The 57,671-nt window shown below is 37.8% G+C and carries 45 protein-coding genes, 1 tRNA gene and 1 pseudogene (1 of these 47 running past the window's edge); 12 read left to right on the top strand and 35 right to left on the bottom strand.

All coding sequences use genetic code 11. The features are described from left to right. A protein-coding gene (locus tag ACFIKN_RS07015) for a DEAD/DEAH box helicase (protein ID WP_375631225.1) crosses the window boundary here: on the top strand, positions 1–1,028 show its 3' portion. 376 nt of this gene lie to the left of the window's left edge; 1,028 of the gene's 1,404 nt are visible here — the last part of the coding sequence; its start codon lies beyond the left edge, outside the window; it ends in the stop codon at positions 1,026–1,028. A gap of 59 nt (positions 1,029–1,087) precedes the next feature. Here the strand turns inward: ACFIKN_RS07015 and gltX (ACFIKN_RS07010) are convergent, their stop codons facing one another. The 7 genes from gltX (ACFIKN_RS07010) to ACFIKN_RS06980 form a co-directional block, all read right to left on the bottom strand. Next, positions 1,088–2,461, bottom strand: a complete 1,374-nt coding sequence (gene gltX / locus ACFIKN_RS07010; protein ID WP_273790689.1) for a glutamate--tRNA ligase — start codon at positions 2,459–2,461, stop codon at positions 1,088–1,090. Positions 2,462–2,471: 10 nt separating this feature from the next. Continuing rightward, a complete protein-coding gene (locus ACFIKN_RS07005) occupies positions 2,472–4,133 on the bottom strand; it encodes an NAD+ synthase (protein ID WP_375658133.1) in 1,662 nt (553 codons plus the stop codon). Between the two features lie 123 nt (positions 4,134–4,256). After that, positions 4,257–5,636, bottom strand: a complete 1,380-nt coding sequence (locus ACFIKN_RS07000) for a class II 3-deoxy-7-phosphoheptulonate synthase (protein ID WP_273790687.1) — start codon at positions 5,634–5,636, stop codon at positions 4,257–4,259. Between the two features lie 68 nt (positions 5,637–5,704). Next, on the bottom strand, positions 5,705–7,096 hold the full coding sequence (gor, locus tag ACFIKN_RS06995; protein WP_273790686.1) for a glutathione-disulfide reductase: 1,392 nt from the start codon (positions 7,094–7,096) through the stop codon (positions 5,705–5,707). Between the two features lie 203 nt (positions 7,097–7,299). After that, on the bottom strand, positions 7,300–7,869 hold the full coding sequence (locus ACFIKN_RS06990) for a DUF2059 domain-containing protein (protein ID WP_273790685.1): 570 nt from the start codon (positions 7,867–7,869) through the stop codon (positions 7,300–7,302). A gap of 107 nt (positions 7,870–7,976) precedes the next feature. Further along, on the bottom strand, positions 7,977–8,681 hold the full coding sequence (rpiA, locus tag ACFIKN_RS06985) for a ribose-5-phosphate isomerase RpiA (RefSeq protein WP_273790684.1): 705 nt from the start codon (positions 8,679–8,681) through the stop codon (positions 7,977–7,979). Between the two features lie 482 nt (positions 8,682–9,163). After that, entirely contained in the window at positions 9,164–11,422 is a 2,259-nt protein-coding gene (locus tag ACFIKN_RS06980; RefSeq protein WP_375658132.1) for a ComEC/Rec2 family competence protein, read from the bottom strand. A 111-nt stretch (positions 11,423–11,533) separates the two neighbouring features. Here ACFIKN_RS06980 and gltX (ACFIKN_RS06975) point away from each other — a divergent pair, with 111 nt between their 5' ends. From gltX (ACFIKN_RS06975) to ACFIKN_RS06945, 7 genes are all read left to right on the top strand, one after another. Then, positions 11,534–12,964 (top strand): glutamate--tRNA ligase, encoded by a 1,431-nt coding sequence (gltX, locus tag ACFIKN_RS06975; protein ID WP_375658131.1) that lies wholly within the window; start codon positions 11,534–11,536, stop codon positions 12,962–12,964. 262 nt (positions 12,965–13,226) lie between these two features. Further along, positions 13,227–14,522, top strand: coding sequence for a citrate synthase (gene gltA, locus ACFIKN_RS06970; protein WP_273790681.1), 1,296 nt, complete (start codon positions 13,227–13,229; stop codon positions 14,520–14,522). 734 nt (positions 14,523–15,256) lie between these two features. Next, positions 15,257–16,009, top strand: a complete 753-nt coding sequence (locus ACFIKN_RS06965) for a transporter substrate-binding domain-containing protein (protein ID WP_375631230.1) — start codon at positions 15,257–15,259, stop codon at positions 16,007–16,009. Between the two features lie 339 nt (positions 16,010–16,348). Next, positions 16,349–17,101, top strand: a complete 753-nt coding sequence (locus ACFIKN_RS06960; protein ID WP_375631231.1) for a transporter substrate-binding domain-containing protein — start codon at positions 16,349–16,351, stop codon at positions 17,099–17,101. Between the two features lie 79 nt (positions 17,102–17,180). After that, positions 17,181–17,903, top strand: a complete 723-nt coding sequence (locus ACFIKN_RS06955) for an ABC transporter permease (protein ID WP_375658130.1) — start codon at positions 17,181–17,183, stop codon at positions 17,901–17,903. Then, positions 17,900–18,607, top strand: coding sequence for an ABC transporter permease (locus tag ACFIKN_RS06950; RefSeq protein ID WP_273790677.1), 708 nt, complete (start codon positions 17,900–17,902; stop codon positions 18,605–18,607). Before ACFIKN_RS06955 ends, ACFIKN_RS06950 begins: the two co-directional genes overlap by 4 nt. A gap of 79 nt (positions 18,608–18,686) precedes the next feature. After that, entirely contained in the window at positions 18,687–19,460 is a 774-nt protein-coding gene (locus ACFIKN_RS06945) for an amino acid ABC transporter ATP-binding protein (RefSeq protein ID WP_273790676.1), read from the top strand. Positions 19,461–19,490: 30 nt separating this feature from the next. Here ACFIKN_RS06945 and lpxB read toward each other — a convergent pair whose 3' ends face one another. The 13 genes from lpxB to ACFIKN_RS06880 all read right to left on the bottom strand — a co-directional run bounded on the left by lpxB (position 19,491) and on the right by ACFIKN_RS06880 (position 33,572). Further along, a complete protein-coding gene (gene lpxB / locus ACFIKN_RS06940; protein WP_375631233.1) occupies positions 19,491–20,678 on the bottom strand; it encodes a lipid-A-disaccharide synthase in 1,188 nt (395 codons plus the stop codon). Further along, the gene (locus ACFIKN_RS06935) at positions 20,671–21,543 is read right to left on the bottom strand and encodes an LpxI family protein (protein ID WP_273790674.1); all 873 of its coding nucleotides are present in this window, start codon (positions 21,541–21,543) and stop codon (positions 20,671–20,673) included. Before ACFIKN_RS06935 ends, lpxB begins: the two co-directional genes overlap by 8 nt. Positions 21,544–21,545: 2 nt before the next feature. Then, entirely contained in the window at positions 21,546–22,370 is an 825-nt protein-coding gene (lpxA, locus tag ACFIKN_RS06930; RefSeq protein ID WP_273790673.1) for an acyl-ACP--UDP-N-acetylglucosamine O-acyltransferase, read from the bottom strand. A gap of 24 nt (positions 22,371–22,394) precedes the next feature. After that, positions 22,395–22,862, bottom strand: a complete 468-nt coding sequence (gene fabZ / locus ACFIKN_RS06925) for a 3-hydroxyacyl-ACP dehydratase FabZ (RefSeq protein WP_273790672.1) — start codon at positions 22,860–22,862, stop codon at positions 22,395–22,397. A 1-nt stretch (position 22,863) separates the two neighbouring features. Further along, positions 22,864–23,910: a UDP-3-O-(3-hydroxymyristoyl)glucosamine N-acyltransferase gene (lpxD, locus tag ACFIKN_RS06920; protein WP_273790671.1), complete on the bottom strand. Its 1,047-nt coding sequence runs from the start codon at positions 23,908–23,910 to the stop codon at positions 22,864–22,866. Between the two features lie 65 nt (positions 23,911–23,975). Then, on the bottom strand, positions 23,976–26,372 hold the full coding sequence (bamA, locus tag ACFIKN_RS06915) for an outer membrane protein assembly factor BamA (RefSeq protein WP_375654509.1): 2,397 nt from the start codon (positions 26,370–26,372) through the stop codon (positions 23,976–23,978). Positions 26,373–26,583: 211 nt separating this feature from the next. After that, a complete protein-coding gene (locus tag ACFIKN_RS06910) occupies positions 26,584–27,732 on the bottom strand; it encodes an RIP metalloprotease (RefSeq protein WP_375631234.1) in 1,149 nt (382 codons plus the stop codon). Between the two features lie 15 nt (positions 27,733–27,747). Next, complete coding sequence (locus tag ACFIKN_RS06905) at positions 27,748–28,563, bottom strand: phosphatidate cytidylyltransferase (protein WP_273790668.1); 816 nt, start codon at positions 28,561–28,563, stop codon at positions 27,748–27,750. A 724-nt stretch (positions 28,564–29,287) separates the two neighbouring features. Further along, positions 29,288–29,848: a ribosome recycling factor gene (gene frr, locus ACFIKN_RS06900; RefSeq protein ID WP_273790667.1), complete on the bottom strand. Its 561-nt coding sequence runs from the start codon at positions 29,846–29,848 to the stop codon at positions 29,288–29,290. Between the two features lie 37 nt (positions 29,849–29,885). Then, positions 29,886–30,605, bottom strand: coding sequence for a UMP kinase (gene pyrH / locus ACFIKN_RS06895; protein ID WP_273790666.1), 720 nt, complete (start codon positions 30,603–30,605; stop codon positions 29,886–29,888). 157 nt (positions 30,606–30,762) lie between these two features. Next, complete coding sequence (gene tsf / locus ACFIKN_RS06890; RefSeq protein WP_375630041.1) at positions 30,763–31,686, bottom strand: translation elongation factor Ts; 924 nt, start codon at positions 31,684–31,686, stop codon at positions 30,763–30,765. Between the two features lie 102 nt (positions 31,687–31,788). Then, positions 31,789–32,568, bottom strand: coding sequence for a 30S ribosomal protein S2 (rpsB, locus tag ACFIKN_RS06885; RefSeq protein ID WP_273788135.1), 780 nt, complete (start codon positions 32,566–32,568; stop codon positions 31,789–31,791). A gap of 167 nt (positions 32,569–32,735) precedes the next feature. Then, positions 32,736–33,572, bottom strand: a complete 837-nt coding sequence (locus ACFIKN_RS06880; protein ID WP_273790664.1) for a cell envelope integrity EipB family protein — start codon at positions 33,570–33,572, stop codon at positions 32,736–32,738. Positions 33,573–33,717: 145 nt separating this feature from the next. Between ACFIKN_RS06880 and ACFIKN_RS06875 the strand changes: the two genes are divergently transcribed. Beyond that, on the top strand, positions 33,718–34,179 hold the full coding sequence (locus ACFIKN_RS06875; protein ID WP_375607219.1) for a RidA family protein: 462 nt from the start codon (positions 33,718–33,720) through the stop codon (positions 34,177–34,179). Positions 34,180–34,313: 134 nt separating this feature from the next. Then, the gene (locus ACFIKN_RS06870; RefSeq protein WP_273790662.1) at positions 34,314–34,736 is read left to right on the top strand and encodes an HIT family protein; all 423 of its coding nucleotides are present in this window, start codon (positions 34,314–34,316) and stop codon (positions 34,734–34,736) included. A 7-nt stretch (positions 34,737–34,743) separates the two neighbouring features. Here ACFIKN_RS06870 and clpA read toward each other — a convergent pair whose 3' ends face one another. Together clpA and clpS are read right to left on the bottom strand one after the other, a co-directional pair. Beyond that, complete coding sequence (gene clpA, locus ACFIKN_RS06865) at positions 34,744–37,095, bottom strand: ATP-dependent Clp protease ATP-binding subunit ClpA (RefSeq protein ID WP_273790661.1); 2,352 nt, start codon at positions 37,093–37,095, stop codon at positions 34,744–34,746. A gap of 6 nt (positions 37,096–37,101) precedes the next feature. Further along, positions 37,102–37,473 carry an ATP-dependent Clp protease adapter ClpS gene (clpS, locus tag ACFIKN_RS06860; protein WP_375658146.1) on the bottom strand — a complete coding sequence of 124 codons (372 nt, stop codon included), beginning with the start codon at positions 37,471–37,473 and terminating at the stop codon, positions 37,102–37,104. Between the two features lie 235 nt (positions 37,474–37,708). On the opposite strand from clpS, the gene ACFIKN_RS06855 reads away from it, so the two are divergent. Both ACFIKN_RS06855 and ACFIKN_RS06850 read left to right on the top strand, forming a co-directional pair. Continuing rightward, positions 37,709–39,058, top strand: a complete 1,350-nt coding sequence (locus tag ACFIKN_RS06855; RefSeq protein WP_375658129.1) for a D-alanyl-D-alanine carboxypeptidase — start codon at positions 37,709–37,711, stop codon at positions 39,056–39,058. Between the two features lie 32 nt (positions 39,059–39,090). Next, positions 39,091–39,369, top strand: coding sequence for a hypothetical protein (locus tag ACFIKN_RS06850; RefSeq protein WP_375658128.1), 279 nt, complete (start codon positions 39,091–39,093; stop codon positions 39,367–39,369). A gap of 1,799 nt (positions 39,370–41,168) precedes the next feature. Here ACFIKN_RS06850 and ACFIKN_RS06845 read toward each other — a convergent pair. From ACFIKN_RS06845 to tuf, 13 genes and pseudogenes are all read right to left on the bottom strand, one after another. Beyond that, positions 41,169–42,560 carry an L-serine ammonia-lyase gene (locus ACFIKN_RS06845; RefSeq protein ID WP_375631239.1) on the bottom strand — a complete coding sequence of 464 codons (1,392 nt, stop codon included), beginning with the start codon at positions 42,558–42,560 and terminating at the stop codon, positions 41,169–41,171. A 340-nt stretch (positions 42,561–42,900) separates the two neighbouring features. After that, positions 42,901–43,590: a nitroreductase gene (locus ACFIKN_RS06840; protein WP_375631245.1), complete on the bottom strand. Its 690-nt coding sequence runs from the start codon at positions 43,588–43,590 to the stop codon at positions 42,901–42,903. 206 nt (positions 43,591–43,796) lie between these two features. Next, on the bottom strand, positions 43,797–44,183 hold the full coding sequence (locus ACFIKN_RS06835) for a MerR family DNA-binding transcriptional regulator (protein WP_375631240.1): 387 nt from the start codon (positions 44,181–44,183) through the stop codon (positions 43,797–43,799). Positions 44,184–44,728: 545 nt separating this feature from the next. Then, positions 44,729–48,940 carry a DNA-directed RNA polymerase subunit beta' gene (gene rpoC / locus ACFIKN_RS06830; RefSeq protein WP_273790656.1) on the bottom strand — a complete coding sequence of 1,404 codons (4,212 nt, stop codon included), beginning with the start codon at positions 48,938–48,940 and terminating at the stop codon, positions 44,729–44,731. 172 nt (positions 48,941–49,112) lie between these two features. Further along, a complete protein-coding gene (gene rpoB, locus ACFIKN_RS06825) occupies positions 49,113–53,261 on the bottom strand; it encodes a DNA-directed RNA polymerase subunit beta (protein ID WP_375658127.1) in 4,149 nt (1,382 codons plus the stop codon). 289 nt (positions 53,262–53,550) lie between these two features. Beyond that, positions 53,551–53,922, bottom strand: a complete 372-nt coding sequence (gene rplL / locus ACFIKN_RS06820; RefSeq protein ID WP_273790654.1) for a 50S ribosomal protein L7/L12 — start codon at positions 53,920–53,922, stop codon at positions 53,551–53,553. A 101-nt stretch (positions 53,923–54,023) separates the two neighbouring features. Next, positions 54,024–54,542 (bottom strand): 50S ribosomal protein L10, encoded by a 519-nt coding sequence (gene rplJ / locus ACFIKN_RS06815; protein ID WP_012755027.1) that lies wholly within the window; start codon positions 54,540–54,542, stop codon positions 54,024–54,026. Between the two features lie 361 nt (positions 54,543–54,903). Then, positions 54,904–55,608, bottom strand: coding sequence for a 50S ribosomal protein L1 (gene rplA, locus ACFIKN_RS06810; protein WP_375631242.1), 705 nt, complete (start codon positions 55,606–55,608; stop codon positions 54,904–54,906). 4 nt (positions 55,609–55,612) lie between these two features. Next, positions 55,613–56,041 carry a 50S ribosomal protein L11 gene (gene rplK, locus ACFIKN_RS06805; RefSeq protein ID WP_273723157.1) on the bottom strand — a complete coding sequence of 143 codons (429 nt, stop codon included), beginning with the start codon at positions 56,039–56,041 and terminating at the stop codon, positions 55,613–55,615. Positions 56,042–56,190: 149 nt separating this feature from the next. Further along, on the bottom strand, positions 56,191–56,721 hold the full coding sequence (gene nusG, locus ACFIKN_RS06800; RefSeq protein WP_273790740.1) for a transcription termination/antitermination protein NusG: 531 nt from the start codon (positions 56,719–56,721) through the stop codon (positions 56,191–56,193). Positions 56,722–56,741: 20 nt separating this feature from the next. Beyond that, on the bottom strand, positions 56,742–56,954 hold the full coding sequence (gene secE / locus ACFIKN_RS06795) for a preprotein translocase subunit SecE (RefSeq protein ID WP_273790652.1): 213 nt from the start codon (positions 56,952–56,954) through the stop codon (positions 56,742–56,744). 200 nt (positions 56,955–57,154) lie between these two features. Further along, a tRNA-Trp gene (locus ACFIKN_RS06790) sits at positions 57,155–57,230 on the bottom strand. Positions 57,231–57,277: 47 nt separating this feature from the next. Continuing rightward, a pseudogene (gene tuf, locus ACFIKN_RS06785) lies at positions 57,278–57,671 on the bottom strand (elongation factor Tu); the annotation flags it as partial.

Here is a 57,671-nt window from a genome sequence, read left to right as displayed (position 1 = left end):
GGGGAGCTGATGTTCTTATAGCAACACCAGGGCGCCTTCTTGATCATTGCGAGCGCGGTAAACTGCTCCTGATGGGCGTTGAAATCCTTGTGATTGATGAAGCTGATCGCATGTTGGATATGGGCTTTATTCCTGATATTGAACGCATCTGTAAGCTAACTCCTTTTACGCGTCAAACTTTGTTCTTTTCTGCAACAATGGCGCCAGAAATTACAAAACTAACGAAACAATTTTTACATTCTCCTGTATCTGTTGAAGTTACAAAAGCATCCTCAACTGCAACCACAATTACACAGCGGCTTGTCAAATCTGGAAATAAATCATGGGATAAAAGAGCGGTTTTACGAGAGCTTATCCAAAATGAAGGTGCAGAGCTTCAAAATGCAATCATTTTCTGTAATCGAAAGAGAGATATCTCTGAACTTTTTAGATCGCTCATCAAACATAACTTTAATGTAGGGGCACTTCATGGAGATATGGACCAATATTCGCGCATGAACACCCTAGCTGATTTTAAAAATAATAAACTTACACTTCTTGTTGCTTCTGATGTTGCTGCCCGTGGACTCGATATTCCAGCTGTAAGTCATGTATTTAACTATGATGTTCCTACACATGCTGAAGACTATATCCATCGAATTGGTCGTACAGGGCGTGCAAATCGCAGCGGAAAAGCTTTTACAATTGTCACAAAAGCTGATCAAAAATATATCAATGCCATCGAAGAAATGAGTAATGAAAAAATTGAATGGCTCAATGGAGATCTCTCAACTTTAATAGCTGATGATCAAACAGAAGATATTGTTGTAAAGAAAAAATCTTCAAAACCATCAAAGAAAACTGCTCCAAAAGAGCCTGTTGTTCACACTAAAAAATCTGTAGAAGAGAATAAAATAGAATATATCAAAAATGCAAATAATAAGGAGAAGCCATCTGAGCAACAACGCTCACGAAAAAATAAGAATTACACACCCATTGGATTTGGTGATGATATTCCTGCTTTCATGCTTATAAAAACGTGTAAATAAACCCGTTCTTTACTCTCTTTAAGAGTGAAATGAACGAAATACTTTTAAAAAATCCGCTCTTATTTCCTAGAGAGCCTTTCCGTTACCTTTTCACGCCCTAAAAGCTGCAAAATTTTTCCCATTTCAGGTCCATGATCCATGCCCGTAAGTGCCTGACGTAATGGCATAAATAAAGCTTTTCCTTTTCGACCTGTTTTTTCTTTTAATGCTGTTGTCCAAATTTTCCAACTTTCCTCATTCAAAGCACCTTCAGGTAAGAAATCGAGTGATTGGTGCACAAAAGCACGATCCTCTAGTGCTACTGTATCAAAATTCTGTTCATCATGAATGATTTTCCACCAAAAAACAGCATCATTGACTTTATTAATATTGCTTCTTATCGCGTTCCAGAAATATTCCGCCTTATCTCCCTCAATAGAAAGTTTTTTAAGGCGCATTTTTACTTCCTCATAGGTTAACTCATGGACAAGATGACTATTCAAAGCAAGAAGATCAGCAATATCAAATTTTGCAACGGATCTTGACGTATCTTGGAGATTAAAATGCTCTAAAAGCGCAGCTTGATTGGGATAGGGATGCACATTTTGCGATGTCCCAATCAAAACGGCAAGGCATTGAACAGCTATAGATTCAAATCCTTCTTCCCGTAGAGAACGAATAGAAAGATCATTATTACGTTTTGAAAATCCTTTTCCTAAAACTGTCGCCAATAAATTGGTATGAGCAAAAACCGGTAATTCTGCATTAAGAGCTTTAAAAAGAGCAATTTGAGCGCCTGTATTTGTAATATGATCATCCCCACGAATAATATGCGTAATAGCCATATCTACATCATCAACAATAGACGGCAATGTATAAAGATAGGTTCCATCTTCACGAATAAGAACAGGATCTGAAAGAGAAGCTAAATCAATCGTCTGCTTTCCCTTTATTGCATCATTCCAGCAAACTTCTGTTCGCTTTGTGTGTAAAGGATCACTTTCAAAATTAGGAAGAAGAAAACGCCAATGGGGTTTACGACCTTGTGATTCAAAGTTTTTTCTCTCTTCTGTTGTCAACTTCAATGCTGCACGGTCATAAACAGGAGGCAATTTGCGTGAAAGCTGGATTTTACGACGCCGCTCTAATTCCTCTGTTGTCTCATAACAAGGATAAAGAAGACCACGTTGTTTGAGAATTTCTGCCACTTCATCATATCGATTAAATCGCTTGGATTGGTAATAAATTGCATCTGGTTGAATACCAAGCCATTCAAGGTCAACAGCAATAGCATCGATATATTCTTGTTTAGAACGTTCAATATCTGTATCATCATAGCGTAAAATAAATTCTCCCTTATACGCTTGCGCATAAAGCCAGTTGAAAAGCGCAATACGGATATTGCCAATATGAATATAACCTGTTGGAGAGGGAGCAAAACGAACTTTAACCATAAAATAATACTCAATTTTTATCGCGAAAATGATTGACTATGGGATAGCGACGATCGCGTCCGAAATTTTTATAACTGATTTTTACACCAGGCGCAGATTGACGCCTTTTATATTCGGCACCATAAAGAAGCTGTTCAACTTTCGCAACAGTTTCTCGTGAATGTCCACGTTTAACAATATCACAAATACTCATGTCATTTTCTACAAGAGATTGTAATATATCATCTAAAATAGGATAAGGCGGAAGAGAATCTTCATCTTTTTGATTTTCTCGCAGCTCTGCAGAAGGCGCTTTTTCTATAATATTGGATGGAATGACAATCCCTTCTGGTCCTCTTAAATTGTGCAAGTGATTTTTATTGCGCCACTCAGCTAATGCATAAACCTGCATTTTATAAATATCTTTTATAGGATTAAACCCGCCATTCATATCACCATACAGTGTTGCATATCCCACAGCCATTTCTGACTTATTGCCTGTCGTTACCACCATTGAACCGAATTTATTTGAAAGAGCCATTAAAACTGTACCACGTATACGACTTTGAAGATTTTCTTCTGTTATATCAGGGGGTAACCCTAAAAAAAGAGGTGCCATTGTTTCAAGAAAAGCTTCAACAGCTTGCTCAATCGGTATGATTTCATAAAGACACCCTAAAAGTTGTGCACATTCTTTAGCATCTTTTAATGATTCTTGCGAAGTATAATGATAGGGCATCATAATGGTGCGAACCCTCTCAGCACCAAGAGCATCCACCGCCATTGCCGTACACAGGGCTGAATCAATTCCTCCTGAAAGACCAAGAATAACATCCTTAAAGCCGTTTTTATTAACGTAATCTTTCAACCCCAAAACACAAGCTTGATAATCAGCCGCTAATCCATTGAGAAGACTTTCATTAGGACCTGAAATACAGTGCCATCCCGTCGTTGTTTTTTGCCAATGGCTTAAAGCAATATGGCTATCAAAGTGTTTCATTTGAAATATCTTTTTGCCTTGTCCATTCAAGGCAAAAGACCCACCATCAAAAACGAGCTCATCTTGACCACCTACTTGATTAGCGTAGATAATTGGCACTCCAGATTGTAGAGCTTGCGTATGAATAACATCTATACGTTTTAAAGTTTTATTACGATAGTAGGGAGATCCGTTAAGGACAAGAATAATTTCCGCTCCTTTATCTTTAAGCTCTGTACTAAGAGAGGAATCATTCCAAAGATCCTCACAAATGACTATTCCTAATTTGATTCCATGATAGACAATAGGCTGAGGACGTGGACCTGAAGAAAATAAACGCTTTTCATCAAATTCAGCATAATTAGGTAAATCAAACTTCAAACTTTCGGCAATGACTCTCCCTTCATCAAGAACCATGACAGCGTTGTAAATATTACCATTGCGCCTTAATGGAAGACCAATGACAATTCCTGGTCCGCCTACGGTTATCTTTGCTAATTTCTCAACAGTCTCTTCACATGTTTTTGTAAAAGCAGGTTTTAGAACAAGATCTTCCGGCGGATAAGCGCTTATAAAAAGTTCCGTGAATAAAACAAGATCAGCCCCCTCTTCTTTGGCCTTTTGATGCGCCATGACAGCTAAAGAAAAATTCCCCTCTTCATCACCGACAATAGGATTCAATTGGGCAATTGATACCCGAAAATCATTTTTCATAAGCCTTTGTATCATTTCATCAGTTTAGCAACCACAACTTTATTCTTCATCATCGGAAATATCACTTTTTTAAAAATTCTCTTCTGCCATAATGACCTAAAAAAATATTAAGTAAATTTTTGCCTACCCCTCAGCAGCAATTGCTAACGAGTCAGTCGCACGATTTTTTTTAAGGAGTTCAGCAACAAGAAAAGCCAATTCTAACGCTTGATCTGCATTTAGCCGAGGATCACATTGCGTATGATAACGATCAGATAGATCGTCCACAGAAATGGCATGCGCCCCTCCTGTACATTCAGTAACATCACGACCTGTCATCTCAATATGAATGCCCCCTGGATAAGTTCCTTCTCCACGATGCACTGCAAAAAAATTCTCTACTTCTTTTAAAACATAATCAAAGGGACGCGTCTTATAACCATTGGCAGTAATTGTATTGCCATGCATTGGATCACATGACCATATAACCGCACGCTTCTCGCGTTCAACGGCACGGATGAGTTTAGGCAGATAACGTTCAACTTTATCATAACCAAAGCGCGTAATGAGAGTAAGCCGCCCCAACTCGTTTTCAGGATTTAAAATATCAATTAATTTTAAAAGCTCATCAGACTCAATGGAAGGACCACATTTTAATCCTATAGGATTTTTAATGCCGCGACAATATTCAACGTGAGCATGGTCAATCTGACGCGTACGGTCACCAATCCATAACATATGACCAGATGTTGCATACCAATTTCCTGAAGTTGAATCAATCCGAGTCAAAGCCTCTTCATAACCAAGCAACAGTGCTTCATGACTGGTATAAAAAGATGTTTCACGCAATGAAGAATGTGTTTTGGATGTAATCCCTATAGAACGCATAAAATCAATTGCTTCAGAAATACGCTCTGCCAATAATTCATAACGTTCCCCCTGCGGACTGTTAGAAACAAAACTCAACATCCATGTGTGAACATTTTCTAAATTAGCATAGCCACCTTGTGAAAAAGCACGCAATAGATTAAGTGTTGCCGCAGATTGGCGATAAGCCATAGACATCCGTTGCGGATCTGGAATACGAGAACCGGCTTCAAATTCAATGCCATTAATAATATCCCCACGATAAGCAGGAAATTCAACCCCCTCTTTTCTTTCTATATCAGAAGAGCGAGGCTTTGCAAATTGACCAGCAATACGACCAATCTTAACAACCGGTTTAGAACTACCAAAGGTTAAAACAATCGCCATTTGCAAAAATACGCGAAAAAAATCACGGATATTATCAGCTTCATGTTCTGCAAAGCTTTCGGCACAATCACCACCTTGTAATAAAAAAGCTTGGCCTTTCGCAACGGCTGCTAATTCATTTTTTAAATCACGTGCTTCACCGGCAAAAACTAAAGGAGGATAGCTTCTCAGTTTTCGCTCAACATCTTCTAACATAGACTTATCCGGATAAGTCGGAACTTGTTTAATTGGCCTTGTTCTCCAAGTGTCAGGCGCCCATTCTTTTATCATTACACTCTCTCTAAAGATTAAGCTTAAAGATTAGCATCTCAAAAACTTTTTACCATAATATATGCTGTTTAACTTTCTATTTTCTTCCCATTTTCATATATATAACTTGGTTTATACATTGTTACCAATTCTTCTGCCATCGTTGGATGCACTGCCATCGTCTCGTCAAAGATATCCTTCGTCAGCTTACCCTTGAGAGATATCCCTATAAGCTGTGCCATCTCACCAGCATTTTCCCCTAAAATATGAGCGCCCACAACAATACGGCTTTCACCATCAACAATGAGTTTCATAAGCATTTTCTCTGAACTACCAGAAAGAACATTACGCATAGGACGAAAAACTGTACGATAAATTTCAAGACGCTTATAACGCTTTACCGCCTCTTCTTCTGAAAGACCCACCGTTCCAATCTCTGGTTGTGAAAAAACTGCTGTTGTAATTAAATCATAATCAGGTGTTGTGGGAATATTCTCAAATGCTGTCTTAACAAAACACATTGCATCATGAATCGCAACAGGTGTTAATTGAATATGACCTGTTACATCACCAACAGCCCAAATATGGGGGATATTTGTTGTCATTTTCTCATCAACAACAACTGCACCAAATTCATCCACTTGAACACCTGCCCTATCAAGTCTTAAACCCGTTGTATTTGGTACACGCCCCGTAGCCAACATAATCTGATCGGCACTGATTATTTTCCCATTTGATAAAACAACTTCATAACAATTTTCTGCAGCCTGCACTTTAGAAATTGTTATTCCGTAGAGAATAGAAATCCCTTTTTCAATCATTGCATCGCTGAGCAATTGCCGCAAATCATGATCAAAATTACGAAGGATTAAATCACTCCGATGGAGGAGTGTTGTTTTTACACCTAATTCATGAAAAATATTAGCAAATTCAACACCAATATACCCTCCACCAACAATGACTATTGATTTTGGGAGTTGATCAAGGTCAAAAATCTCATTAGAAGTAAGGCAAAATTCACCACCTTCTATGGGAGTATTTTGTGCAAATTTTGCTCCCGTTGCAATCAAAATTTTTTCTGCACTTACCCGCTCACCCGTGGCAGAAAGCTCTAATGTGTGATCATCTATAAAAGTAGCACGACTTTCATAAATATGCACATTGTTATTTTCTAATCCCTTACGATACAGCCCTTCTAACCTTGATATTTCTTTATTTTTAGCTGCAACCAACTTTTCCCAGCTAAAAATTGGATCCGCATATTCCCACCCAAAACCAACACTTTTCTTAAATTCTTTTACATATTGTGATGCATAAACATAAAGTTTTTTGGGAACGCAACCACGAATAACACAAGTGCCCCCTATACGATATTCCTCTGCTATAGCGACCCGCTTGCCAAGACCTCCAGCAAGCCGTGCTGCACGCACTCCACCAGAACCACTTCCAATAACAAATAAATCAAAATCAAAAGAGCCCACGAATTATTCCTTCTTATATAGCTGCAAGAGTAGGCTAAGGTCTTTTATTATCAAATGAAAGTCTTTTTTTCTTTTGAAGAAGCATTTTTTATAAAGCAGTATTCTAAAAAGACCTACTCTCATTAAAATATTAAAAACGGCGGGAAAACCGCCGCTATAAAAAAAATCAGAAATTGCCCATTGTTGTCATGATATCGATCAAGCTATTTTTTATTTTCTGAAGATTCTGATTTTATTGGCATATTTGTAGGCATAGTAGAATTATTCAAATTAAGTGTTTCAGACATCTCTTTTTTCACATTTTCTACAAGATCCCGCATAAGAGCAGTACGCCATATATCAAATGCTGAATAAGAATCACGTGCAATATTGGGAACTTCTGTCAAAAACTTTTTACCGGTATCAGAATTATAAAATGTTGTTATCGCATCAAGCTCTTTTTGAGTAAAATATTTTGCATATACATGAGCAATCTCTTTTTCTAGATCAGAGCGCCTTTTAATTAAAGCAAGCGCCTGCTTATCAACAATATCAGAAATAGCTGTTGCTAAATTCGGATCATCGCTGATCAGTTCATTTTTGAAATCATGGACCGCATTTGGTAAAAAACTATCAAATTGATCCGTTGCATGAATAGCTCTGATTGCCTTTCGCGCTGAATCCAAATGTTGATCACTCACACCTTGTGCATAAACCGTTCCAACATTTACAAAAAAAATAGCAATTACACCAAAATATACGACAAAACGCTGAAAAGAAAATATTATTTTCATTTAATGATTACCCCGATAGCTAATTATAATTTTAATTCGTTATTCTACCTAAAATCTTTAAGACCCTTTATTTACTGTGCTAACATATCATCATGTAAATGCCTTTTCTAAAAATCAAACGGTTCTAAAACTTTTATTTGTCCATCAGCCATAGCGACAATTGCACGTGAAGCCAACCCCAAAAAAAGGCCATGCTCAACAACACCAGGAATAGCAAGAAGTGCATCCGATAATGGTTTTGGTTGCAAAATGCAGCCCCAAAATGCATCAAGAATAAAATGGCCACCATCTGTTTCAAAAGGATCTTTTCCATTCATTCGCAATGAAATTTTCCCAGAAAGCCCTAAATCATCAGCGACTTTTTCAATGGCTCTGCATGTTGTGTGGATACCAAATGGATTAACTTCAATTGGTAGTGCAAAAGCACCAAGTCTTTTTACCACCTTTGTTTCATCCGCAATAACAAGCATTGCACGAGATGCCGATGCTACAATTTTTTCATACAACAATGCTCCCCCTCCCCCTTTAATGAGCATCATCTCAGGACCAATTTCATCTGCTCCGTCAATATCAAGGTCCAGCTCAGGTATTTGTTCTAAAGTGCTAACAGGCACTCCAAACTTATGACAGAGTTGTTCAGAATATCTTGAAGTAGCAACACCAGTCACACGCAAACCATCCGCAACACGCTCACCTAGAAGACGAATAAATTCATTGACTGTCGAACCAGATCCGATACCAAGCCGCATACCATCTTCAACAAACTCAAGCGCTTTAATAGCTGCCATTTTTTTTAACTGCTGAACATTCATGAATGACTTTGCCTTCTATCCGTATAAGCAGCATTTATCACCCCTATTACCACCGATAATAATGATAATAAAAGATAACCTCTTGACGCAATCTATTTAAATTTACCATCATCTTTTGCTTGAAGAGATGTTACCCGTTATAGAAATATATGATAAGAATAAAATAGAATAATCAACAATTATCTTTTTTATTTCTTTGAGAAGATTTGTTAGCATTTTTTTCATTCAATAAGAATTTTTGATTTATCTTGTGCTATCAATAGGATGCACAAAGATGCACATATCAATTTTTTTGAAAAAATTAAAATGATCAGATATAAAAAATCATCTATTTCTAGAAAACTGTAGATTATTATCTCGTTTCAATGACGTTGATAAAATTACCAATCTAAATACCGTAAAATATTATGAGAAAAGTCTTCTGTTATTTTTTGTTTTGCCATTATCCAAATGTGAAGCAAAATATGACCGATTATATGTTTTTATGAATGCTGTCTGTGCATATTCCATGGTCTATGAAACCCTAGAGAAGACCAAATAATATCTCCACCTTTGGTCATCATAACGCTTCCTCGTGATAACAATTGTTGAGGCATAAATATTATTTTTGCCTTCTTGTAACAAGTTGGATTATGCATCACAAATGTCTGAATGATAATATCTGCCTCTACACATTGATCTGTTTCTCTCTGTAAAACGATCACTTTTAATCCATTATCCAATAAAGATGTACATACATGATAATCACAAATAAATTGTCCGTGCAACGAAGGACCATATTTTGTTGGTTTAATCGTTTCATTCACACGAAATGACTTTTTCCATATGGATGTCGTGAACTTAGAAATATGGTAACGATCAATATATAATTTTTTATCATGGATAACGCCCACGAGACGCATATTATCTGCTATAATCAGTTGTACAGGTGAATGCATTACACAAATAGAAATACCTGCCAAAATAAACAAACTAAAAAAGAGCCGGATGGGTGTTTTGCAAAAAGTCAGTCCAACCAAGCCTATACTCAATAAAACTAACGCTGATAACGGCATAAAACCAGGATTCAAATCAGGAGAAATAGCCTTGATAGCATGTGCAATCTTTATTACAAGATCAACTCCAAAACCCATAATTTGAAGAGGAAGCCATTCGAATCCTCCTAACATTGCAAGAACTGCGATTAATCCAAAGGGAATGACAAAAATTGAGATGACAGGCAAAGCAAAAGCATTACTAATAATGCTCAAAGATGCCATATTAGAAAAATGATAAGCAGCATAAATTCCACTTGCACTCCCTGCAACAAAGGAAGAAGCACATGTTGAAAGCATCGATGAGAAAACAAAATTTATCACTCCTCCTCCAACATAAGAGGGAGTTGTTTTTCTTTTACGAAAAAATGATCTTCCACTCCACCAATCAAAAAAAGCGATCAAAGCAGCAGTCGCAGAAAAGGACATTTGAAAGCTAGGACCTAATATTTCATGGGGTGTCATCGCTAGAGTTATCAACCCTGCAATGGAAAAATTACGCATTGTTATAGCAGAGCGATTACACAATATAGCAACCAACATAACAGCAATCATCACAAAACTTCTTTGCGCTGATATTGCTAAGCCCGACAATAACAAATAAAAAGCTGTTATCATAAAAGCAACGATAGCAGCAAATTTTTTACTGGAATAATAGGAAGAAAAAACTGGAAAAAATGCTAAAAAACTACGGATACTCAAAAGAACTATGCCGCTTAACAACGCCATATGTAAACCTGATATTGATAAAATATGAGCTAATCCAGCTGTACGTAATGCTTCATTTGTCTCATTTGAAATACCAGCACGCTGCCCTGTTATGAGGGCAGCTGCAACACTCCCCTTTTCTCCTTCAAGGGCTATATGGATTCTTTGTGTCATCTTCGTGCGTAAATTTTCAATTTTCTGTAGAATGATAGCGAATATTCCATCAGGCTGCGAAACGAATATTTTTCTTGGTTTTTCTAAATAAACGCCTTGTGCTCCAATTCTTTTAAAATAATTATGAAAACTAAAATCGTAGCCTCCTGGACGCACAGGCCCAGAGAATGCACGAATCTTAACTTTTCCATGCAGTCCATCACCAATCGCTAAGCCAGATGGCAAATATCTTGCCGATAAACGAACACGATGAAGACTATGGCGTAATACAGGATTTTCTGTATTCAAAATCTCCAAAACTAAACGAAATCCTCCTTTGGCACCTGACTCAATAGAAACAATTCTTCCCGTCAATGTAGTGACAATGTCACTGCTTAGCATGGGTGTTGCAATACGCCACGTTTCTATTTTTGCCGCTAAAGCACCCAATATAATACAAAACAGAAACCCCACGGGAATCCATATTTTTCGATAAAAACGTGCAACATAGAATATTCCCAGAAAAATACTGACCAACGCCCCCAATTGTCCCCAACTTGGTTCCCACTCTAAATGAAAATAGAAAATGATTCCTAGGGCAAAAAAGACTAAAATCAGCGAAAAAAGGATACCAAAAGAAACTTCTTTATTGATACAATCTTCTAACCATTTGCGAAAAAAAATGATTACTTCTTTTAAGAGTGTCAATAAAAAAAGTTTTTGTTGGTTATAGCTACCGTTCTTTGCATCATCATATCTAGAAAAAACACTCTGCCCTATCTGACATGGCTTTTTTCCTTCTGTAACAGATTTTTCGGATAAACCCTCTTTACTTTTATAAAACATCAGTCCCCCACTTTAACTCGCAATACGGCTATTGCACGCCCCATCACTTATGCTAACATGACTTTTCTATAAAATTCCATAAGTAATATCTTAGTTTAAAGGAAAATATTCGTGTCTGTTATTACTCGTTTTGCCCCTTCACCCACTGGCTTCCTTCATATTGGTGGTGCTCGTACTGCTCTTTTTAATTGGCTTTATGCAAAACATACCGGTGGAAAAATGCTTTTACGAATTGAAGATACAGACCGAGAGCGTTCAACAGAAGCAGCTGTAAAAGCCATTATAGATGGCTTGCACTGGATGGGTCTTAGTTACGATGGCGCCCCTATTTCGCAATTCGAACGTGCAGAACGTCACCGCCAAATCGCTGAACAGTTGGTCAAGAATGGTAAAGCATATTATTGTTATGCTTCACCTGAAGAGTTAGCTGAAATGCGTGAAAAAGCCCGTGCAGAAGGGCGCCCACCACGTTATGATGGACGTTGGCGCGACCGTGATAGTTCTGAAGCTCCTAAAGGTGTTAAGCCTGTTATTCGCATCAAAGCCCCTCAAGATGGAGAAACGATTGTACATGATCGCGTTCAAGGTGATGTCCGTTTTCCTAATAAAGATCTCGATGACTTCATTATTTTGCGTTCTGATGGTTCGCCTACCTATATGCATGCTGTTGTCGTTGATGATCATGATATGGGCATCACACATATTATACGTGGTGACGATCATCTTACCAACGCAGCCCGACAAACGATTATCTTTAAAGCAATGGGATGGGACATTCCTGTTATGGCCCATATTCCTCTTATCCATGGTGAAAACGGTGCAAAATTATCAAAGCGACATGGTGCGCTCGGTGTTGATGCCTACCGAACAATGGGATATCTTCCTGCTGCTTTGCGCAATTACCTTGTCCGTTTAGGTTGGAGTCATGGTGATGACGAACTGATGTCACTTAAAGATATGATTTCTTGGTTTGATATTGAGGATATTAACAAAGGTGCTGCTCGTTTTGATCTCAAAAAGCTCGATTCCATCAACGGACACTATATGCGTATGAGTAATGATCAAGAACTTTTTGATGCCGCTCTTAATATTCTACCAGAAACCGATAGGGGAGCACAAATTATTGAAAAACTTGATGAAAAACGCCGTGTTCAATTTTTAAAAGCAATCCCGCATTTGAAAGAACGTTCAAAAACACTGTGCGAACTGATTGACAATGCCTCCTTCATTTTTACGCAACGACCTTTACAACTTGATGAAAAAGCTCAAATGCTCTTAGATAAAAATGGACGAACCATTTTAAACGATCTTTATCTTGCTCTGAAAGCGTGCCCCTCTTGGGATACAAAAACTCTAGATGAAACACTTCGCTCTTTTGTCCAAACACAGAATCTCAAATTTGGATCTATCGCCCAACCACTTCGCGCAGCTCTTACAGGATGTGCAACATCACCAGGTGTTTTGGATATTCTTATTTTATTAGGACGCGATGAATCCCTTCATCGCATCAAGGACCAACTTATCACAACAATATGCCCATGATGTGCACTGAGTATATTTCCTCAAATAAGGATCTATACAGATATCTCAACGCGCCCTAAAAGAGTTTTTTATGTTATATCATTGAAATACATTTCTTATTGAGTAATAATGATCAATAAGGAAATATTTTTAGATTGCATGTACTCACTTTTAGAGGCAATCTACCCTTAATATAAGTAAGAAAAGCTTCAGTTATACATCCCCCACTCTGATGAAGCAGAGTCTTAATTTTTAGAAGTGAAGGATCTGAAAGGAATACCGAATGTCTGAGAATAACGCATATATTATTGTGAATGATAAAAAAGTAGAGCTTCCCTTGCGTAAAGGCACGAGTGGACCTGAAGTCATTGAAATTGCTTCTCTCTACAAAAAAACCGATATTTTTACTTATGATCCTGGTTTTACTTCAACAGCTTCTTGTGAATCAAAAATTACTTATATCGATGGTGATAAAGGTATATTGCTTTATCGTGGTTATCCTATTGATCAATTGGCTGAAAAAGGAGACTTTCTCGAAAGTTGTTATCTTTTACTTTATGGTGAACTCCCAACACAGCAAGAAAAAAATGAATTTGATCGATGTATTATGCAGCATACCATGGTACACGAACAGTTTGCACGCTTCTTCCATGGCTTCCGTCGTGATTCTCATCCTATGGCCGTCATGGTTGCCTGCCTTGGCGCTATGTCTGCGTTCTATCACGACTCTATTGATATTACAGATCCTCACCAGAGAATGATTGCTTCTGTTCGTCTTATCTCAAAAGTTCCAACGCTTGCTGCTATGGCCTATAAATACAGTATCGGACAAGCATTTGTTTATCCACGTAATGATCTTAATTATGCTGCAAATTTCCTCCATATGTGCTTTGCAGTTCCTTGTGAAGAATATAAAACAAACCCTGTGCTTGCTCGGGCGATGGATCAAATCTTTATCCTTCATGCAGATCATGAACAAAATGCTTCTACATCTACGGTACGTCTTGCTGGATCCTCGGGTGCTAATCCGTTTGCCTGTATTGCAGCAGGAGTTGCATGCCTTTGGGGACCAGCACATGGTGGTGCCAATGAAGCATGTCTAAAAATGCTACAAGAAATAGGTTCTATTAAAAGAATTCCTGAATTTATTGCACGTGCAAAAGATAAAAATGATCCTTTCCGCCTTATGGGCTTTGGGCACCGTGTCTATAAAAATTATGATCCACGTGCAAAAATCATGCAAAAAACCTGTCATAAAGTTTTAAAAGAACTCAACATTCAAGATGACCCTCTTCTTGATATTGCAATAGAGCTTGAAAAAATTGCCTTAAGTGATGAATATTTTATTGAGAAAAAGCTTTATCCCAATGTTGATTTCTATTCCGGCATTACATTAAAAGCTCTAGGTTTTCCAACTGAAATGTTTACTGTCCTTTTTGCATTGGCGCGCAGTGTCGGGTGGGTGGCACAATGGAAAGAAATGATTGAAGACCCTGCACAAAAAATTGGTCGTCCTCGACAACTCTACACAGGCTATGCTATGCGTGACTATGTTCCTATAGATGAACGTGCAAATTAAAAAAAGAGATCAATAAAGCTTCAATTTACTGAAGCTTTATTGAGAGTAATCAAAAAACATCCTTTAAGAATTTTTATAAAACGTGATTTTAAAACTCTTTCTACAGAGATAACATCATCATAAAAATTTACTAAAAAATTCTAAGTTTTAGCTCTGTAAAGAAATTGAGAATACTTTTCTGCGAATTAGCCAAACATTTAGCAAAAAGAAATTGAAAATTTTACCTTATAATCCTCATTATCTTTAATAGAAATGTATTCCCTATCATTCCCCCATGTTTAAAAGCCCTATTACATATTAAAATCTAGCAATGTCAGAATTTTTCTTTCTATCTTCTTCAGATAAAATTGCAAAAGGCTTACATTAAGTGCTTTTCTAAGATGCCAAAACTTCTTATCCCTCTTCAAATAGATTCGAATAAAAATACTTTACATTTTGTCCTGTTAAGAGCTGAAATTTTCTTTGTATTTAAGTTAATAGTTTTTCTTTTAAAGATAAATTATTGATTTTTTTAAGTAAAATCATTAAATCATATAATCAATAGAGGTATCCTTCTTTCCTGTATTTTTTATTCCCATACTTGATAAAAAGAAATTATTTTTTGACAATGATATTCAGCATAATGATAGCAAAATGACCACAGATAAATTTTTTACATTGCTCCAAAAGAGCTTACAGATTATAAAAATTCATGATGGTTTCATATTTGCCAGCTTATCTAATAGGAGAACATAATGAAATTATTAGCAGGAGCTCTTATAATAAGCGCGACACTATTTACCCTATCGGCCAATTCTCAAACGCTGAAAATTGCAAGCGATGCTTCTTATCCGCCATTTAGTTATATTGACTCAAATAACGAACTACAAGGGTTTGATATTGATATATCTTATGCTCTTTGCAAAAAAATGAATGTTGAATGTACTATTGTCACACAAGACTTCGAGGGGATGATTCCCGGTCTTCTTGCCAAAAAATACGATGCTATTGTTTCTTCCCTTTCTCCTACAAAAGAGCGCTTACAAAAAATTGATTTTACAGATCCTTACTACAATACAGCACTCGCTGTTATTGTTACCAAAAATTCGGAAATTAAAGAAATCTCAACACAAGCCTTTAGAGGTAAAAACCTTGGTGTACAATCAAATACAACACAAGCTGCATATGCGGAAGATCATTATGCCTCTGAAGGAGTTAATATCAAACTTTATCCTACAGCAGCAGAAGTTAATCGTGATCTTTTAAGCCATCGGCTTGATATCATCATCTTTGATAAATTAAAAGCATTAAATTGGCTTGAAAATGAAGGAAAAGACTGCTGTCTCCTCTTGGGAACTCTAGAAAAAACAAATTTTCCTATTGCAATTGCACTCCGTCAAAATAATAATGATCTTAAAAACAGTTTTAATAAAGCAATAGAAGAAATCCGCGCCGATGGAACCTATGAGAAAATTATGAGAAAATATTTTACTTTCGATATCGATTAGATCTCACTATGAATTAAAATTCAATCTGTATATTTAAGGAGTATCTTTAACTCTTTATTGGACATGCAGGTATAATTGGAAATTCGGCATTTCTATAAGAAAATTTACATTTATCAAAATAATTTTTAATTGTTCCTCAATATTTAAACACTTTATAGAATCTAATGACAACGATAAAGTTGTATTTTTATCGTATCAAAATCTAATTTTTTGATAATAATGCCCAACATAATGATCTAAAATAAGCATCAATAAATTTTTGAATTGCTCCAAAAAAGCTTACAGATTATAAAAACATAATGATTTCATATTTGCCCGCTTATCCAATAGGAGAACATCATGAAATTATTAGCAGGAGCTCTTATAATAAGCGCCGTACTATTCACCCAATTGGCTGATGCGAAAACATTAAAAATTGCGAGTGAAGGCACCTACCCTCCCTTTAGTTATATTGACTCAAATAATAAATTGCAGGGACTTGATATTGATATATCTTATGCACTTTGTAAAAAAATGAATGTTGAGTGTACTATTGTTACACAAGACTTCGAGGGAATGATCCCTGGACTTATTGCAAAAAAATATGATGCTATCATTGCTTCCCTCTCTCTCACACAAGAGCGCTTACAAAAAATTGACTTCACAGATCCTTACTACGATACAGCACTGGCCGTTATCGTTACCAAAGCTTCGGGAATTAAAGAAATCTCGACACAAGACTTTAGAGGTAAAAATCTTGGTGTGCAATCAAATACAACACAAGCTTTCTATGCAGAAGATCATTATGCTTCTAAAGAGGTGAAAATCAAACTCTACCCTTCCACAATAGAAGTGAATCGTGACCTTTTAAATCATCGACTTGATGTGATTATTGTTGATAAATTACAAGCATTAAATTGGCTTAAAAATGAAGGAAAAGATTGCTGTCTCCTCTTGGGAACTCTAGAAGAAACAAGATTTCCTATTGCAATTGCAGTCCGTCAAAATAATAATGAACTTAAAAATAAGTTCAATAAGGCGCTAAAAGAAATCCGTTTGGATGGAACTTATGAAAAAATTATGAGAAAGTATTTTACAGGTGATGTTTATTAAATATCGATATGATATTTAAATGAAACCTACTGGTTATTGCTAAAAAATATTATCGAACTCTTTCATGAGGAACACAGGAATGATTGAAAATTTAGCATTGCTATCATTTAGCAATGGTGGATGGGGAATGGTTATACTTTCCAGTGCAGGAATGACTTTGTCATTGGCATTATGTTGTGGCTTTCTAGGATTTCCTCTAGGACTTCTCAATGCAGTGATGATTCGATCCAATATTAAGATGGCCAAAGCTATGGCACGCCTCTTTTCAACAGTATTCCGTGGGCTACCAGAGCTTTTAACTTTGTTTTTAGTTTACTACGGATTACAAAGCCTTATTCAAAATTTATTTGACTATTTTAATTTTGAAATCATGTTCAGTATCAATGCATTTGTTGCTGGTGTTCTTGCACTTAGTATGGTTCTTGCAGCTTTTTCTTGTGAAGTTTGGCTTGGAGCATTTAATATTTTTGATAAAGGTCAATATGAAGCGGCTAAAGCTTTAGGACTTTCACGGTCAACCACATTTTTTCGTATTGTCTTCCCTCAGCTCATCCGAAATGCCTTGCCAGGACTTTCTAATAATTGGCTTACTTTACTGAAAGATACATCCCTTGTTTCTACCATCGCGCTTGTTGACCTCATGCGACAAACGAATTTAGCTGTCGCTGCTACCAATAAACCCATGCTATTTTATTTTGTAGCATGCTTACTCTATTTGTTATTTTCAGCGGTTTTTACTGCAATCTTACGCCATTTGGAAACATACACTCAAATAGGCTATAAAAAGGTGCTAGGTCAATGATTCCTGAGTGGCTTTATTTCCTTTTTAATCCTGATCTTTTAAGCCATTATGGACCCAAATTTATTAATGGCTTTATTGTTACTGTTGAGCTTGTTTCTATCTCTTGTTCTCTAGGTCTTTTTCTTGGTATGCTTATCGCTTTTGCTCGTCTATCAAAGAATACATTTTTACAATATTTTGCAAATGCTTATGTCTATTTTTTCCGTGGCTCTCCTTTATTAGCTCAACTCTTTCTTTTTTATTATGGGCTTGGTTCAATGAATAGTTTTTGGCAACAGGTGGGACTATGGTGGTTTTTTCAAAACGCGTGGTATTGTTGTCTTTTTATTTTTACACTCAATTCTGCTGCCTATCAATCTGAGATCTTTAAAGGAAGTTTTTTATCCGTAACAACTGGACAGCGTGAAGCATCAAAAGCTTTAGGTTTAAGTAACTCTGTCACATTTTTTAGAGTTATTCTTCCACAAGCAATGATTGTAGCATTACGCCCCCTAGGAAATGAGTTGATTTTAATGATTAAATCCAGTGCTGTTGCCTCACTTATTACTGTTTATGATTTAATGGGAGTTGCTAAACTCACTTATTCACGGACTTTTGATTTTCAAGTTTACGTTTGGGCTGCTCTTATCTATCTCTTTATCGTTGAACTCATTCATCGTTTTATTGTTTTTATCGAACAGCGCCTCACTCGATATTTACGTTAAATAAAATGATCATAAAAAACTTTACCAAACCAAAATGTTGAATTAATCACGTTATTCATCAATGAAAGAATAAAATAAGATGAATTTGAAAAATAATAAATCGATCTCTCCCAATAAAAAACCAGTGATCTCTATTCAAAATCTAAATAAATGGTATGGAAACTTTCAGGTCCTACATGATATCAACTTTAATGTTCAAGCTGGTGAACATATCGTTATTTGTGGACCATCCGGATCAGGAAAATCAACGTTAATTCGTTGTATTAATCAATTAGAACAAGCACAAAAAGGTTCAATCTGTATCCATAACGTTGATATCCATACCGCTCCTATACAACAGCAAAAAAAAGTTCTTCGTAAGATAGGAATGGTCTTTCAGAATTTTAATTTATTTCCCCACATGAGCGTTATACAAAATTGTATTTTAGCACCTATGACCGTTCAAGGGCTTTCCAAACAACAAGCACAAGAACGGGCAATTCGTTACTTAACACATGTTGGTATTGAAAAACACTGTGAAAAATATCCTTTACAACTTTCTGGTGGGCAACAACAACGTGTTGCGATTGCCCGTGCACTTTGTATGGAACCTGAAGTCATGCTTTTTGATGAACCAACCTCTGCTCTTGATCCAGAAAGTGTGGGAGAAGTTTTGGAAGTGATGGCTCGATTGTCCGACACAGGGATCACAATGCTTTGTGTTACCCATGAAATGGGCTTCGCACGTAAAGTCTCAGAAAGAATACTCTTTCTAGAAAATGGAAAAATTGTTGAAGATACAGCCTCTGAAGAATTTTTTACCAATCCTAAAAGCCAACGTGCTTGTAATTTTCTTGCTAAAATTAAATATTAATCATTAAAATATTGCTTTATTTATACAATTTTATTCTTGTTTTTTTAAAAGAGCGATAATTGTTTGTGCGCCAACAACCCCTGATGGTACTTCAGTTTTCATTTTCTGTTCTACCATCTCAAAGGCATCAAGTTGTGCCTGTCGCAATAAAGGATTAGCCAAAAGTTGTTCTACTTGTCTTGCTAACATACCAGGACGGATTAATTCATTCAAATATTCCGAAACAATAGGCTTATCAGCAATAATATTTGGAAGAGCAGCACTCCATAACATCATTTTAGGAAAAATAAATAATTTAGAAAAACGATCAAGTTTATAGCAAAGAACCATAGGAATTTTTGCTAAGGCTAATTCAAGTGAAACAGTTCCATGTGCCGCAAGAGCAACATCTGCTTGTGCAAAAGCACGCCATTTTTCATCTTCACCAACGACAATTTCTATCTTGCTTTTCCAGCCTTGCACAAAATCACGGATTCTATCTACCAAATGAGGTAAGGTTGGTAAAATAATACGTAAATGAGGAATACGTTGTACAAGAATCTCTACTGTTTCTCGAAAAATAGGCATTAAGGAACGAATTTCTAAATTGCGTGATCCTGGCAAAATAACTAATGTAGGCGATGATATTTGTGTATCGATCAAATTTCTTTGTTCTAATTGGCTTTTTTTTTCTGACTGAACTCTCAAAAGGGGAGGATATGTCAAAAGACGATGTCCAACATAGGTCGTGGCAGGACCTCCCAAATCTTGCATAATCTTTTCTTCAAAAGGAAAAACCGCTAAAACATGATCAACAAATCCACGCATAGCTTTTGCACGCTCTGGCCTCCATGCCCAAACGGTTGGTGCAATATATTTAATGATAGGAATAGAAGGCGCTAAAGCACGTACCTTTTTTGCAATACGATGTGTAAAATCAGGACTATCAATAATAATTAAACAATCAGGTTGTTCTTGTGCAATAAATTTGGATAAATTGCGAATATGTAGCAACAACAATGGTAGTTTTTTCAATACTTCCTTTAAACCTATTAAAGCAATATCATGGGAATCAAAAAAGCTTTTTAAACCTAATGCCTTTAAATGCCTCCCCCCAACACCAATCAAATGAATATTGCATCCTATCTGTTGTGATAAACAAGTAATTAAATCGGCCCCAAGTAAATCACCAGATTCCTCACCTGAAACCACAGCAATCTTTAAGAAACAATTATTCATGACCAAACCTTTCAAATGTCTCTATAAATAGAGAATATTTGTTGGCTTTTTCTATTGTTGTTTTCACCGATAATATTAGACTTCTATTTGCCTCCACCGCAACACCAGATAAACCACTCTTTGCAATATTTATTATTGTCGCTGGCCCAATTGATGGCAAATCAACGCGATTATCCTGTTGTGGTTTTGCACATTTTACAAGAATGCCACCTTTAAGGGGAATTTGCCCTCTTTCTCGCATTTCACAAACACGCCACAACATATTATCAGTTCCCTCAGCACCCTCCAGAGCAACCACCCTTCCTTGGACAACGACAACGGCTTGCCCGATATCTAATTGACCTAAAAGCTTTGCTGCTTCTACTGCTAAAAAAATATCTTTTTTCTCTTTTGGAGTAGCGCGCCGTACTGTTAAATTAAATTCTATGGGAGCTAAAAGATCTGGGACTATTTCGTGAGCACCGATAACACAAAAACCGTGTGCTTCAATAACCCGTATAAAAGCTTTTAATAACGCATCGTCTCCCCTCTTCAAAGCTCCGATTAACTTAGGAAGAGCTAAAAATGTTGTCCAGTCCAGTCGCAATTGTTTAAGAAGTGGACGCTTTTTCACACCACCTGCCAAAACAACATTATATACACCAGCCTCTTTTAAAATTTTAACGAGTCGCGCTAACTCTACAATTGATAGCTCGCAATGCTCATAGCGATAAAGAACAGAATCTGCCTCACCATGCAAAAGCACAAGAAAAGGATTTTCTCCATTCTTCTCAAGAGTCTGCGCAACAGTAATCGGTAGAACACCATTTCCTGCTATAATAGCAGTACGGCCGGAAAGAAAACTTCTGGCTCCCCAAATAGGCATTTTTAATCCTTATGTTCTTTTATTTTATCACCTTCAAATTTTGGTGTACAATAAAAACGCTTTCCTTCTTCTTTAATAAAATTAACAACTTCAGAAACAGACTGAGAAGAAGAATAAAAAGAAGCAACATCACTAACACGCTCTTTAAATGGTTTGCTATGATCAAAAAGCATGGCAACTGCATGACGGAGTGCATGAATATCTTGACGCTCAAGTCCTGCACGCTTCATGCCAATAATATTGAGGCCGGCAAGTTTTGCCTGCACACCAACAGCTGTTCCATAAGGTATCAGATCACCAACCAGTGCAGATACGCCGCCGATAAATGCATGATGTCCAACACGAACAAATTGATGAACAGCAGCACCACCACCAATAATCACATAATCACCAACAGTGACATGACCAGCAATCATTGCGTTATTGGCAAATGTTACATGATTGCCTACATAACAATCGTGAGCGATATGCGCATAACAAAAAAATTGGCAATTATCACCAACAACTGTCATTCCTACACTCGAATCGGAACCCCTATGCATTGTTACACCTTCACGAATCGTACAATTCTTACCAATAAAAAGAGTTGTAGCTCCTCCTTTATGTTTATTATTTTGCGGATCTGCCCCCAAAACAGCATGAGAAAATACTTTACTCTTGGCTCCTAATGTTGTCTTTCCCATTATTACAACATGACTTGTCAAACTACATTCATCACCAATAACAGCCTCTGAACTAATATGGCAAAATGGTCCAACGCGTACATTCTCACCAAGCTGCGCTCCCTTCTCCACAAGAGCAGTTGGATGGATTTTCGTACCGGACATTTTTAAATTCCCATCAAATATCGTTTATTCTTCTTCGACAATCATCGCAGCAATTTCTGCTTCAGCGACGCGGACATCTTCTACTTTTGCAACACATGAAAAACGTCTCATACCAGATCTTTTTTTCAAAAGCTGAACATGAATCTTGAGCTGATCACCAGGCATAACCGGCTTACGAAATTTCGCATTATCAACCGTCATAAGGTAAACTAAATTTGTTTGCTTATTGCCTAAATTTAAAAGTGCTATTGCTCCTGCCGTTTGTGCCATAGCTTCTAAAATCAAAACTCCAGGCATAACAGGCTTTGCGGGAAAATGTCCCGTAAAATGTGGCTCATTAATCGTTATATTTTTAATACCAATCGCTTCTTGTTCACCATCAATATCAACGATACGATCAATCAATAAAAATGGATAACGGTGCGGTAATATTGATAATAGTTTTTCAATATCGACAGCCTCTAAGTTTTTAGTTTTTTCACTGCTGATCATATCAGCGTTTCTCCTTTTTAACTTTTCCCATACTGCGCAACGCCGCTACTTCACGAAACCATTGTTTAAATGGTCGCGCTGGACTACCTCCCCATTTTTCGCCATCCGGAATGTCATTCATAACACCACTACGAGCAGCAATCTGAACAGATTTACCTATTATGATGTGATCAGCTACTCCCACACTTCCGCCAAGCTGAGACATATCCCCTATAGATGTACTTCCCGCAATGCCACATTGAGCGGCAATAAGACAATAGCGGCCAATTTTTACATTGTGGGCAATTTGTACAAGATTATCAATCTTGCTTCCTTCACCAATAACAGTATCTTGAAATGTCCCACGATCAATTGTCGTGTTCGCACCAACTTCTACACCATCCTCAATAATAACACGACCAAGCTGTGGAATTTTCTCGATTCCAACTCCACCTCCAACATAACCAAAACCATCTTGTCCAATGCAAACGCCAGGATAAAGCTGAACCTTATCACCTATTATAGAACACTGAACTGTTACCTTAGGAGCAATATAGCAGTCACATCCAATACGGCAATTTTCACCGATAACAGCTGTGGATGAAATAAGAGTTCCTGCACCAATCTCAACATTTTTACCAATAACAGCTCCAGCTTCAATACACACATCATGTGCCAACTTAGCCGTTGGATGAATATGCGCATGTAATGAAATCCCCTTCTGCCCCAACCAAGGCATTGGCTTGACAGAATCTGGAAACAAAATACGACCAATCTGAGCAAAGTCACGCTGTGGTGTGGATGTCACCAAAATTGCCATAGTTTCGGGAACTTTAAAAACAATCTCATTCGTACACAAAACAGCAACAGCAGAACTGTCCAGTAAAGCATCAGAAAACTTCCGATGCTCTACAAAAACAAGCGAACCTTCCACCGCACTCTCAAGTGAAGAAAGAGTATTGATAACTTTATGAGAAAACTCTGGATTAAGAAGCTTTGCACCCGTCAACTCAGCAGCATTTGCAACTGTCAATCGTCGGGACGGCGTAAAAAAAAATGTATCCGCCATCAAAACACTTTCTCTCCCAGCTTAAGCTATTCTCTTCAAATTTTTCCTTCTTAAAATCGCTCAAATCAGAACTTCGTAGAAATACCAAAGTTCAATTGTTGCAAACGATCACCTTCCTGCTTCGTTATTGGCCAAGCATAATCAAAACGCAAAGGACCAAACGGAGAATCCCACATCAAACTCACACCTGCAGATGAACGCCAAGCACTTTTGGTATTGGTAACAGACGGTTCACCCTGAAAAACGGCTTTATAATTATTGCCATAAAGCGTGGCAATATCCGCAAATAAAGCACCGCGCAACCCGAATCCTTCAGGCACAACAGGGATAGGAAACTGTACTTCAGCAGTCGCATTCATATATGTCGTTCCCCCCAAGAAATAAACCTCACCCTTACTGGAAACCTGGCGCGGACCTATTCCATTATATTTGAACCCTCGAATCATATCAGAATTTACTTTAAACATATCGAAAATACGAACACCTTCTTTGCCTACTTCATGGATATAACCACCCCCAAAGGAAAGCAAACCAACGATATCCTTCTGGTCAGAAAGAGTCTTGTACATCATCGCCTTACCCGTGGTCTTCAAGAACTTTGCACTCCCACCAAGCCCTGCATATTCCTGAAGCAGATGCACGTACCACCCATCATGGGGGGATCTCATATCATCAATCGTATTATAGGTGAAACCATAACTAATTGATGAACGTTTCCAAGGGCTGTGTTTTGCAGCTTGAACAATCGCACCAGAATATTTCCCATATAATTCTATTATGTCACCCTCTTTGTCAAAATCATACTCTCCGCCAAAATCATATTCTTCCTGCACATAAGAATAAGCTACATTAGCAGATAATTGATTATTAATAGGTAACGAAAACCGCAGCGATCCACCTGTCTGCCGTACATCATAGGCTTTATCAGCACGATAAGTACTACGAAAAACATCAACGCCAGCAGATAAACGATATCCTAAGAAATAAGGATCAACAAATGATAAATTATAATTACGAGATTTTTCTTGCCCCGCACCTAATCCTAAACGAACATATTGACCACGTCCCCCAAGATTACGTTCAGTAACAGAAACTTCAAGTGACATACCAGGACTTGTTCCCCCTGTTGTATACCCTCCAGAAAGAGAGAGATCTCCTGTTGAAGCTTCAACGACATCTATTACCAAAACAACTTGGTCAGATTGATCTGTGGGAACCATTGAAATATTAACGGCTTTGAAGAAACCTAAACTTTCTAGACGACGTTTCGCCCGCTGTAGTAAAGTTTGATTGTAAGCATCTCCTTCATTTAAATCAATCTCACGGCGAATGACGTAATCACGCGTTTTCTCATTGCCACGTATATCAATACGTTGAATATAAGCACGTGTACCCTGTTCAATATTATATAAAATTGAAATTGTATGATTTGCTAAATTACGATTTCCCCGCGGTTCAACTTTAGCAAAAGCATATCCCGAATCAGCAACTTTGTTATTAATAGTTGCAACAGACTGTTCAATATCTTCTGCACTATAAACATTACCTGGCTGGGTTTTAAGCACCCTTTTCACAGATTGAACGTCAATTCCATCAACATCACTTTCAACCTGAATATCGCTAATTTTATAGAGCGCACCCTCATCAAGAACGAAAGAAATTTTATACGTATTGCTTGCTGCATCAAAAGTTGCTTTAGAAGAGACTACACGAAAATCTGCATAACCACGGTTATAATAAAAGCGACGTAAAGCTTCTTCATCAACAGCGAGGCGCTCTTCACTGTAAACATCACCTCCCAACAACTTCGAAAAAATTCCTGAAGTTTTTGTTGAAATCACATCACGCAAACGGCGACTTCCAAAGACACTATTGCCCTTAAAAGTGATATCACCAATCTTTGTTTTTTTCCCTTCAACGACATTAAATACCACATTAACCCGCCCTTTTCCAAGGTTAATCGTTTGAACGTTAACAGTGATATTATTACGACCAAGAGTTTTATAAGCCTCACGAATTGTATTTATATCAGCAGAAAGCTTAGCAGAATTAAAAGGCTCATTCGGTTTTAAAGAAATAAACCGCTTAAGATCTGGGTCTTTAAAAGATTTATTTCCTTGAAACAATATTTGATTGACAACCTCATATTCTTTTACGAATACAACCAATTTATCACCCACCGGATTTATTTTAACATCATAAAATAAACCCAATTCGAAAAGGTTCTTCACAGCAATATCAACATCACCACTGGAAACACCTTGCCCAACCTTAATCCCCATATTGTCTCGAATCGCCTGAGAACTTACAAACTTATTCCCACGAACCTCAATAGAGCGGACTACAGACGCTTGTATTTCTCCGACCGCAGCAATTGACATAAAAACCGTTGCTGGGGCAATCATCCCCATCTTTAACACCAATACAGATGCTGCATTTAAAAACTTTGAATTCGTAGTCATTGGCTTTTTTACCTTACTCTCGTTCCTTGGACATGATGCCTTAAAAAGCTAACTGCCATAACAACCTTTTTACAGCTTTACAGCGAGACTTTTCATTCCTTAATTACTCATTATAATCTACAACGCCACAACATTTTGTAGACATGGTAAACAACCTTAAATTTGTTTTTGCTATTATTACTTAATTTATAAAGCGTTTTCCATAATTTAATTAGCTAAACCAACAAAAATAATCATTAAAAAAGACAAAGATCATAAAAAGGAGAAGAATGGAAAAACCTAAACGAAAAACAATTCCCTGAATTTTGGTAGATATTCTCCTCCCAGTAATGACCTCAATGACATGCAATAAAAGATGCCCACCGTCAAGCGGTAGAATCGGAAAAAGGTTAATAAGCCCAACACTTATTGAAAGAAAAGCTGCCAAATTCAACAAAGAGATAAAACCTGTCTCGCTCACTTTCCAAGCAATTTTAACGGTTTTAGAAGGTCCACTTAGCCGACAACGATCCTCTTTTCCTCCTATTAAACGACTCATAAAAAGAACGGTTTGAGTGGCGATAAACACAGTACGGTCTGACGCTTCTCTTACAGCTGTTACAAAACCATAGCGAATATGTTTTATATAAGTTGGATCTAAATGTGCTGGATTATTTAAATCAACAGGAACACCTACACCTATCATAGCACTTCGTGTTCGATTACCAAATCCATCATCTCGCTCAACGACTTTCGGGGTAATCATGGTTGTAAAGACTCGCCCCATGCGTTCTATTTTAAACTCTATGGGTTCTCTTCCATGAAAAGCTACATAATTCATCAAATCTTCAAAGCTTTCAACCCGTCGTCCATCCATTTCAACAAAACGATCACCTAATTCCAAACCGGATTGAAGAGCAGGGCTATCTTTTACCAAAGAACCAACAACGGGCTCAATGGCTACACGACCATAGATAAAGAAAAAAAATGTTAGAATAACAACAGTAAAAAGGGCATTGAAGAAAGGACCGGCAAAAACAGTTGCTGCTTTTTTCCAAGCATGCGCACTAGCAAATGAACCATCAACAATCAGAGATGATTGGAATGATTCCGTATCGATTTTTTCCTCATCCCCAACAAATTTTACATAACCTCCTAAGGGGATAAGTGCTAAACGCCACTTCGTGCCATGCTTATCTGTATAACTCGCTATTTCTGGTCCAAATCCAAGCGAAAAAATTAACGCCTTAATACCACACCACCGACCAATGAGATAATGCCCAAATTCGTGCACAAAAATGATAATCATAATGATGAAAAGAATACTCAAACTTCTTAAAAGAAAATCACCCATAGTGACGATATGATTTAAAAGTTCCAAACGATCTTCTCCCAATTAGATCATACTAAAAAGATTAAAAGGCGCATCCATATCAGACATAAATGAACCAATTAAATAAAGAAGAAAAGCTGCCCCTACCAATCCATCTATACGATCCATAAAACCACCATGTCCAGGCAATAAAGAACTAGAATCTTTAACAGAAAACCGTCTTTTGAGCCACGATTGCCCTAAATCACTCAATTGTGAAACAATTGATAAAACAAGTGTAAGGAGTGGCACAAAAAAACTAGCTAAATTTATATCAAAAAATCCAAAAGCAACCCATATACCACCGAAAACTCCGACAAATGTACCACCAAGTGCTCCTGACCATGTTTTATTAGGAGAAAATTGTGGTGCTAATTTAGGGCCCCCTAATGCACGTCCGATAAAATAACCACCAATATCTGTTCCCCACACTATCGTAAATAAGAAAATAACAACTTGGAACCCCAACATTTCATGATCCCGTAGAAAGCATAAAGCAACAACAGGAAAAGATGCATATAAAAAACCACAAAAAACCCAACCACTCTTTTTTATAGATATAATAGCCAACACCGCAGCCAAAACGATTAAAACACAAAAAATCAACGGAGCAGATACACTCAACACTAAAAAAAAGCCAAAGATCAAGTAAAAGATACTTGCTAATATTTTTTGTAAAACACACCACTTCTCTTTAGTAATACTCATCCACTCATAAAGAACAAAACCGCCAATACACCATACAAATAAAAAAAAGAAGTTTCCTCCCAACCATGTTAGATACAACGCAATAACGCCAAAAACAAAAGCTGTCAGAATACGATAAACCAAATTAGACAAAACAACATCCAAACAATAAAAATAGAAAATACAAGCCCTGAAATTAACGCAAGAAAAATTCCCCTACGCAGTGTTTTTATCTCATACCTGTATAATTTCTCTTATAATTTATCATAAATAATTCAGTCTACTAAGATAGCGCTTATGAGACTAATAATCAATGAAAACAGCTTCAAAAATCTCAGTCAAGATTAATCCTAAATATTTTTTTAATATTTTCTCAAATATAAAATGAAAAAGCAGCTACCTCTGCCCCATACAAATTAACTAATATAGGTTTCGTATAAAAACACTTTTCTATCAACTATTCGTCATTAAAAAACGAATTACGCCACATGACATCTGCTTGATCGATCATACCCACATGTTTTATAATGAGAAATAAGAGAAAGGTTAGGCTTAATATTCTTTCCCCAACCTTCATCTTAGAATATTTGAATAATTTCTAATAATGCTTTCATTATGCAGTTTAACAAAGACGTACTCAACTAAAAGCCCACACTATGCTGTTAAATAGTGTCTTCCAGCAAAGGGCATGATTTACCACGCAGATTAAAAAATTTAAACATCTGCCCTTTCAAATCAGTCTCTCCCATATCAAAATGATAGAATACCTTCCTGCATCACACCTTGCTATCACAGAACACACCACCCCTCCTATTATCCCTAGAAACAATTTACAGGCTTGGGAGTGTAACATCCTTTTTCTAGCGACAAAACCGTCTTAAACGTGCATAATTTCAGATTCTTTTACGGCTAAAATTTTATCAATATCAGCAATAGTTTCATCTGTGAGTTTTTGAACTTTTTCAGACAAACTATGGGCTTCATCTTGTCCAATTTCACCATCTTTTTCTAACTTTTTCAAATTGTCCAAACCATCCCGACGGACATGACGTGTAGCAACACGCGCTTGCTCTGCATAGTGATGCGCAATTTTTACAAGTTCTTTACGGCGCTCTTCATTCAACTCAGGCAAAGGAATACGTAGATTCGTACCATCAGTTATGGGATTTAAACCAAGACCAGAATCGCGAATAGCGCGCTCTACAGCTCCGACCATCGTTTTATCCCATACAGAAACAGAAAGCATCCGAGGTTCGGGAACAGAAATATTAGCAACCTGATTTATATGCACAACAGAACCATAAGATTCAACGGTCAACGGCTCTAATAAACTGGCCGATGCACGTCCAGTCCGCAAACCACCTAATTCATGTTTAAAAGCCGTAATGGCACCATCCATGCGACGTTTCAGATCATCCATAATTGATGTAACATTCATATTTCTGTCTCCTTCAATTGTCCTTTGAAGCTTACCCTTATTCCGATACTATTGTAAAGCGTCCTGTTCCATTCAAGACCTTAGCCAAACCGCCTTTTTCATGAATGGAATACACAATAATCGGTACATTGTTCTCACGTGCTAAAGTGACCGCCGTTGAATCCATAACAGATAATCCCCATTGCAAAACTTCAACATGTGTTAATTGGTCAAAACGCTTAGCCGTAGGGTCTATTTTTGGATCTGCTGAATAAATACCATCAACTTGTGTTCCTTTAAGAAGGACATCCGCACCAATTTCTGCTGCACGTAAAGTAGCAGCAGAATCAGTGGTAAAAAATGGATTTCCTGTACCACCTGCAAAAATCACAACTTTTCCCTGATTCATATAAGCTATTGCTTTACGTTGCGAGAAACTTTCACAAATTTGTGGCATAGCAATCGCAGAGAGTACAACAGTTTCAACCCCTAATTTTGTCAAAGATGTTCGCAATGCTAAAGAGTTAATAGCAGTTGCAAGCATTCCCATATGATCACCTGTCACTCGGTCCCCACCATGCGAAGCAACAGCAACGCCACGAAAAATATTTCCCCCACCGATAACAACCGCAACTTCTATCCCCATTGTGCGCACTTCTGCAATATCAGCGGCAATACGGTCTACAACAGAAACATCAATGCCAAAATTCTGCCCTCCCATAAGAGCTTCACCAGAAGCCTTTAAAAGAATACGTTTATACGGAAGTGCTAATGCCATTAATAATCTCCCCAAAAGCCCATTTACTTTTTGCTTTTGACATCACGAAGGGCACCACTTTTTTCACGTGACGCCCTCTCAACAATTACATTGTTCCCCTCAGAGATTCTACAACCAACGATATGACTTTAAATCTCTGTTCAAGAGTTTGCAATAACTAGCCTTTTACAGCAGCAGCAACCTCTGCAGCAAAATCAGACTCCTCTTTTTCCACACCTTCACCTAATGCAAAACGAATAAAGCCTGTAATTTTTGCTGGAGCACCAATTGATTTCTCAGCATCCTTTAAAGCGGCCTCAACAGTTATATCAGGATTCATAACAAAAGCTTGAGAAAGCAAAACAACCTCTTCAAAAAACTTACGCATACGTCCTTCTACCATTTTTTCAATGATATTTTCAGGTTTTCCAGACTGACGTGCTTGATCTGAAAAAATTGCTTTTTCACGCTCAACAGCAGCAGCATCAACATCTTGAGCTGTAAGTGCTAATGGATTGGTTGCCGCAATATGCATCGCGACCTGCCGACCAAAAGCAAGAGCAGCTTCCTTATTTCCTGTTGTTTCAATCGCAACCAAAACACCAAGTTTTCCAAGCCCATCAGCCACACTATTGTGTATATAAGTCGCAACAACACCATTCTCAACAGACAATTTAGCGGAACGACGAAATGTCATATTTTCGCCAATTGTACCAATTGCATCTTTAATCGTAAGCTCTACAGTCTTCTCAGAGCCTGGATAAAGAGAAACAGAAACAGATTCAACATCCCCTGGCGTATCTAAGGCAGCAGTTGCTACTTTACGCACAATGTCTTGGAATCCATCATTGCGTGCAACAAAATCTGTTTCAGAATTAATCTCAACCAAAACTGCATGTGAATCTTTTGATACGACTCCGATTAATCCCTCAGCTGCTGTACGACCAGCCTTTTTATCTGCTTTAGCTATTCCTTTTTTACGAAGCCAATCAACAGCAGCTTCCATATCACCATTGGTCTCTGCTAGAGCGGCTTTACAGTCCATCATACCAGCGCCAGATAATTCTCGAAGTTCTTTTACTTGTGCAGCAGTAATGCTCATATTTGCCTCTTTATTTTGTAACGGTGAAAGCGCGCAAAATCCCTCTGCACGCCTATAACTTCTTCTTTAGACAATAAAAGTACCTTAATTAGGCGTTTTATATTATTCAGAAACTTCTGAAACTGCATTTTCTTCCAAAATAGGCTCCACAGGTGCATCAACTTGAGCTCCTAAATCGATACCCATTGCTCCTTGCTGGCGTGCAATACCATCAAGAGCAGCACGGGCAAAAAGATCGCAATAAAGAGAAATTGCACGTGAAGCATCGTCATTACCTGGTATTGGATGTGTTACGTCATCGGGATCACAATTGGTATCAATAATAGCAATCACTGGAATACCTAAACGTTTTGCTTCTTGGAGTGCAATATTTTCTTTATTCGTATCGATAACAAAGATAAGATCTGGAACAGAACCCATATCTTTAATACCACCAAGCGCACGATTAAGCTTTTCACGATCACGTTCAAGATTTAAACGTTCCTTTTTGGTAAAGCCTTGCGCTTCAGCAGCAAGAATTTTATCAAGCTTCCGCAAACGATGGATCGAATTGGAAATCGTTTTCCAGTTTGTGAGCATGCCGCCAAGCCAACGTGCATTAACGTAATACTGGGCGGAACGATTCGCCGCATCTGCGATAATGTCAGATGCTTGCCGTTTCGTACCAACAAAGAGAATACGACCACCACGCGCTACAGTATCTGAAACAAGTTTAAGCGCTTGGTGTAAAAGTGGAACGGTCTGAGCAAGGTCAATAATATGGATATTATTACGCTGACCATAAATATAGGGAGTCATTTTGGGATTCCAGCGATGAGTCTGGTGACCAAAATGCACACCGGCTTCTAAAAGCTGGTGCATAGTAAAATCGGGTAGTGCCATAAATCTTATCCTTTCCGGTTCAACCTCCGCGGAAAAAGCAGAAAGACCTGCTACCGGCGGATGCTTGCTAGAATTTTCTCACAGATCATTTGCAAACACCCAGACTCCGCGTGTGGAATAGCGCAAACATACTAATATTTGATTCTTTTTCAAGTTATTTTCTTTAATCATTTAATATTTGCATTTTCACATTGATTAAGATCTTTTCCAAGTTCCAAGAATTCGAGACTGTTCAATTTTGCACGCACTGAAAAAGTTCCATAATCTATATGAAGATCACGCATGACACCATTCTCATGTAAGAGAAAACTGCTACGATAAACCGGCAAACCATCTTTATTTTCTCCATCATCAAAATAAGAAATTGTAACAGGCCAATATTCTTCTTCATCCAATTTTCTTACTTTTTCCGTTTCGCTATCAGATAAAAGCGTCTTCTTTTCCCCTATGACGATACTTTCTTTTATAACTTTATCTGCTTTATTTGTCCCATCAAATACAGTAACATTGTAAAAATGATCTCCTGCTTTTGCATGGCGGATAATATTTTTTAGTTGCATTATTGGAAATTCAGCCATTGCAAGCTTATACTCTTTTTCCTTTGGCTTTTTTAAGGTAACTGTAATACCATCTTGAGTACGCTCCGCAACCCCCTCGGCACGATGCACAACCTCTTCTCCCTCTTGATCTGTGATATTAAAACGAAATGTACGGCTGTCTCCTGTCTCATAACTCGTCGTCTGTTGATCCGTCAAACGTACTGGCATATCTTCAATGTGAACACGGCTAATGAAACGAAAACGTGTGCTATAGCCTTGGCATGCCGAACCAGTAAGCTCGTAAACCATTCGTCCTGACATCGCAGAAATTGTCATTTCATGAGAAACACTATCGAGATGAAAATCATAAATTGCTCGATGAGGCACAATAAAAATGGGCTCTTCAGCTCTCGCAGTACATAAAAAAACAATATATAAAATTATTATAAATAATGATCTAATCATTCCCAACTTCCGAACTTTATCCCCGTTGCATAACATCATACAATAAGGCAAAAAAGGCTAATTTCTCAATTAACCACACATTTTCTTAAATCAAAAAATAGATTATGCAATGAATATATTATAGAGCAGCTATGGAGTTAACATTATGACCAATATGATTGAAAAAAACTTAGAGAAGTTCGGAATCACTCTTCCTGAAGTAATCTCCCCCCTTGCCAATTACATCACCACTTCACAAAGTGGCAATCAACTCTTTATTTCTGGACAACTCCCTCTTATTAATGGAAAACCAATAGCCATCGGTAAAGTTGGTGCAACTGTGAATACCGAACAAGCCCAAAAAGCATCCGAAGCTTGCGCTCTCAATATTCTCGCGCAACTCAAGGCAACTCTGGGTGACTTAAATAAAATAAAACGTGTGGTAAAAATTACTGTTTTTGTGGCTGTAGATTCTCATTTTACCGATATTCCTTTTGTTGCCAATGGAGCTTCTAATTTATTCGTCAATATCCTTGGTGAAATTGGAAAACACGCCCGTTCTGCTATTGGTGTTGCCTCTCTTCCTATGGATGTTCCTGTAGAAGTTGAAGCCATCATAGAAATTTAAACCTTCATTAAGACAGTGCACCATCCTAAATATAACTGAAGTCAAAATACTTCTTTGTCTTACACTCTGATAAAACTTGCATTTTTTCGTTTTTAAATTAGAATCTTAAACTTACAATAAAAGGAAATATTTGTATGAAACAAGCTTACGACAATAACAATATTTTTGCTAAATTGATTCGCAATGAAATCCCTTCTGTTCGTGTCTACGAAGATGATGATGTTATTGGATTTATGGATATCATGCCACAGGCACCAGGTCATACGCTGGTCATTCCTAAAAAAGGCTCGAGAAACTTACTTGATGCAGATACTGAAACATTATTTCCTGTTATTAAAGCTGTTCAAAAAATTGCAAATGCCGTCAAAAAAGCCTTTCAGGCAGATGGCATAACTGTCATGCAATTTAATGAAGCAGCTAGTCAACAAACCGTTTATCACCTCCATTTTCATATTATACCACGTATGAAGGGAATAGAACTTACCCCTCATAATGATATGATAACACCTACAGAAATACTTGAAGAGAATGCAAAAAAAATCCGTGCTGCCTTATAACACACTCTTAAGTTGTTGAGCTTTTTTTTCCTACACGTTTTTTTGTAAAATTTTCCATTTTACTTTTCTTTGAACTTACAGATATATCGGAAGATGAAATTTCTAACTGTAAGCTTTCTTTTTTACCATTTGATTTTTGTGTCAATACGCGAACGGTACCACCATTGCGTAACTTTCCAAATAAAATTTCATCAGCTAATGGCTTTTTAATATATTCTTGTATAACACGCCCTAATGGGCGTGCTCCCATCTGAGAATCATATCCTTTATTGGAAAGCCATAAAGTTGCAGAAGGGCTTAATTCAAAACAAATTCCCCGATCAGCTAATTGTGCTTCAAGCTGAAAAATAAATTTTTGCACTATCTGATTGATGATTAAATGAGATAAAGGTGCAAACGGAATAATTGCATCTAACCGATTACGAAATTCTGGTGTAAATAACCGATTGATTGCTTCTATATCCTCACCATCACGATGTACTTTCCCAAATCCAATAGCTGATTTTGCCATATCTGAAGCACCCGCATTGGTCGTCATAATCAAAATAACATTGCGGAAATCAATTTTCTTACCATTATGGTCTGTTAATCTACCATAATCCATTACCTGCAATAAAATATTAAATAACTCTGGATGCGCTTTCTCAATCTCATCTAGCAATAGAACTGCGTGAGGTTTCTGATCAACGGCATCTGTAAGGAGACCTCCTTGATCAAACCCTATATAACCTGGAGGTGCTCCGATTAAACGTGCTATCGTATGCCGTTCCATATATTCTGACATATCAAAACGCAATAATTCAATGCCTAAAGATGATGCAAGCTGTTTTGCAACTTCAGTTTTTCCTACACCTGTTGGTCCTGAAAATAAATAACTTCCTATTGGTTTATCCGGTTCGCGTAAACCTGCTCGCGCCAATTTTATGGATGAAACTAAGATGGAAATTGCCTGATCTTGACCATAAACAACATGTTTGAGTTCTCTTTCAAGCTTACTCAGTATCTTCTGATCATTCCGGGAAACTGTTTTTGGTGGAATTCTTGCAATTGTAGCAACAGTCGCTTCAATTTCTTTAACACCTATACTCTTCTTGCGTTGTTTTTGTGGCAAAAGCTTTTGCGCTGCGCCACTTTCATCAATAATATCAATTGCTTTGTCAGGTAACCTACGATCAATTATATAACGTGAAGATAATTCTACAGATGCCTTCATCGCCTGATCTGTATATTTAATCTGATGAAAATCTTCAAAGTAAGGCTTCATCCCTTGCAAAATCTTAATCGCATCTGTAACAGAAGGTTCATTAATATCAATCTTCTGAAAACGACGCTCTAAAGCACGATCTTGTTCAAAGAATTTGCGATATTCTCTATAAGTCGTCGAACCAATACATCGCATAGTTCCAGAAGATAATACAGGTTTCAAAAGATTTGCTGCATCCATATTTCCCCCTAATGTCGCTCCTGCTCCAATTAAGGTATGAATTTCATCAATAAATAAAATAGCATCTGGATACAGCTCAAACTCTTTAATAACTTGCTTTAAGCGTTCTTCAAAATCACCGCGATAACGTGTACCTGCAACAAGTCCCCCCATATCAAGAGAAAATATTGTTGCATTTGATAAAACTTCAGGTACTTGCCCATCAACAATGCGTTTTGCCAATCCCTCAATTATAGCGGTTTTCCCCACTCCAGGATCACCAACCAAAAGCGGATTGTTTTTCGACCTTCGACATAAAATCTGAATCATGCGTGAAATTTCCATTTCACGGCCAATTAATAAATCAATTTTTCCATTACGTGCTTTACAATTGAGATCAACACAATAATTCGTTAAAGCACTTGTTCCTCTTTCACCATTATCCGAAATCTGCTGATCTAATTGCTCTTCAAGTCCTTCAAGTAACATGGATAACCCATCATCACGCGTGACACCCTGTGAAATAAAACGTACAGCATCATAGCGTGTCATTCCCATCTCTTGAAGAAAATATGCTGCATGGCTTTCACGTTCAGAAAAAATTGCAACAAGAACATTTGCCCCCGATACTTCATCTTTTCCAGCCGATTGTGCATGAATCACCGCACGTTGGATAACACGCTGGAAAAAAGCTGTAGGCTTTGTATCCTCATCAGCTCTAATCTGTTCATCTAACTCTGAGCGAAGATAATTGGTTAAGCGCTCTCGCAATTCCTCCACATCTACTTGGCAAGCCTGAATAACGGAATTTGCATCGGCATCATCTAACAGCGCAAGTAGAAGATGCTCTAATGTTGCATATTCATGCCGTGCTTGAGTAGCAATTGTTAATGCACGATGTAAAACCTCTTCAAGACTAGGTGTAAAAGATGGCATAGCTCCTCACTTCCATTCCATTACACATTGTAACGGATGTTCATTTTGACGCGCACATTCTCTCACTTGTAATATTTTCATTTCAGCGACTTCATAAGTATAAGTCCCACATTCTCCTATCCCATTGTGATGAACATTTAACATTATCCGCGTTGCCTCTTCGAAACTTTTTTTAAAAAAGTTCCTCAAAACAAAAACAACAAAATCCATAGGTGTGTAATCATCATTAAGCAAAAAAACTCGACATAATTTAGGTTTTTCGAGTTTTTCTCTAGCCTTAGGCATTATAACCGCACCATGCCTACCTTCATCCCAATTCTTGCCCTTTTCATTATGCATAATATGAGCTATAGAGTTTATTATGAGCGTCTGTCCCATTATCGTTTTCCATGCAGCACATTTTTTATTAATTTTAAATTCTTTCATAACTATTGCAATACCTGTTTGTATTAGAAAAAAATTTCCCTCTATGGTTAGACTTCAATCACTCACTCATAAAATAACTTCTGTAAACAAATTAGTAATACCATTCGTCTAAATTACATCAACAAATTACAGAAAAGGAAGCTTTATAGAAGTTTTTCAGGATAAATGGAGAAATAGGATACTGCAAGTGTATATTAATTATCAAAAAATTATGCGCTACTGTAAAACAATAGCAATTTCTTTTGTTGTGTTAGTTCTTTCTTACTGTTGGGCCTCAGCCACACCTCAAGGCGCCTATCCTGATAAGTATGCAGCTATTGTTATAGATGCTACTACGGGAAAAACTCTATTTCAAGCCAATGCAACACTGAAACGTTATCCTGCTTCTTTAACAAAAATGATGACATTGTACTTACTCTTTGAAGCTATGCAGATGCGTCGTGTGACACCCAATACACCAATTCCTGTTTCACATTATGCAGCAATGCGTCCACCGACAAAAATTGGGTTTAAAGCAGGCCAAACAATTTCTGCAGAATCAGCAGCTAAAGCACTCATTACAAGATCTGCAAATGATGTTGCTGCTGCCATTGCAGAATATCTTGGAGGTAGTGAAAAAAAATTCGCTCAAATGATGACAGCAAAAGCTCATAAACTTGGCATGAAACATACACATTTCGCAAATGCTTCAGGACTTCCGGATGTGCGCAATTATTCTACAGCACGAGATATAGCGACTTTGTCATTAGCTTTACGTAAACATTTTCCCAAACAATATAAATTGTTCAAAACAAAAAGTTTTAATTTCCGTGGACATAAAATTAACAGCCACAATAAACTTGTTAAAATAATGAAAGGTGTCGATGGAATTAAAACAGGATACACACAAATGTCAGGTTCTAATTTAGCAACTTCGATGCGTCTTGAGGGGCGCTCTATTGTCGCTGTTGTTATGGGAGGAAAATCATCTACTGCACGTGACGAGCATATGGCTAGCTTATTGAATCAATATTTGCCCAAAGCAAGCCAAATGAAAAGTGGTGAACGTTTAATAGCTTCTGTACGCTATCACTTACCCACTGGCGCCAATACTCCTATACCAACCATTAAAGATGATTTAAGTAATTTTGACGATGAAATTTCGACTATGTTGACAGCATTTGCAGAACAACCTAAAAACTCCAACATCGCAATAACGGCTGTAAATAAGGTAATTATACCAATACCGAACCCTCAAAAAACTATACCGGTTGAGACTCATAAAATTGTAACAGCCTCTTTGTCCGAAAATGCCGGATGGGCTATCCAAATAGGTTCTCTTCCTAGTGAAGAACAAGCAAAAACTCTACTTTTAAAAGCAAAAAATATAGCTTTTTCTACTTTAAAGCACGCATCTTCACATATGCAACTGTTTGAAAAGAATGGGCAGCGTTATTACCGGGCGCGCTTTACAGGGTTTCAATCAAAAAAAGCTGCATTTGATGCTTGTTCTACATTAAAGAAAGCAAATTTTAACTGCTATACTGTAGCCTACTAAAAAATTTTGAATTCTGCGTTAAGGATAGTATTATGACAGATAATGCTTTTGCTTCATTCCATAAAAAAGAAATTTTATTGAAGCAATCATCCCTCCTTTCATTGCGTTTTCTTCACGATGCTGCTGCAAAACTTACTGGTTTAAAATATAATTCGACTGCATTAGATACACAATCTCTTGTTAACCTTCTCATTTGCCAAACAATGCGCAACCGTCGTCTCATAATGCCTCCTGTACGTATTCATTTACGCGTTGCGAGCCAAACTGGTAATGTGCCTATTAAAATCCGTCTAGGAGCAACAAATATTTAATTCTACAGACCATCTCTAAAAAACTATTTTATTATTAACCATTATCTATAGCCTTAGAAAACCCTTTGATAAACATACTTTTTTCTTAAATTGTGGAATTGTTTTGACAGCTTTTCCAACTATCCAATATCTCCAAGCCTTCAATAAAACCATTGTTAAGAACATAAAAAACATCCAATATTTTTCCACTTTTGGATTTAATATAAAAAATTATCCTTGATATCTTTTTGGAAAAATGAATAGCTTCATTGGATGAAAGCTTATCATTTTAGGAATTATTCTAAACGTTCAATAAAGAAAGTCCCTCTTACTAATGCTCCCCTGACAACATAAACGCTGTAAAAAATAATCTCACTCCTCTTACTTGCATTTCTTTCAACAGACAAAGCAAATTGGAAAATAAAAATACTACCGATGAAAAAACGTAAAAGAAATTATCAGATTAAATATTATGATAACGATTTCCATAAGATTTTAATTTATAATTATAATTTATTTTTTGCATATTGAATAAGAGATTTTCGTAAAATTCTCTTATTTTCCTTCTTATATTGAATCAGTCAAAATCGTCCGCCTGCTCATCACGAGAAAGATTGGCATATAAACTATTTAAAAAAGGAATCAAATATCCCTTATGAATTATTTCAAGTACGAGGATCTTTTGTAACATTGAACGTTGAAAAAAGGATGATAGTGCTGGTTTTCTCCCTTTATAAATAAAGATGCTAATACTCTATAGATTTTATACCATTCATGGAATGACTTACATTATACTACTCATATTCAAGATGCTGATTTATAAAGATAATTCATTATTTTGCATGTTAGATGATAATCTCGAATATCGTAAGATTCTCTCATTTGAAACTTGTTTATGTTGAATTAATAAAAACCGTTCTCTTGCATGTTATGGGCGAGATTAGTGTGTGGCGTAAAACTGTACCCAAAATACTCAAAATACCTATAATGAACTATTTCAAATGCTAAGGGCTTTGATCCCTGTACGGGGGGGCTTGGCAAAGTGTGCAATCATGCCCAGCGTACTCTTTTTATTAAGCATAAAGATGGGACAGCTCAATGGATTTACCGTTATTATATCATTCACGGGTGCCATCGCGAAATGAGCTTAGGAGCATTGAGAGATATTTTTTAAACGAACTCACGAACAAGTAACACGATAATGTTCTATTGTGTGCATTCTATTCTCATGAAAATTTTTATAAATATTTCCTAATGTATACGTTATTATTTATTTTAATTTTTTTGTCGGTACAGAATTTATAAATAAAAAAGATATTCCCAATATATCTTTAATTATTGTAAATTAGTGTTTCTTTTCAAGATATTTTTTACCATATAGGTAGCAAAAAACTTCACTTTTAAAAAATTAAAATCTTTAAAAATCTCTCTTTATCATAATTATTCAGATTTAAAATAAATTTTCCTTGGATACTCAGGTATAATCTTCCATTACTTAAAAGATATGGCTATGGAAACTTTTTAAAACCATAAAACCCAGCTAAAAAATAATGGTAAATTGATCACTAATTTTACTTTACGCTTTTTTATTTTTTCCATTTTAGGACAAATCAAACATATATCAACAATACACTCTCTCCAAACTTGCATCAACAGCTACTATTCGTTAAGAAAGCACTAAGCCATCTCAAATTTATTTTAAGCATGCTGCTGAATTAATTTGGAGTTTTGATTTATAAGGAACAAAAAACATAAGCTTTATCAGGAAATACGATTCTTCTCCAAAACGTCCAGTTATGGATTGAAAAATGTTCTAGCTCTTAACAAGATATTGCATTGACTGCAAGACCACCTTTACTTGTCTCTTTATAGCGTTCACTCATATCATGACCAGTCTGGCGCATTGTTTCTATACAAGCATCAAGAGAAACAAAATGATCTCCATTACCATATAATGCAAGAGAAGAAGCCGTTACCGCCTTAACAGCTCCCATTGCATTACGCTCAATACAAGGAACTTGTACAAGACCTGCAACAGGATCACATGTCATTCCCAAATGATGTTCAAGCGCAATTTCTGCCGCATTTTCAATTTGAGCTGGTGTTCCACCTAATGCTGCGGTCAACCCTGCTGCGGCCATTGAAGATGCCGTTCCAACTTCACCTTGACACCCAACTTCTGCACCAGAAATAGAGGCATTATGTTTGATAACACCGCCTATAGCTGCTGCCGTTAATAGAAAATTATGTATTCCCTCTCGATCTGAATCATCATTAAATTGAAGATAATAACGCAAAACGGCTGGGACAACACCAGCTGCGCCATTTGTTGGTGCTGTAACAACACGACCACCTGCTGCATTTTCCTCATTGACTGCTATAGCATATACCGAAAGCCAATCATTTGCCCAAAGTGGATAATTGTGATTTTTCCTTTGATTTTCCAAAAGCGTTTCATGCAGCTTTTTAGCACGCCTTAGAACACGCAATCCACCAGGCAACTCACCTTCTTGTGAAAGACCTCTATCAATGCAATTTGTCATCGCTGAAAAAATTTCATCAAGCCCTACATCAAGAGAAGAACGCTCTATCTTTGTTTCTTCATTTAAGCGCTTCATTTCAGCAATTGAAAGTCCTGATTTTTCTGCCATTGATAACATTGTACAAGCAGAATCGAATGGATATGGTACCTCAAATGCTTCTGGTTGTATATTATCATTCATATGGCTTAATTCATCCTCAGTCACAACAAAGCCACCACCGATAGAATAATAAATCTGCCGCAACAGAACATTCCCATCAGTATTAAGTCCTTCAAAGGCTAGTCCATTTGTATGTCCAGGGAGGATTTGCTTTCGTTCAAAAATAAGATCACATTGCACATCAAACTGATAAGCGGGATGGCCTTCTGGTTGCACTTTTTTTTCACGTATAACTTTTTCTAACAGAAACCCCATGCTATCAGGATCAACAGTAGAAGCTTTTTCTCCTAAAAGTCCTAATATGATAGCCCTATCTGTTGCATGACCAATACCCGTGAAAGCTAACGAACCATAAAGATAAACACGTATACGAGAAACTTGAATATCAGACGACTGAGAAAAATCTCCTATCTTTTGCAAAAACATATTAGCAGCTGTCATCGGTCCCATCGTATGTGAGCTAGAAGGACCAATCCCAATTTTAAAAAGTTCAAAAACAGATAGAAACACGTATCACCTCAAAACTATAGTACAGTTTGAGCATATATGCTTTTTCATAACGTTTCTCCCGTTTAAAATCAAATTGCGAGATAAACTAAAAAAATAACAGCAATAAACACGAATGTCGCTCGTCTTGCTACCACCCAACACTTTCTTTCTATAGTGTTTTCCATTAGCCAACCTTCAAAACGGGCAATGCCCCTAGAGTCACCACTCCTAATGTTCCAAGCGTAGTAAAATAAGTGTTAATATGCAATATTAAAATTCAATAAGGATGAGAAATCTTATCGGAAATATTTTCATAATGCACTAAGTTCTTCAAAACGTATGCTTAATTGTATGAAATATTTTATGGGTATGTTTCAATGAAACGTACAAAGTTTTCTAATGATTCTCGTTCTGTCTCAAACTTGTTTTCTGGAGCACTCATATCGCGATAACCAAGTGCCATACCACAGATAATATGGCGATCAGAAGGAATAGATAAAAGCGTACGAATCTGTTTATGATAATCAGCAAAAGCAGCTTGAGGACAGGTATCTAATCCAAATCCACGTGCAGCTAACATAATGGTCTGCATAAACATACCCAAATCAAGCCAACTCCCCATTTCCATGTCGTGATCCATTGTAAATAAGAGTCCTACAGGTGCATCAAAAAATAAAAAATTTCGCGCCTTTTGATGAAGTATTTTTTCTTTATCTCCTTTTTGAATTCCAAGACTCTGATAAAGATCCAAACCAACTTTTCGACGCCTTGAAATATAAGGCTCACGCCACTGACGTGGATAATAACTATATTCACGCTCTCCTTTTACACCTGAAAGCACAAGTTGTGAAAGCTCTTGCCCTACTTTCTGTAATACACTTCCTGTAAGCACAATCACTTGCCATGGCTGAATATTTGTTCCAGATGGTGCACGTGCTGCAAGTTTTAAGATTTCTTTGATTGTTTCCAAACTAACTGGCTGATCAGTAAAAGCGCGAATTGACTTTCGTGACAAAATAGATTGAAAAACACTCATAGGAGAAACTGTCATTGTTTTTACTTTCTTTATGAAAAATAATTTTTTCTTATCAAGGACAATATACTGCGAAAATACCTTTGCAGCTTTTTCAAACACTCTATTTCTTTAAATGACTTACACATTTCACGCAGTGTTAAATATCCCCCTTAGAGATAGTATAACCTATCCCTTTTAAGAGAAAGAAAATTGTCTAAAAGCAGACAAAATAAATTTTATAATCAATGACTAACCCCCAACTCCGCTAAGCTCTCAAAAAAACTCTCCTCAATTCGTTCTAAATCCTGTAGAAGATCATCAACATCATGCTGCATCTGCTTTAAATCAGCTCGTTTTTTATGAATTCCTGCAATTAATTTCTTAAGCTTTTTCTCATCATCTGGTGGTTTTCCAACTATTGTCAACATATCAGATATTTCAGACAACGAAAATTTAACTCTTTTAGCACGCAGTATTTGCTTTAACTTATGACGATCCGTTTGTGTATAAAGCCGTGTACTTCCACGCCGAAAAGGACTAAGAAGTCCCTCTTCTTCATAATAACGCAAAGTTCGAGCTGTTATTGAAAACTCACGTGTTAATTTTCCAATTGAATAATATTCGTACATTTTATCATTCTGTCTGCATAGATCACATTGTTATAAGAAATGTGTCTATTTTTTATAAAAAACTTAGTAAGCACCCTAATCTCTACTTTCCTGCATTCTAATTTATAAGAAAATACATTCTTATCATACAAGCATTGTATAGTAGAGAATCAATTATTTTTTAGATTACAGAAAAGACTATTGACCTTTCATTATAAGTCCTTTTAAATCTTTATAGAAGATATCAATCAAAAATTTTCCTAAAATTCAAAATCAATCATTATTTGATTTGTAGATAATCACTCTTTTCCTTGAATATGGCTTTTGAGTTTTACATATTTTGAAAAAATTCTATACTGCTTTTAGAAATTAAGAAACTTTAAAATAAAGTAACAAAAAAGATAAACATCATTACAAAATAATAAGCTACTAAAGACGTTCCCAATAACTGTCGCCTTATAATTTTTGACATTTTCAAGAAAATATGTAACTTTTGCATTTTGAGATAAAAAAACGTCTGAACTTTCTATTCAGACGTTTTTATATTATGTGATGTTGTATTTAAATTATTCAGCAACGGCCCCAGTTGTCATATTTGTCAACATAGCCTTAGCCACTTCGTTATTACTAGACTTACGCTGCTCATCTACAATCAAATCATCACGAACCGCAGCAATACGACGGATTTGAGAAATCGTACCACCTGTACCTGCTGGAATAAGACGACCGACAATAACGTTCTCTTTAAGTCCTTGCAAAGTATCAATTTTACCAGAAACTGCTGCTTCAGTAAGAACACGTGTTGTTTCCTGAAACGATGCCGCCGAAATGAAAGAAGGCGTTTGAAGAGAAGCTTTTGTAATTCCAAGAAGAATGGGATTACCAGATGCTGGTTTCTTCCCTTCTGCAATCAAATTATCATTGATTTCATCAAGTTCAATACGATCAACATTATCACCTGGAATATAACCAGAATCTCCAGATTCAGTAATTTCAACTTTTTGCAACATTTGACGAACAATCACTTCAATGTGCTTATCATTAATAAGAACTCCCTGTAAACGATAAACCTCCTGAATCTCATTAACAAGATAAGATGCCAAAGCTTCAACCCCCTTAATTGCCAAAATATCATGAGGTGCTGGATTACCATCAAGGATATAATCTCCCTTTTCAATTTGATCGCCTTCTTGGAAGTGAAACAACTTACCTTTTGGAATCAAATATTCTACTGCCTCAAGAGTTTCATCATTTGGTTCAATAATGATACGACGTTTATTCTTATAACCACGGCCGAATCGAATCGTGCCACTTACTTCAGCAATAATCGCATGATCCTTTGGACGACGCGCTTCAAAAAGCTCAGCCACACGTGGTAAACCACCCGTAATATCTTTCGTCTTGGCACTTTCCATTGGCAAACGAGCAATAACATCACCAGCCTTAACATGAGCACCAAGCTCAACAGAAAGAATAGTTTCCACTGACATCATATAACGGGCTTCACCTCCCTTATACAATTTAGCAATGGATTCACCTTCTTTATCTGTGTGAATAATAATGGCTGGTTTAAGATCCGCACCACGTGGATTAGCGCGCCAATCAATCACCAAACGCTTTGTAATACCCGTAGATTCATCAGCTGTTTCAGTGACAGATAGACCATCAACCATATCTTCAAAACCCACATATCCTTCAACTTCCGTTAAAATTGGACGTGTATAAGGATCCCATTCTGCTATACGTTGGCCACGTTTAACCACATCACCATCATCAACAAAAATATGAGCACCATAGCTAACACGATGTACAACGCGCTCTTTTCCTAACTCATCCTTGATAAGGATAGCCATATTACGCCCCATAACAACCAATTGGCCTTCAGAGTTACGAACCACATTACGATTACGAATCTCCACCTTACCTTCATAAGATGCCTCTAAATACGATGAATCAACAACCTGCGCAGTTCCTCCTAAGTGGAAAGTACGCATAGTAAGCTGTGTTCCCGGCTCACCAATGGATTGAGCAGCAATAACACCAACGGCTTCTCCCTGATTAACAGGTGTTCCACGCGCCAAATCACGACCATAGCATTTTGCACAAACACCAAGACGTGTTTCACATGTTAAAGCAGAGCGAATTTGAACAGATTGAATCCCAGCTGCTTCAATCTTCGCAACATCAGCTTCCTCAATCATTGCTCCACCTTCAAGGATAACCTCTCCAGAGACAGGATGTAGAATATCAACAAGCGCTGTACGACCAAGAATTCTTTGCCCAATGGAGGCAACAATTTGTCCTGCATCAACAATCGGCTGCATGGTAAGCCCTTTTGCGGTACCACAATCAACTGCTGAAATAATAGCATCCTGTGCAACATCAACAAGACGCCGTGTTAAATAACCAGAGTTCGCCGTCTTTAACGCAGTATCAGCAAGTCCTTTACGTGCACCATGCGTGGAATTGAAGTACTCATTAACAGTTAGACCTTCTTTAAAATTTGAAATAATAGGCGTTTCAATAATTTCACCCGATGGTTTTGCCATTAATCCACGCATACCGGCCAATTGTCTCATCTGGTTAGCAGAACCACGAGCACCAGAGTGCGACATCATATAGATCGAATTCATCGGCCGTTGACGACCTGTTTTAGGATCAAAATCGACGGCTTGAATACGTTTCATCATTTCATCTGCAACGCGATCTGTACATTTACCCCAAGCATCTACAACCTTATTGTATTTTTCACCTTGTGTAATCAAACCATCATTATATTGCTGTTCGTACTCCTTAGCCAAAGCTTCTGTTTCTGCAACTAAACGAGACTTACTATCAGGAATAACCATATCATCCTTACCGAATGAAATTCCTGCACGACAAGCATAAGAAAAGCCAAGCTGCATAATACGGTCACAAAAAATAACCGTCTCTTTTTGTCCACAGTGCCGATAAACATGATCAATCATTTTAGAAATATTCTTTTTCGTCATCTCTTGATTGACAATATCAAATGAGATATCCGCACTTCTTGGCAAAAGCTCACCGATAATCAAACGACCAGGTGTCGTATCATAAAGTTTAGAAACTTCTTTTCCATCCTTCCCAATATTCTTAACACGGCCTTTAATCTTCGTATGAAGCGTTACAACCTTATTTTCCAAGGCATAATGAAGCTCACCTATATCAGAAAAGGCCATTCCTTCACCTGGTTCTTTTTCAGAAACAATTGAAAGATAATAAAGACCAAGAACCATATCCTGTGAGGGAACAATAATGGGAGCACCATTGGCCGGATGAAGAATATTATTGGTGGACATCATCAAAACACGGGCTTCAAGCTGTGCTTCAAGAGAAAGCGGAACGTGAACCGCCATCTGATCACCATCAAAATCTGCATTAAAAGCAGTACACACCAGTGGATGAAGTTGAATAGCTTTGCCTTCAATTAAGATAGGTTCAAAAGCCTGAATCCCCAAACGGTGCAATGTTGGCGCACGGTTGAGTAAAACAGGGTGTTCACGAATAACCTCATCCAAGATATCCCAAACTTCTGGATGTTCTTTTTCAACAAGCTTCTTTGCCTGCTTTACCGTTGATGAATAGCCTTTTGCATCAAGCCGCGCATAAATAAAAGGCTTAAATAATTCAAGAGCCATTTTTTTAGGAAGACCACATTGATGCAATTTTAATTCAGGACCCGTCACGATAACAGAACGCCCCGAGTAATCAACTCGCTTCCCAAGTAAGTTCTGACGAAACCGTCCTTGCTTGCCCTTCAACATATCTGATAGAGACTTGAGAGGACGTTTATTGGCTCCAGTAATCACACGCCCACGCCGTCCATTATCAAACAATGCATCAACAGCTTCTTGTACCATACGCTTTTCATTGCGCACGATAATTCCAGGAGCACGCAATTCAATCAGCCGTTTCAAGCGGTTATTACGATTAATAACACGCCGATAAAGATCATTCAGATCTGATGTCGCAAAACGCCCACCATCAAGCGGAACCAATGGACGCAAATCCGGTGGAATAACCGGAATTGTTTTCATTATCATCCACTCTGGCTTATTTCCAGATTCAAGAAAATTTTCAACGATTTTAAGTCGTTTAATCAATTTTTTCTGCTTTAACTCTGAAGTTGTTTCAGCTAATTCGAGACGCAAATCATTAGCGATTTTATCTAACTCCATACTAGCTAAAAGCTCGTAAATAGCTTCAGCGCCAATCATAGCTGTAAATTGATCTTCTCCGAACTCATCAATAGCAAGCATATATTCTTCTTCAGAAAGAAGCTGATGGAGCTTAAGAGATGTCAACCCTGGTTCGGTTACAATATAATTCTCAAAATAAAGAACCCGCTCAATATCTTTTAAAGTTAAATCTAAAAGTGTAGAAATACGACCTGGTAATGATTTAAGAAACCATATATGTGCAACAGGTGCCGCAAGTTCAATATGCCCCATACGCTCACGACGTACGCGCGAAAGAGTAACCTCTACACCGCATTTTTCACAAATAATGCCCTTATACTTCATGCGTTTATATTTGCCACATAGACACTCATAGTCCTTAATAGGGCCAAATATACGTGCACAAAAAAGACCATCACGTTCTGGTTTAAAAGTCCGATAATTAATAGTCTCAGGCTTCTTAATCTCACCATACGACCAGGACAAAATTTTCTCAGGACTCGCAATAGAAATACGAATAGAGTCAAATGTCTGCGCTGGCGCTTGAGGATTGAAAAGATTCATGACCTCGTGGTTCATGCTGTTCTCCTTCAAAGATTCTTAGAACCTGTTGTAATATCTCATTTATTTTATAACAGATCTTCTTTAAAAGACATTTACTTTTAAAAACGACCTGTATAGCCTTAATAAGGTTATTGAGCCTCTTAAAGTAATAAGAGCGCAGCCTTTTTCCAGTGCGCTCCTTGAATTATTACTCTGCCGTATCAGACAATGCCCGCTGTGCAATAAGTTCACGCGCATCATCAAGCTCCACATTAAGAGCAAGTGAGCGCATTTCTTTTACCAACACATTAAAGCTTTCGGGTATCCCTGCCTCAAATGTATCATCACCACGCACAATTGCCTCATAGACTTTTGTCCGCCCAGCCACATCATCTGATTTTACTGTTAGCATCTCCTGCAAAGTGTATGCAGCACCATAAGCTTCAAGTGCCCATACCTCCATTTCACCAAAACGCTGACCACCAAACTGTGCCTTACCTCCTAATGGCTGCTGCGTCACAAGTGAATAGGGACCTATAGAACGTGCATGAATCTTATCATCAACAAGGTGATGCAATTTCAACATGTAAATATATCCCACCGTTACTGGACGATCAAAAGGCTCCCCAGTACGACCATCATAAAGCGTAACCTGCCCTGAACTATCTAAGCCTGCGTCTTCCAGCATCATGTTAATATCAGACTCATGTGCTCCATCAAAAACAGGCGTTGCAATTGAAACCCCTTTTTTCATCTGTAATGCCAATTTGTAGAGGCTTTCATTATCATACTGACGGACTGGTTCATTATGATTATCATCAGGCATAAGATTTTCAATACGCTGACGCAGCGGCAATATATCCCCAGTCTCTTGATACAACTCTAACAAATCACCAATCTTCTTGCCCATCCCCGCACATGCCCAACCAAGGTGCGTCTCAAGAATTTGTCCAACATTCATACGACTAGGCACACCAAGCGGATTCAAGACGATATCAGCATGGGTCCCATCTTCAAGAAATGGCATATCTTCTACGGGAAGAGTACGTGAAACAACACCCTTATTTCCGTGACGTCCCGCCATCTTATCACCTGGTTGGATTTTGCGCTTCACAGCCACAAAAACCTTCACCATTTTCATGACACCAGGAGGCATTTCATCACCTCTTTGGACCTTTTCAACTTTATCCATAAAGCGACGTTGTAATGCTTCCTTTGATTCATCATATTGCTTGCGCAAAGCTTCAATTTCATTTTGAAGTTTTTCATCCTCAACAGCAAATTGCCACCACTGGGATCGTGGATAATGCCCCATCACTGTACTATCAAGCTTTTTGCTGCCCGAAAAGCCTTTCGGACCTTCTACAGCAACTTTACCTGTCAACATATCGGTGAGGCGCGAATAAACATTGCGATCAAGAATAGACTGTTCATCATCACGGTCTTTTGCTAAACGCTCAATTTCTTCACGCTCAATTGCCATCGCACGTTCATCTTTTTCCACGCCATGGCGATTAAAAACGCGAACTTCAACAACAGTACCAAAAGTCCCAGGAGGCATACGCATAGAAGTATCACGAACATCGGATGCCTTTTCCCCAAAAATCGCACGCAGAAGCTTTTCTTCCGGCGTCATGGGACTTTCACCTTTTGGTGTAATCTTTCCAACTAAAATATCACCCGGTTGAACTTCAGCACCAATATAAATAATGCCAGCTTCATCAAGATTTCTTAACGCTTCTTCCGCAACATTAGGAATGTCGCGCGTAATTTCCTCAGGCCCAAGTTTTGTATCGCGTGCCGCAACTTCAAATTCCTCAATATGAATTGAAGTAAACACATCATCAGCAACAATGCGCTCGGATAACAAAATAGAATCTTCATAATTGTATCCATTCCAAGGCATAAAGGCTACGAGAACATTCCGCCCAAGAGCCAAATCACCAAGATCCGTGGATGGACCATCTGCAATGATATCACCTTTTTCTACCCTATCACCAACATTTACAAGAGGACGCTGATTAATACAAGTGGACTGATTAGAACGCTGAAATTTCTGTAAGCGGTAAATATCAACGCCTGATTTTGAAGGATCTAAATCTTCTGTTGCACGGATAACAATACGGGTAGCATCAACTTGATCAACAACACCACTACGTTTTGCACTCACAGCAGCTCCTGAATCGCGCGCAACTATGGATTCCATTCCCGTCCCAACAAATGGTGCTTCAGCGCGTACAAGAGGAACTGCCTGACGCTGCATGTTTGATCCCATAAGTGCACGATTCGCATCATCATTTTCCAAAAAAGGAATAAGCGCTGCTGCAACTGAAACCAACTGTTTTGGTGAAACATCCATCAAATCAACATGATCACGCGGCGCCATTAAAACTTCACCAGCATGACGGCAAACAACAAACTCTTCTATAAAACGACCTTCGCTATCTAATGAAGAATTAGCCTGAGCGACATAATGCTTTGCTTCTTCCATCGCTGAAAGATAAATAACTTCTTTTGTAACTTTTCCATCAATAATTTTTCGATATGGACTTTCAATAAAGCCATATTTGTTAACTCGCGCAAATGTTGCTAAGGAGTTGATTAGACCAATATTAGGGCCTTCTGGTGTTTCAATCGGACAAATACGACCATAATGCGTAGGATGTACGTCACGGACTTCAAAACCCGCACGTTCACGAGTCAAACCGCCTGGACCAAGAGCAGAAAGACGACGCTTATGGGTAATTTCCGACAATGGATTGGTTTGATCCATAAACTGCGACAATTGTGAAGACCCAAAAAACTCACGAACTGCTGCTGCAGCAGGCTTTGCATTGATCAAATCCTGTGGCATAACTGTATCAATTTCAACCGATGACATACGCTCTTTTATCGCACGCTCCATACGAAGAAGACCAATGCGATATTGATTTTCCATCAACTCCCCAACGGAACGAACGCGACGGTTGCCAAGATTATCAATATCATCAATTTCACCACGTCCATCACGCAATTCAACCAACATCTTAACAACAGCAAGAATATCCTCTTGGCGTAAAATGCGAACTGTGTCTGGACAATCAAGATCCATACGCAAATTCATCTTAACACGCCCAACAGCAGAAAGATCATAACGCTCTGGATCAAAAAACAATGAATGGAACATTGCTTCTGCTGTATCGATTGTTGGAGGCTCACCTGGACGCATTACTCGGTAAATATCAAATAACGCATCCTGCCGACTTTCATTTTTATCCACCTTCAAAGTATTGCGGATGTAAGCGCCAATATTCATGTGATCAATATCAAGAATATTGATTTGATCAGCACTAACATCAAGCAAAATTTTTAATACTTTTTCGTCAATTTCATCACCAGCCTCAAGGTAGATTTCACCTGTTTCGTAATTGACGATATCTTCAGCTAGATAACAACCTAATAAATCATCTTCACTAACTTTAACCGCTTTAAGTCCTTTTTCTGCCAAAGACTTCGCAGTACGAACTGTTAATTTTTTACCAGCCTCCGCAACGACTTCACCACTATCTGCATCTATAAGGTCAGAAATGAGCTTCATTCCTTTAAAGCGATCAACAGAATAAGGAACTCGCCATCCTTCTCCATCACGCTCATAAGTCACTTTATCATAAAACGTTGATAAAATATCTGACGCATCCATACCTAATGCCATCAAAAGACTTGTAACAGGAATTTTGCGCCGTCGATCAATACGCGCATAAACGATGTCCTTAGCATCAAACTCAATATCAAGCCAAGAACCACGATACGGAATAACACGAGCAGCAAAAAGAAGCTTTCCTGATGAATGGGACTTTCCTTTATCATGGTCAAAAAAGACACCAGGAGAACGATGCATCTGAGAAACAATAACACGCTCCGTACCATTAACAACAAAGGTACCATTCGTCGTCATTAAAGGCATATCGCCCATATAAACGCCTTGCTCTTTAATGTCTTTGATATCTTTGGAGCCAGTATCCTCATCAACATCAAAAACAATCAAACGCAATATGACCTTTAATGGGGCAGCATAAGTTAAATCACGTTGACGGCACTCTTCAACATCAAATTTTGGTAAATCAAATTCATAACCTACAAACTCAAGCATAGCTGTACCGGAAAAATCTGAAATAGGAAAAACAGATTTAAAAACAGCTTGCAAACCTTCATCTGGTCGTCCACCTTTCGGTTCCTCAACCATGAGAAACTGATCGTATGACGCTTTTTGAACCTCAATAAGATTCGGCATTTCTGCTACTTCAGGAATCTTACCAAAAAATTTGCGTACGCGCTTACGACCATTGAATTGAGACATCATTGCGTGAGTCTGAGCCATCGTCGCTCCTTGATCTTTACTCTTCAAGGTAGACCAACCTTGAAAGCCTTATATCATTAACCTGCATATGCAGACCAGTTCACTTGACACTCAATAATGAGCATCATTAACTTTCCCCACCAACATAAGCCATTTATCTTTTTGACTCTATGATGAAGGAGTAAGTAATCTAAACCTATCCCATTCCTGTTACGAAACCATTAGGAAAAGGTTTTTTACTCATTATTTTCCCTCTTTGTATTAAGAGAAAGAAATCGGCGAACATAAATGCCCGCCGATAAAATTAAATTTACTTAAGTTCCACTTTAGCACCAGCAGCTTCAAGTTGAGATTTAATTTTTTCTGCTTCTTCTTTAGAAGCAGCCTCTTTAATAGGCTTAGGTGCACCTTCAACCAGATCTTTAGCTTCTTTAAGACCAAGTCCAGTAAGAGCACGAACTTCCTTAATAACATTAATTTTTTGTGCGCCACCTTCAACAAGAATAACATCAAATTCTGTTTTTTCTTCAGCAGCTGGAGCAGCAGCACCAGCAACAGCAGCGACAGCTACAGGAGCAGCAGCCGAAACTCCCCACTTTTCTTCAAGTAACTTAGAAAGCTCAGCGGCTTCCAAAAGGGTTAGATTAGAAAGGTCTTCTACGATCTTCTCTAGATCAGCCATTTTTAAATTCCTTCAATTAAAAGATTTGAACCATTATTAAATTTTATCCAAAAAAACAGAAAAGCATTAAAGCTCTTCCATAAACGTGAATACAAACAGCCTTAAGCCGCCTTATCCTCCTGAGCATATGCTCCAATGACACGTGCAACCTGACCAGCAGGGGCATTAACAACCTGTGCAATACGGGTCGCAGGGGTAGAAATCATACCCACAAGTTTTGCACGCAACTCGTTTAATGAAGGCAATGAAGCCAATGACTTCACAGCATCTACAGTTAAACTTGTTGCACCCATTGAACCGCCAAGTATGACAAATTTGTCATTGCTTTTCGCAAAATCAACAGCAACTTTCGGTGCTGTGATTGGATCTTCTGAATAAGCAATAAGTGTTTGTCCAGTAAACAAACCCACTATCGATTCAGATTCCGTGCCCTGAAGAGCGATTTTAGCAAGACGGTTTTTGGCGACTTTAACGGCACCGCCAGCTTCACCCATTTTCGAACGCAGATCATTCATCTGTGAAACTGTCAGACCGGAATAATGTGCAACAACAACAGAACCAGACTTCCGAAAAGCCTCGTTAAGCCATGTAACAAATTCGCGTTTTTCCGCTCTATTCACTGTCTCTCTCCATTTAACAGATTTACTTAAAACAAACCTGTTGGTTACCTTTGATAACATAAAATACTTCATGTCACCGATGAGGATCCTGTCCCCTTTTTCACGCACAGCGTTCAAAGGCAACCTTGGCTCAAACCCTTTAAGTCTTTTAACTCTCAGTTTTTACCCCAGTCTCATGCAGGTTTTTTTTGATTAAGATACTTAAAAGTATCACCTACAATCTCGGACAGGATATTCCGGAATTTCTCCCGGCACAACCTAAGCCCTATAAAGCTTAGATAGCTAAATGCTGATCAAAACCAGCACTTTAAAATACAATTTTGATATTCCCATACCCAAAAAAACAAAATCATAAATCAGCTTACATTAACTCTGAACGAACCGTTGCTGGATCAACTTTAACACCAACTCCCATAGTCGACGAAACAGCAACGCGTTTAATATATTCACCTTTTGCACCTTGCGGTTTAGCTTTAATAACTGCACTTGCAAAGGCTTTTATATTTTCTACGATTTTTTCAACACCAAAAGAAGCCTTACCAATACCAGCATGCACAATACCAGCTTTTTCCACACGAAACTCAACAGCACCACCTTTAGAAGCTTTGACAGCACCGGCGATATCAAGTGTTACAGTACCAACCTTCGGATTTGGCATCAAACTCCGTGGACCAAGAATCTTACCAAGACGACCAACAAGAGGCATCATGTCTGGCGTTGCAATACAACGATCAAAGTCTATAGTCCCTCTATTAACGCTTTCAAATAAATCTTCGGCACCCACAATATCAGCTCCTGCCGCCTTAGCTTCCTCAGCCTTATCCCCACGAGCAAAAACGGCAACACGAATATTTCTCCCTGTCCCATTAGGCAAATGAGCAACGCCTCGAACCATTTGATCAGCATGACGCGGATCAACACCCAAGTTCATTGAAATTTCGATTGTTTCATCAAACTTAGCAACAGCACGCTCCTTAACCATTGAAACGGCATCTTTTAAAGCGTAAAGTTCATTAAAATCAATATCTTTTCGGATATTTTTTATTCTTTTTGCTACTTTTGCCATAATATTAGCCCACCACTTCCAAGCCCATCGAGCGAGCAGAACCTTCAACCATACGCATTGCTGCCTCAATGTCATTCGCATTAAGATCTTTCATCTTTGATTCCGCAATCGAACGAATTTTATCGCGAGAAATGCTTCCTACAGACACTTTACCAGGCTCTTTTGAGCCAGATTTCAGGTTTGCTTCCTTCTTTAAAAAGAATGATACAGGAGGCGTCTTGAGAGAAAATGTGAAAGACTTATCTTGATAATACGTAATAACAACTGGAATCGGTGCCCCCTTTTCCATTTCTTGTGTAGCTGCATTAAACGCCTTACAAAACTCCATGATATTAATACCACGCTGCCCAAGAGCTGGACCAATCGGTGGAGATGGAGTAGCAGCTCCTGCAGGAACCTGCAACTTAAGCTGACCTATACTTTTTTTTGCCATAACAATCTGCCTTTAATTTCACTGGTATACTGACAATTCACCTTGCCCGTTACCCGCTGCAGTCACGTGGTTCGGATCATTAAGCCGACAAAAGCTATAAATCACCTCCCACTCCTTCCTTAAAGTAATTAAAACTACTCTAAGTTTAATCAGAGTTTTTCAACCTGACCAAATTCCAAATCAACAGGCGTAGGACGCCCAAAAATAAGCACTTCAACCTTAAGACGAGAGCGCTCTTCTTCAACCTCTTGAACAATTCCATTAAACGAAACAAAAGGACCATCAGCAACGCGAACTTGCTCTCCAACCTCAAACAATACAGAGGACTTTGGAGACTCAACCCTTTCCTGAACTTGTTTGAGAATTTGCTCAACCTCTCGATCAGAAATAGGAACAGGACGCGCATCCGACCCTAAAAAACCTGTCACTTTAGGCGTATTCTTAATAAGATGATAAACTTCATCTGTTAACTCAGCACGAACAAGAACATAACCAGGAAAAAACTTTCGCTCAGTATCAACTTTGCGTCCACGACGAACCTCTACAACACGCTCTGTTGGAACAAAAATCTTTTCAAAAAGATGATCAAGTCCCTTTTGCTTTGCCTCCTTATCAATAGCTTCCGCTACTTTCTTTTCAAAATTTGAATATGCCTGAACAATATACCAACGAGCTGCCACAGTCACACTTCCTTACATTCTCAACTAAAAAGATATTTCAGAAGATCAATAACCCGCCAAACACCAAAATGCATAACCTGATCCACAATAAAAAAGAAAGCTGAAGCCAATGCAGTTACCAACAAAACCATAATAGTAGAAATAACCGTCTCACGACGTGTAGGCCATTTCACTTTAATTGTTTCTGCATAAACCTGCTTCAAAAAGGTAATCGGATTGGTTTTAGATGCCATCGTCACACTATACTCTCTCTAGTCCTATTGTGTTTTATAGAACAAAATAAACAGGAAAAAATGCAAAAGCCAACTTTCAGACTTATGCAATTTCCTTACTTTCTATTCAATACCGTTTCACACACAAAAAAACAAGCCCCATATCAAAAAAAGCGAAAAAGGCAGCAAAATCCACTCCCTTATATGTAAAATCCCCCCTTTGGCAGGGGCAGCAGGACTTGAACCCGCGACCTGCGGTTTTGGAGACCGCCGCTCTACCAACTGAGCTATACCCCTAACTCTCAAAACTAAAACACTTTTAACACCCCTTTAACAAGCATTATTTATTCAATGATCTTAGAGACGATACCGGCACCAACAGTACGACCACCTTCACGAATAGCAAAACGAAGTTTCTCTTCCATCGCTATCGGAACGATCAACGAAACATCCATCGCAACATTGTCACCTGGCATAACCATTTCCGTTCCTTCTGGAAGTGTAACAATACCTGTAACATCCGTCGTACGGAAGTAAAACTGAGGACGATAATTTGTAAAAAATGGCGTATGACGTCCACCTTCATCTTTTGTCAAAATGTAAGCTTCTGCTTTAAAACGCGTATGAGGTGTAACAGATCCTGGCTTTGCCAATACTTGACCACGCTCAATCCCTTCACGATCAACACCACGTAGAAGAGCTCCTATATTATCACCCGCTTGACCTTGATCTAAAAGC

It is taken from the genome of Bartonella sp. CL436QHHD (assembly GCF_042195105.1).
In the GTDB taxonomy this organism is placed as follows: domain Bacteria; phylum Pseudomonadota; class Alphaproteobacteria; order Rhizobiales; family Rhizobiaceae; genus Bartonella.
This window is presented reverse-complemented; position numbering and strand designations above follow the sequence as displayed.

Bases quoted from the DNA above. Each gene is read 5' to 3' on its own strand.
- ACFIKN_RS06840 (WP_375631245.1), bottom strand. From the start codon at position 43,590: ATGACAGTTTCTCCTATGAGTGTTTTTCAATCTATTTTGTCACGAAAG.
- ACFIKN_RS06870 (WP_273790662.1), top strand. From the start codon at position 34,314: ATGAAACAAGCTTACGACAATAACAATATTTTTGCTAAATTGATTCGC.
- rpsB (WP_273788135.1), bottom strand. From the start codon at position 32,568: ATGGCACTACCCGATTTTACTATGCACCAGCTTTTAGAAGCCGGTGTG.
- ACFIKN_RS06960 (WP_375631231.1), top strand. From the start codon at position 16,349: ATGAAATTATTAGCAGGAGCTCTTATAATAAGCGCCGTACTATTCACC.
- secE (WP_273790652.1), bottom strand. From the start codon at position 56,954: ATGGCATCTAAAACCAATCCGATTACCTTTTTGAAGCAGGTTTATGCA.
- frr (WP_273790667.1), bottom strand. From the start codon at position 29,848: ATGAATGTTACATCAATTATGGATGATCTGAAACGTCGCATGGATGGT.
- clpS (WP_375658146.1), bottom strand. From the start codon at position 37,473: ATGGGACAGACGCTCATAATAAACTCTATAGCTCATATTATGCATAAT.
- fabZ (WP_273790672.1), bottom strand. From the start codon at position 22,862: ATGATCAGCAGTGAAAAAACTAAAAACTTAGAGGCTGTCGATATTGAA.
- rplA (WP_375631242.1), bottom strand. From the start codon at position 55,608: ATGGCAAAAGTAGCAAAAAGAATAAAAAATATCCGAAAAGATATTGAT.
- ACFIKN_RS06950 (WP_273790677.1), top strand. From the start codon at position 17,900: ATGATTCCTGAGTGGCTTTATTTCCTTTTTAATCCTGATCTTTTAAGC.
- ACFIKN_RS06935 (WP_273790674.1), bottom strand. From the start codon at position 21,543: ATGCCTATTTGGGGAGCCAGAAGTTTTCTTTCCGGCCGTACTGCTATT.
- bamA (WP_375654509.1), bottom strand. From the start codon at position 26,372: ATGACTACGAATTCAAAGTTTTTAAATGCAGCATCTGTATTGGTGTTA.
- ACFIKN_RS06835 (WP_375631240.1), bottom strand. From the start codon at position 44,183: ATGTACGAATATTATTCAATTGGAAAATTAACACGTGAGTTTTCAATA.
- ACFIKN_RS06880 (WP_273790664.1), bottom strand. From the start codon at position 33,572: ATGATTAGATCATTATTTATAATAATTTTATATATTGTTTTTTTATGT.
- ACFIKN_RS06875 (WP_375607219.1), top strand. From the start codon at position 33,718: ATGACCAATATGATTGAAAAAAACTTAGAGAAGTTCGGAATCACTCTT.
- rplK (WP_273723157.1), bottom strand. From the start codon at position 56,041: ATGGCAAAAAAAAGTATAGGTCAGCTTAAGTTGCAGGTTCCTGCAGGA.
- rplL (WP_273790654.1), bottom strand. From the start codon at position 53,922: ATGGCTGATCTAGAGAAGATCGTAGAAGACCTTTCTAATCTAACCCTT.
- gltX (WP_273790689.1), bottom strand. From the start codon at position 2,461: ATGGTTAAAGTTCGTTTTGCTCCCTCTCCAACAGGTTATATTCATATT.
- rpoB (WP_375658127.1), bottom strand. From the start codon at position 53,261: ATGGCTCAGACTCACGCAATGATGTCTCAATTCAATGGTCGTAAGCGC.
- ACFIKN_RS06955 (WP_375658130.1), top strand. From the start codon at position 17,181: ATGATTGAAAATTTAGCATTGCTATCATTTAGCAATGGTGGATGGGGA.
- rpoC (WP_273790656.1), bottom strand. From the start codon at position 48,940: ATGAACCACGAGGTCATGAATCTTTTCAATCCTCAAGCGCCAGCGCAG.
- ACFIKN_RS07000 (WP_273790687.1), bottom strand. From the start codon at position 5,636: ATGATAAAAGAATGGGCGCCTGACACTTGGAGAACAAGGCCAATTAAA.
- rpiA (WP_273790684.1), bottom strand. From the start codon at position 8,681: ATGAATGTTCAGCAGTTAAAAAAAATGGCAGCTATTAAAGCGCTTGAG.
- ACFIKN_RS06980 (WP_375658132.1), bottom strand. From the start codon at position 11,422: ATGTTTTATAAAAGTAAAGAGGGTTTATCCGAAAAATCTGTTACAGAA.
- clpA (WP_273790661.1), bottom strand. From the start codon at position 37,095: ATGCCATCTTTTACACCTAGTCTTGAAGAGGTTTTACATCGTGCATTA.
- ACFIKN_RS07005 (WP_375658133.1), bottom strand. From the start codon at position 4,133: ATGAAAAATGATTTTCGGGTATCAATTGCCCAATTGAATCCTATTGTC.
- gltA (WP_273790681.1), top strand. From the start codon at position 13,227: ATGTCTGAGAATAACGCATATATTATTGTGAATGATAAAAAAGTAGAG.
- tsf (WP_375630041.1), bottom strand. From the start codon at position 31,686: ATGAGCATTACTGCTGCACAAGTAAAAGAACTTCGAGAATTATCTGGC.
- ACFIKN_RS06990 (WP_273790685.1), bottom strand. From the start codon at position 7,869: ATGAAAATAATATTTTCTTTTCAGCGTTTTGTCGTATATTTTGGTGTA.
- ACFIKN_RS06945 (WP_273790676.1), top strand. From the start codon at position 18,687: ATGAATTTGAAAAATAATAAATCGATCTCTCCCAATAAAAAACCAGTG.
- ACFIKN_RS06965 (WP_375631230.1), top strand. From the start codon at position 15,257: ATGAAATTATTAGCAGGAGCTCTTATAATAAGCGCGACACTATTTACC.
- lpxD (WP_273790671.1), bottom strand. From the start codon at position 23,910: ATGGCGGATACATTTTTTTTTACGCCGTCCCGACGATTGACAGTTGCA.
- ACFIKN_RS06850 (WP_375658128.1), top strand. From the start codon at position 39,091: ATGACAGATAATGCTTTTGCTTCATTCCATAAAAAAGAAATTTTATTG.
- lpxA (WP_273790673.1), bottom strand. From the start codon at position 22,370: ATGTCCGGTACGAAAATCCATCCAACTGCTCTTGTGGAGAAGGGAGCG.
- pyrH (WP_273790666.1), bottom strand. From the start codon at position 30,605: ATGGCATTAGCACTTCCGTATAAACGTATTCTTTTAAAGGCTTCTGGT.
- lpxB (WP_375631233.1), bottom strand. From the start codon at position 20,678: ATGAATAATTGTTTCTTAAAGATTGCTGTGGTTTCAGGTGAGGAATCT.